Origin of the sequence: Arthrobacter subterraneus (assembly GCF_900099735.1) — a bacterium.
Classification (GTDB): Bacteria; Actinomycetota; Actinomycetes; order Actinomycetales; family Micrococcaceae; genus Arthrobacter_D; species Arthrobacter_D subterraneus.
On the sequence record NZ_FNDT01000002.1, the window covers coordinates 287,868 to 345,538 of the forward strand.

Genomic DNA, 57,671 nt, shown 5'->3' on the forward strand with positions numbered 1-57,671 from the left:
CGATGAATACGGCCAGTGCCTCCAGTGAGCCGGTCAACGCCGCATACCGGACAGCCGGCGGCAGTCCCAGGTCAGTTCTGACCGCCAGTTCGCGCGCAGCCGCACCGTCCGGGTCCCAGCGGACGAGGTGACCGGCAGCGACGTCGTCGTCCGCGGTGACCACCACCACCCCACCGGCAGACGCCGGACGGGCAAGGACCGCTGCGTTGAACCAGCGCTGGAGGGTGGCAGCAAGAGCGCGCAGGGATTCCCGGCCGAGGAGGGCGTTGCCGTCCAGCAACAGCACGGCGGCATACCCGGAGGCAACCACCGGCTCGGCACCCGGGGTTGCCACAACCACCCGCGGTGAATCATCAATCCGGTCGATGATGTGGTCCCCGGACGAGGACACGACGACGGCCCCGGGGAAGGCCCGTCCCAGCTCCTCCGCGGTCCGCGCGGCGCCGCTGACTGTCGAGCGGAGCCGTCCTCCCTCGCAGTTGAGGCAGCGCCACCGGTGCTCGGGCCGGCCGCACCAGCGGCATGCCACCGCGGACCCGCGCCCCGACTGCGCCAGCGGCCCGGCGCAGTGCCGGCAGCGCGCAGGTTCCCGGCACTCCTGGCAGGCCAGCGCCGGCGAGAAGCCGGTACGCGCCACCTGGATCAGCACCGGTCCGCGCTGCAGTCCATCGCGGGCCGCACGCCACGCTACGGGAGGAATCCGCACCTGGTGGGTCAGCGGCTCGTGCTCGGCGTGGAATGTGTCGGCTGAATGCTGGACGCGGGGGGTGAGCCGGCGCGTGGTCTGCCGGTCCGCGGAGACGGACCGCGCCCAGCCCGAGTCGACCAGCCGCTGGGATTCGACGCTTCGCGACGGCGCCGCGAAGAGCAGGCCGCAGGACTGAAGTTCGCTGCGCAGCAGCAGCACGTCGCGCACGTGCTGGTAGGGGGCACGCGGTTCACTGTGGGAATCGTCGCCGTCGTCCCAGAGGCACACCAGCCCCAGATCGCGTACCGGCGCGTACGCGGCGGACCGGGTTCCGACCGCCACGCGCACGTCCCCGTGCAGCAACCGGAGAAAGCTGCGGTATCGCGGGGTGGGCCCGTCCTCGGCTGTGAGCCGCACAAAAGCGTCGGCGCCCAGGCGGTCCCGCAGGGCCTCCTCGACGCGGGCCAGATCGCGCTGGTCCGGAACGACGACGACGGCGCCCCTCCCGCCTGACCAGACGGCGTGGACCGCCTCGGCAATTTCAGCCGGCCACCCGGCCGGCCCGTAACCGCCGAGGGTGGTCAGGACGGCACGGGGACTCTCACCCGCAGCCAGCCTCGCCGGGAAGGACCCCCCGTTGGCGTAACGGGCGTACAGGGACGGTGGGGCACCTCTCCCCGGGGTCGGTGCAGGAGCGGTATCGGGGGCGGCCTGCGGGCTGCCGGCGCTGAATTCCTTTTCCACCCGAGCCACCCGCGGGGGCACCGCCGATCGGAGGACGTCGCTCGTTGAGCCTGCATACCTGGCCGCCACGGCCTCGGCCAGGGCCAGTATCTCCGGGGTAACAACCGGCTGGTTGGACACCACCCGCGCCAGGGGCAGCAAACGTGCCGGGCTGTCCGAGACCGCGCGCCGCTCGACGAGGAACGCCGCGTGCTCCCGCCCGGCGAACCGGACCTTGACCCGGGCACCCGGCACCGCGTCGTCGTCGTACTCCGCCGGGACCAGATAGTCGAAGGGCCGGTCCAGATGCGGCAACGGTGAGTCGATGATCACCCGGGCGACCGGAAGCGTGGCCGCGACAGGCGATTTCCCGCGCGGCGCAGCGGAGGCGGTAAAGCCCTGCAGCAGGGACAGCTGCTGCCCGTGATCGGAACTCATCGGCTCGAAGCTGACCTGCTAGGCGTTGAAGTAGCTCTTGAGCTCGTCAGTTCGGTCGGTCAGTTCCCAGTTGAAGCCCTCCCCCTCGCGGCCGAAGTGGCCGTGGGCGGCGGTCTTCTGGTAGATCGGCCGGAGGAGGTCAAGAGAGTTGATGATGGCCAGGGGGCGCAGGTCGAAGATGTCGTTGATCGCGGAACTGATCGCGGCAGGATCCACCTGCTCGGTTCCGAAGGTCTCAACGTAGATTCCCACCGGCTGCGCCATGCCGATCGCGTAGGCGATCTGGATTTCAGCACGGCGGGCGAGCCCTGCCGCCACCACATTCTTGGCCACCCAGCGCATGGCGTAGGCCGCCGAGCGGTCGACCTTTGACGGATCCTTGCCGCTGAACGCCCCGCCGCCGTGGCGGGCCATTCCGCCATAGGTATCCACGATGATCTTGCGACCGGTCAGCCCCGCATCCCCCACCGGACCGCCGATGACAAATTCACCGCCGGGATTGAGAATGTGCCGCACGTTCGAGACATCCAGGTGCGAGGTGGCCAGGACCGGGGTGATCACATGTTCAACGAGATCGGCGCGGAGGGTTTCCAGCGCTACTCCCTGCGCGTGCTGGGAGGAGATCACAACTGAGTCCACGCTGACCGGCTTGTCCCCGTCATAGCCGACGGTGACCTGGGTCTTTCCATCGGGGCGGAGGTAGCCCAGCGTGCCGTTCTTGCGGACATCGGTAAGCTGCTCGGACAGCCGGTGGGCCAGCCAGATGGGCGTCGGCATCAGCACCGGTGTCTCGTCGCTGGCATAGCCGAACATGATTCCCTGGTCTCCGGCACCCTGCGCATCATACGGATCGGTGCTGGTGCCTTGACGCGTCTCCAGGGAGGTGAAGACGCCGGACGCGATCTCGGGCGACTGCTGCCCGATGGACACCGAAACACCGCAGCGTGCGCCGTCGAAGCCGTTTGCGGATGAGTCATAACCGATCCCGAGGATGGTCCGGCGGACAATCTCCGGAATTTCCACATAGGCTTCCGTGGTGACTTCACCGGCCACGTGGACCAGACCGGTGGTCACGAGGGTTTCCACCGCTACGCGCGACCGCGGATCCGCTTCGAGCAGCGCATCCAGAATACCGTCGCTGATCTGGTCGCAGATCTTGTCTGGATGGCCCTCAGTCACCGATTCCGAGGTGAACAATCGCAAGGCAGGGCTAGGCGTATGGGGTGAATTCACGTGATCACTCTACTTGGTCGGGTGCTGTATCTGGCTGGTTGTGTGACCGGGTGCTACAGCGGGACGGCGGCTCCCGAAGGAGGACCGGGGGCGGCGCCGGGGTGCTACCCGGCGCTCCCGAGCGCCAAGGCAACCCGGCTTACAACCACTTCTGCAATGCGGTTCTTGCTTCCGCTCACGGTCTCCGGTTCGGCGCCGCCCGCGTCAAGGATGGTTACCTCAGTGGAATCCTGTCCGAAGACGAGCGACCGGCCCACCCGGTTCAGGACCAGTTGGTCGCAGCCTTTGCGCTTGAGCTTGGCCAGCCCGTGCGCAAGCGGCGTGGCGTCGCTGTCCCCGGTTTCTGCGGCAAATCCGACGATCACGGCGGGGCCGCCCGACGAACCGCGCTGCTGAACCACTTCGGCGAGGATATCCGGGTTCCGGGTGAGGGTGATGACCGGGTTCTCACCGTCGTCGCGCTTCTTGACCTTGGTCTCGGAGACCGAATCGGGCCGGAAATCGGCGACAGCCGCTGCCATGATCAGCGCGTCCGATTGCGGGGCCAGCCTGAGCGTTGCCTCCCGCAGTTCAGCGGCCGTCTCGACAGTGGTGAGCTCCACGCCGTCCGGCGGCTGCACGTCCATATGCGCGGCGATGAACCGGACGGTCGCGCCGGCGGCGAGTGCCGCCGCTGCCAGTGCCACACCCTGTTTTCCGGAAGAGCGGTTGCCGAGGAACCGGACCGGGTCAAGCGGCTCACGGGTGCCGCCCGCTGTGATGGTGACGGTGCGTCCGGTGAGCGGGCGGTGCGCCGGGTCGCCGCTGCTGGACGCCGTCCTGAGCGCCGCCGCGAAGATGGCTTCCGGCTCCGGGAGCCGGCCGGGACCGCTGTCTGTCCCCGTCAGGCGGCCGACGGCGGGCTCCAGCACCACTGCACCGCGTCCCCTCAGCGTGGCGACGTTGGCCACGGTGGCGGGGTGCTGCCACATTTCCGTATGCATGGCCGGTGCAAAGAGGACAGGTGCCCGGGTCACCAGCAGGGTTCCCGTCAGCAGATCATCGGCTCGTCCCGCGCTGGCGCGGGCCAGGAGGTCAGCGGTAGCTGGAGCCACCACCACCAGGTCCGCTTCCTGGCCAAGGCGCACATGGCGCACCTGGTCGACGGCATCAAAGACACTGTTGCTCACAGGATTCCCCGAGAGGGCTTCCCAGGTGGCGGTTCCCACGAAGCGCTGGGCGGCTTCGGTGGGAATGACTGTCACGTCATGGCCGGCCTCGGTGAACAAACGCAGGAGGGACGCCACCTTGTAGGCGGCGATCCCTCCTCCAACTCCCAGGACGATACGCACGTCGGTATTCTGCTGACCGGCCGGAAATTACTCCGAGGCTTCAGCCGGGGCCGCGACGAGCATGCCCTCGTTGATCTCGCGGAGGGCGATGGACAGCGGCTTCTCGTTCAGCTTGGTCTCGACCAGCGGGCCGACGTACTCAAAGAGGCCCTCATGGAGCTGCGAGTAGTAGGCGTTGATCTGGCGCGCGCGCTTGGCACCGTAGATGACGAGGGCGTACTTCGAATCCGACGCTTCCAGCAGGGAGTCGATCGGCGGGTTGATGATGCCTTCGGGCTGAGTAGACACAAAATCTCCAATAGTAGCTGGGCCGTAAGGGTACCGTGCACGCAGGTCAGTGCGAGTGCGCGGTCAGGCCCATCAATGAAACAAGCTCATCTGCTGCGCGCTGGACGTCGTCATTAATGACCGTGTGGTCGAATTCCGACTCGGCAGCAAGTTCCAGTTTAGCGGTTTCGAGGCGCTGCTGTTGCTCCTCGGGTGTTTCAGTGCCGCGGCCGATAAGCCTCCGCACCATTTCCTCCCAGGTTGGAGGTGCTAGAAATACGAAATTCGCCTCCGGCATGCTCTTCTTGACCTGCCGCGCACCCTGCAGGTCAATCTCGAGAAGGACGGCTTTGCCGGCCGCCATGGCCGCGTTCACGGTGCGTCTGAGCGTGCCGTACCGGTTGCGCCCGTGGACCACGGCCCATTCCAGCAGTTGGCCGTCTTCCACGAGGGCGTCGAACTCCTCGGAGGAGACGAAGTGGTAATGGACTCCGTCCACTTCGCCGGGGCGGGGCGGACGGGTGGTGGCCGAAACCGACAGCTCCACTTCGGGATAGTTGTCGCGGATGTAGGTCGACACCGTCCCCTTGCCTACAGCCGTTGGGCCCGCAAGTACGGTCAGCCGCGGCTGATTCACGAATACTTCCTTCTCTAGTTGCGATTACTCGCTTCGGTGGTGCTTCAAGTGTTCCACGAGGGCCTTGCGCTGGTGGACGCCCAGCCCGCGCACCCTGCGGGTCGCGGCGATGCCGACCGTCTCCATGATTCCGGCCGCCCGCTTCTCCCCCACCCCGGGTAACGCCTTCAGCAGGTCCAGGACTTTCAGCCTTCCGACTGCATCCTCGTGGCCGGCGCCGTTGATGACTTCGTCCACGGTGATCTCACCGGACTTCAGGCGGGACTTCAACTGCGCCCGCACTGCCCGGGCCGCCGTGGCCTTTTCCCGTGCCAGTGTACGTTCGCTATCAGTGAGGGGCTTCAGGCTCACGCGGGCTCCCTGGGCAGTTGTTACCGTCGGCCGTGCACCGGCAGTTCCGGATCTGGAGTTTGGGCTTGCACTGAACCTATCTGCTCGGCTGGCTGAAAATCAATCCATTCCAGGGCCCGCGTCGCCGGCCAGGCCCAGTGAACGCTGGGTGGCGGCAACGGCTGCCCGCAGCGCCGCTACGGCCGGACCGGCGCTGAGAATCTCCCTGCTCGAGTTCGGCAGGACAACACCGGAGGTGCCTGCGAAGGTGCTCTCGAGTTCCCCGCGCCCGGCACCCTGCGCGCCCACCCCGGGCGCCAGAATGGGGCCGTTGAACCCGGCCAGGTCCAGCCCCAGCTCCCGCACGGCTGGCCCCGTGGTGGCTCCGATCACCAGGCCCACTGAGCCGGGCACACCGCCGTCGTTCTCTGCGGCGGCCGCCTGCACGATGCGGCGGGCCACGGAATTCTCCCCACCCGCATGCTGCACCGACGCACCCTCCGGATTGGAGGTCAGGGCCAGGACAAACACGCCCCGCCCGGTTTCACGGGCGGCCGTCAGCGCCGGACGCAGGGATTCGAAACCCAGGTAGGGACTCAACGTCAGGGCGTCTGCCGCCAATGCCGAACCGTCGCGGAGCCAGGCGTCGGCATAGCCGGCCATGGTGGACCCGATGTCGCCGCGCTTGGCATCGGCGATGGTGAGGACCCCGCTCTCAGTGCCGCGCGCCAGCAGCCGCTCCAACGCCGCCATGCCCCGGGAACCGTGCCGCTCAAACAGCGCAACCTGCGGCTTGATGACTGCCACGTGGCCCGTTACTGCCTCGAGAACGGTGGCGGAGAACCGGTCAATCCCATCCGGTGTATCCGGAAGCCCCCACGCTGCGAGCAGCGCGGGGTGCGGGTCGATTCCCACGCAGAGAGTTCCGAACCGCCCGACGGCGTCGGCCAGCCGGATACCGAACGTCACCGCTAGCCTCCGACCGGCGCGGTGGCGTCTTCACCGCGGATGGCGCGGGCGTGGTCCTGGAGGCTGGTGACCGACCACTGGTAGGTGCGCAGGGCCTCGATGGCCTGGACGGCAGCGTTGAACTCGGCGACCGTGGTGATGCACGGGATGCCGATCGAGGTTGCCGCGGCCCGCAGCTGGTAGCCGTCGCTGCGGGCTTCGCCGCCGGAGGGTGTGTTGAAGACCATGTCGATCTCGCCGGCGACCACCAGGTCGGCGATGGTGCCCTCACCCTCGGCGCTGCTGCCTTCGGCGACCTTGCGTACCGGCGTCGCCTGGATGCCGTTACGGCGCAGGACGTCCGCGGTTCCGCCGGTGGACACGATCTCGAAGCCCAGGTCGGAGAGCCGCTTGACGCCCATGATCACCGAACGCTTGTCACGGTTCGCCACGGAGACAAACACCTTGCCCTGCGTGGGCAGGGCGTTGTTCGCTGCCGCCTGGCTCTTCGCGAAGGCGGTGTCGAAGTGCCGGTCGATTCCCATGACCTCGCCGGTGGAGCGCATCTCGGGACCCAGCAGGGAATCCACCACCGTGCCTTCCGGGGTGCGGAAGCGGCTGAATGGCAGCACAGCTTCCTTCACGGACACCGGGGCGGAGAGCGGCAGCCGGGAGCCGTCGCCGGTCTCGGGCAGCATCCTGTACGCGGTGCGGAGCTGGTGGATGGTGACGCCGGTTCCGATCAGCGCCGCAGCCTTCGCCATCTGGACGCCCGTCGCCTTCGAGACAAACGGCACGGTGCGGGACGCCCGCGGGTTCGCTTCAAGGACGTACAGCACATCGGAGGCCAGTGCGAACTGGATGTTGATGAGGCCGCGCACGCCCACGCCCTCCGCGATGGCCCGGGTGGCCACACGGACCCGCTCCAGCACGTCGGTGCCCAGGGTGATCGGCGGCAGCACGCAGGCGGAATCACCGGAGTGGATACCTGCTTCCTCGATGTGCTCCATGATGCCGCCGAGGTACAGGTCCTTGCCGTCGAACAGCGCGTCGACGTCGATCTCGACGGCGTCTTCCAGGAACCGGTCGATCAGCACCGGGTGGTCGGGGGTGATCTCCGTGGCGTTGGAGATGTAGCGCGACAGATGTGCCTCGTCGTACACGATTTCCATCCCCCGCCCGCCGAGCACGTAGGACGGACGGACGAGCACCGGGTACCCGATCTCATCGGCAATGGCTTTGGCGTCCTCGAAGGAGACGGCAGTGCCGTTCTTCGGTGCGATCAGTCCGGCTTCGGCCAGGACGCGGGCGAATTCGCCGCGGTGCTCGGCCAGGTCGATGGCTTCCGGAGAGGTTCCGAGGATCGGGATTCCGGCGTCGGCAAGGGCCTGCGCAAGCTTCAGCGGGGTCTGCCCGCCCAGCTGCACAAAGACTCCCATCACGCCGCCGGTACGCTCCTCCGCCGCGATGACTTCAAGCACGTCCTCGAGGGTGAGGGGCTCGAAGTAGAGGCGCGTGGAGACGTCGTAGTCGGTGGAGACGGTCTCGGGGTTGCAGTTGACCATCACCGTCTCGTAGCCGGCCTTGCGCAGCGCCATGGTGGCGTGGACGCAGGAGTAGTCGAACTCGATGCCCTGTCCGATGCGGTTCGGTCCGGAGCCGAGGATGATGATCGAGGGCTTGGCGTGCAGGCCCACCTCGTCCTCCTCGTCGTAGGACGAGTAGTGGTAGGGCGTGTACGCGGCGAATTCGGCGGCGCAGGTGTCCACCGTCTTGAAGACCGGACGGATGTCCAGGGCATGCCGCACCCCCCGGACCACGGCCTCCGGAGTATGGGTGAGCAGTCCGATCTGTTCGTCGGAGAAACCGTGCCGCTTCGCAAGGCGCAGTGTGTCGGGTTTGATTCCTTCTGCCCGGACCGTCGCCGCCACCTCGTTGAGGAGGACCAGCTGGTCCAGGAACCAGGGATCAATACCGGTGGCCTCGTACAGTTCCTCGACGCTGCCGCCGCCCAGCAGTGCGCGCTGCACCTGCGAGAGGCGTTCCGTCGTCGGGCGCTTCGCCGCCTCGATGAGCTCAGGCACGTCGTACTCGCTGACGGAGTCGAAGGTCAGCTGGGAACCCTTCTGCTCGAGGGAGCGCAGCGCCTTCTGCAGTGCCTCGGTGAAGTTGCGTCCCATGGCCATTGCTTCACCGACGGACTTCATGGTGGTGGTGAGGGTGTCGTCCGCGGCGGGGAACTTCTCGAACGCGAACCGCGGGACCTTGACCACCACATAGTCGAGGGTGGGCTCGAACGAGGCCGGGGTCTGGCGCGTGATGTCGTTCGGGATCTCGTCCAGGGTGTAACCGAGGGACAGTTTGGTGGCGATCTTGGCGATCGCGAAACCGGTTGCCTTCGACGCCAGGGCGGAGGACCTGGACACGCGGGGGTTCATTTCGATGACGACGACGCGTCCGGTGCCGGGCTCCACGGCGAACTGGATGTTGCAGCCGCCGGTGTCCACCCCAACCTCGCGGATCACGGCGATGGAAATGTCACGCAGGCGCTGGTATTCCCGGTCGGTCAGCGTCAGGGCGGGGGCAACGGTGATGGAGTCGCCGGTGTGCACTCCCACCGGGTCGAAGTTCTCGATGGAACAGACGACGACGACGTTGTCATTCTTGTCGCGCATCATCTCCAGCTCGTATTCCTTCCACCCGAGGATGCTCTCCTCAAGCAGCACCTCGCTGGTGGGGCTGTACTGCAGGCCCTGACCGACGATGCGCCGGAGGTCCTGCTCGTTGTAGGCGAGGCCGGAGCCGAGGCCGCCCATGGTGAAGGACGGGCGCACCACCATCGGGTAGCCGAGGTCCTCGGCCGCGCCGAGTGCCTCATCCAGGGAGTGGATGATCGCTGAACGGGCGGATTCGGCGCCGCACCGTTCGACGACGCCCTTGAACTTCTCGCGGTCCTCGCCGAGTTCGATCGCCGCGATGTTGGCGCCGATGAGCTCAACACCGTATTTGTCGAGCACACCGTTCTTGTCGAGCGCGATCGCGGTATTCAGCGCCGTCTGGCCGCCCAGGGTGGGGAGGATCGCGTCGGGGCGCTCCTTGGCGATGATCTTCTCGACCACCTCGGGGGTGATCGGCTCGACGTAGGTGGCGTCGGCGAACTCCGGGTCGGTCATGATGGTCGCCGGGTTGGAGTTGACGAGGATAACCCTCAGTCCCTCTTCCTTCAGCACGCGCAGCGCCTGGGTTCCGGAGTAGTCGAACTCGGCGGCCTGGCCGATGACGATGGGCCCCGATCCGATGACCAGGACGGAGGTGAGGTCGGTTCTGCGGGGCATCTAGTTTTCTTCCTGCGCGTGGGTGGGAGCTTTGGAGACTTCGGAAGCATCAAGGTCGTCGGAGCCGTCGCCCGAACGTGCAGCGTCAGCCATGAAGTCGATAAACCTGTCGAACAGGTAGGCGGAGTCATGCGGACCGGCTGCCGCTTCCGGGTGGTACTGGACCGAGAACGCCGGCAGGTCAAGGCACGCCAGGCCTTCAACGACGTCGTCATTGAGGCACACGTGGCTGACCTCTACCCGCCCGAAGCGCTCCTCGGGAGCCGTAACCGGGCCGTCAAGCGGCGCATCAACGGCAAATCCGTGGTTCTGGCTGGTGATCTCGACCTTGCCGGTGCGGCGGTCGAGCACGGGCTGGTTGATGCCCCGGTGTCCGTAGCGCAGCTTGTAGGTGCCGAACCCTAGTGCGCGGCCGAGGATCTGGTTGCCGAAGCAGATTCCGAAGAACGGCTTCTTCGCGTCGAGGACCTTCCGCAGCAGCGCCACCTGGGCATCGGCGGTGGAGGGGTCTCCCGGCCCGTTCGACATGAAGACGCCGTCCGCTCCCACTGCCACGACGTCGTCGTAGGTTGAATCCGCGGGCAGGACCACCGTGCGGACCCCACGCTGGGCGAAATGTTTCGGGGTCATCGCCTTGATTCCGAGGTCAAGGGCGGCAACGGTGAACCGGGGCTCGCCCTCCCAGCCGTAATCGGAGGGTTCGACGACGTAGCGGGAGTCGATGCTCACTTCCTCCGCGAGCCTGGAGCCTTCCATGCCCCGCTGGCCGTTCACCGCGGCAACGAGCTCGGCGTCAGTGCGCGCGGCGTCGGCGCCGGAGAAGATGCCGGCCTTCATGGCTCCGCGCTCACGCAGGTGCCGCGTGATGGCGCGGGTATCAACGCCCTGGATTCCCACGACGCCCTGTTCGATGAGTTCCTCGTCCAGGCTCTTCTCGGACCGCCAGTTCGACGGACGCCTCGCCGGATCGCGGACCACGTACCCTGCAACCCAGATCCTGCGCGACTCCGCGTCCTCGCTGTTGACCCCGGTGTTTCCAATATGCGGGGCGGTCTGGACCACGAGCTGTCGGGCGTAGGAGGGATCGGTGATGGTCTCCTGGTAGCCGGTCATTCCGGTAGCGAAGACGGCCTCACCGAGCGCCGTGCCCTGCGCACCGTAGCTGCGTCCCCGGAAGGCCCGGCCGTCCTCAAGGACCAAAACCGCAGCGGCACCGGTTCCTGTTACTGGCGCGTTCTCTGTCACTGTACTTCCTTGCCTGTGGGGTGGATGAGGGGGTCTGTGTCTTCGATCAGCGCGCTGATCGAGGACAGGAGCGGCGTCTTGTCGGCGGCATAGCGGGTGCGGAAACCCGTGTCGAAGGAGTGTGCATCCTGTACCCAGGACACCACGATCAACCCGTCCTTTTCGACGAACTTCCCGGCGATGCCGCGCTCGAGCCGGACACCGGTGAGGTTCTTCCTCGGGATGTAGACCTCACCGGCGCCGGAGCGGTCAAAGAGCAGTCCGTGTGGGTACACGGCAGCAGTGGCTGTTGCCTTGTTTCCCAGACCGTGCGCGGTGACGCGGTCCAGCCAGTCGCCGCCGGAAGTGGTCACCACATACTGGCCTTCCGCGGCGTAGAGCGGCGCTCCCGGATCCCCGGGGGGACCGGCCGGAGCCGGCACTTCCTGCTGCCGCCTGACGCGGTTCCGCCAGCCCAGCGCCATGAGCCCGACCAGCAGCACGATGACACCCACTGACAGCACGACGGCGGTTGTTGCTACGTCCACGCTTCAGTCCTTCTGCGCATCTGGATGCGGTGCATTAAGCCGCCCTTCCAGCACGGTGGGGTGCCCGGCGAAGAAGGTTGCGACGACGGCGCCCGGCAGTTCGAGGCCGGCGAAGGGACTGTTGCGGCCCTTGGTTGCCATTTTATGGGGATCGACTGTCCATCGCGCCGCCGGATCCACCAGTGTGAGATTTGCCATCTCGCCCGCCTCAAGCGGCCTGCCCTGGGTCTGGACCCGTCCAATACGGGCGGGGAGGACCGACGTCGCCTCGGCGAAGCGGGACCAGTTCATCAGCCCGGTGTCGATCATGGTGTGCTGCACCACCGACAGCGCTGTCTCCAGGCCGGTCATCCCCATCGCGGCCTGCGCCCATTCGCATTCCTTGTGCTCTGAGGGGTGCGGCGCGTGATCGGTCCCGACCACATCGATGGTTCCATCAGCCAGCGCCTGGCGGAGGGCCGTGACGTCGTCGTCCGTGCGCAGCGGCGGATTGACCTTGTACACCGGGTTCCAGGAACGCACCAGCTCGTCCGTCAGCAGCAGGTGGTGCGGTGTGACTTCCGCCGTCACGTTGACGCCGCGCTGCTTGGCCCACCGGATGATTTCGACGGAACCGGCGGTGGACACATGGCACACGTGGAGGCGGGAACCCACGTGCTGGGCCAGGAGCACGTCCCTGGCGATGATGCTTTCCTCGGCCACTGCGGGCCAGCCGGCCAGACCGAGCACGGCTGACACTGCGCCCTCGTTCATCTGCGCCCCTTCGGTGAGGCGGGGCTCCTGCGCGTGCTGGGCCACAACGCCGTCGAACGCTTTGACGTACTCGAGCGCGCGGCGCATCAGCACCGGATCCGAGACGCAGATTCCGTCATCGGAGAAAACACGGACCCCCGCACGCGACTGCGCCATGGCACCGATCTCCGCGAGCCGCCCCCCTGCCAGGCCAACGGTGACGGCGCCCACGGGACGCACATCGACCCAACCGGAGCGCCGCCCGAGTGCGTGGACCTGCTCCACCACTCCGGCGGTGTCGGCAACGGGCATGCTGTTGGCCATGGCATGGACGGCGGTGTAGCCGCCCAGCGCAGCCGCCCGCGTACCGGTTTCGACGGTCTCGGCGTCTTCCCGGCCGGGCTCCCTCAGGTGGGTGTGGATGTCGACCATTCCCGGCAGCAGGACCAGCCCGGCGGCGTCGACGACGGCCGCGTCCGCAGCGGACAGGGAACGCCCCCGCTCAGCAATGCGTCCGTCTCTGATCAGCACATCGACGCCGCCCTCACCGGCCGCGGTGGTGGCGCCCTTGATCAGGTAACTGGTGCTCATACTCTTGCCTCCTGGGCTGGGGTAGGCTGCGCGGAGTCATCGCCGGACAGCAGCAGGTAAAGGACGGCCATCCGTACCGACACGCCGTTGCGTACCTGGTCCAGGACTGTTGACCGGGACGAGTCAGCGGCCGCCGAGGAAATTTCGAGGCCGCGGTTCATCGGACCCGGATGCATGATGATGGTGTCCTTCGCCGGTGACGCTTCAAGAGCGGCCAGCCGTTCGTCGTCGAATCCCCACGTGCGCGCATATTCACGCGTCGAGGGGAAGAATGCGGCGTTCATCCGTTCTCCCTGAACGCGGAGCATCATGATGGCGGAAGGGTGCGTCGCCAGCACTTCGTCCAGGTCGAAGCTGACTTTGCACGGCCAGCTTTCGATGCCGACCGGAAGCAGGGTGGGGGGTGCCACCAGGGTCACCTCGGCGCCGAGCGTTGTGAGCAGCCACAGATTGGAGCGGGCCACCCGGGAATGCAGCACGTCTCCGACGATCGCAATGCGAAGTCCGCTGAGGTCTTCGCCGAGCGAGGTCCGGCCTGCAATCCTGGACCAGTGCCGGCGCAACGTGAAGGCGTCCAGCAGCGCCTGCGTGGGATGCTCGTGCGTTCCGTCGCCTGCGTTGATCACGGCGGCGTCGATCCAGTCGGAAGCGGCGAGCCGCGCGGGAGCCCCCGACGCCCAGTGCCGGATGACCACGGCGTCGGCGCTCATCGCCTCAAGTGTCTGCGCCGTGTCCTTGAGCGATTCACCCTTCGAGACGGAGGAGCCCTTGGCGGCGAAGTTGATGACGTCGGCGGACAGCCGCTTTGCGGCCGCCTCGAAGGAGATGCGGGTGCGGGTCGAGTCCTCAAAGAACAGGTTCACCACCGTGCGCCCACGGAGCGCCGGAAGTTTCTTCACTTCCCGCTCGCCGACGACGGCCATTTCCTCGGCTGTGTCGAGGATCCTGATGGCATCGGCGGCTGTCAGGCCGTCAGTGGACAGGAGGTGCTTCATGCCGGACCTTCAATCACAACTTCGTCAACGGCGTCGACCTCGCTGATCCGCACCCGGACCTTCTCGGCGGACGAGGTGGGGAGGTTCTTTCCCACATGGTCGGCGCGGATGGGCAGTTCGCGGTGGCCGCGGTCGACGAGCACTGCGAGCCGGACGATCCGCGGCCGCCCGATGTCGACGATTGCGTCGAGCGCTGCCCGGATGGTGCGGCCGGAGTAGAGGACGTCGTCCACCAGCACCACAACCTTGTTGTCGATGCCTGCCGGAGGAAGCCTGGTGGGTCCGGGCGGGCGCGTGGGGTGCCTGCGCAGGTCATCCCGGAACATGGTCACGTCAAGACGGCCGACCATGCGCTCGGGATCCGCTGCGGGGTCGGTGCGCGCAATTTTGGCCGCCAGTCGCTGGGCCAGGGGATATCCGCGGCGGGGAATGCCGAGAAGCACGAGGTCTTCAGAGCCCTTGTTGGCTTCGATGATCTCGTGGGCAATCCGGGTCAGGGCCCGGTCAATGTCTGCGTCACCGAGGACCGTGCGGAACACGGAGCCGCCGGATCCGGGACTGGGTACACTCATGGAACACTCCTCCTTCTCCGCCTCACAGGACGGCCTTTAAAGGGGTTGGCTGCGCGTTCAAAGCTATCACAGGCATCAGCCGCACCTATCCTGTGGAGATGAGTATGAACTCCGGGCGGGGCCATGCCGGACGCGGGAACCACGTTCCGCCGCACCTCCAGCCGCCGCTGGGCATGTGGCAGCAGGTTCAGGACGGGCCCCCGGTGCCTCCGCCCGCCCGCCCTTCGGCCGGTCTTCGTCCCACCGGAAGGAAGTGCTCGCACCCGGTCGGTTCCACCGTCGTCAACGCGTTGCTGATTATCGTGGCGGGTCTGGTCCTGGCCGGGGTTGCGGTGCTCGTCACTGCCCAGCTCGGCACCGCGGCCCTTGTTCTCTGCGCCGCACTCGCGCTCGTACCGTTGGGCATCTGTCTCGCAGGTATCCGCTGGGTCGACCGGTGGGACCCTGAACCCCGCGGAGCTCTCGTCTTCGCTTTTCTGTGGGGTGCGGGAATGTCCGTGGCGGTGACGCTCCTCTTCGGCCCTGCTGTCACGGCGCTTCTCAGCGCGGGGCTGGACGGGGCGAGCCCAGACGTCGTGGGTCCGGTGTTCCAGGCACCGCTCGTGGAGGAGATTGCGAAGGGCCTCGGTGTCCTCGTCCTCGCATTCTCGCGGCGCACGCACTTCGACGGTCCGGTCGACGGGATTGTGTACGCGGGTACGGTCGCGGCCGGGTTCGCCTTCACCGAAAACATCCTCTACTTCGGATCGGCGCTCACGGACCCCGCAGGGCTCGGTGGACTGATCACGGTATTTGTCATGCGCGGGATCTTCTCACCCTTTGCCCACGTCATGTTCACCGGAGCACTGGGCTTTGTCCTCGGGGTGGTCCTTGCCAAGCGCCGCACGGGCGGGCGGCTGGTTGGGGCATTCCTGGTCGGTCTTGTTCCCGCCATCGCCGGCCATATGCTGTGGAACGGCGGACTGGTGGTCGTGTTCACCGACTTCTTCTCGTTCTATTTCCTGGTGCAGTTGCCATTGTTTCTCATTGTGATCGCGGTGGTGCTCGGGCTGCGCCGCGCGGAACGGGCCGTGACGTACCAGCGCCTCGCGGAATACTCCGCTTCCGGCTGGCTCACCGACCGGGAGGTGGAGATGGTGGCCTCGCCCGGCGGACGGTCGTCTGCTCTCGCGTGGGCCGCGCGGGTGGGTGCCGCGCCGGCCATGAAGCGCTTCATCAGCATCGGCGTGCGGCTCGCCTTTGTACGCCAGCGGCTACGGGCCGGCCACGCAGCCGCGACTGATCCGCAGCTGGAGCTCCAGCTGCTCCACGACCTCGATGCAGCCCGCGGGGAAATCATCTCCGCCGCGTCGGCGCGCCGGTTCTGAGTGTCCGGCGCGCGGAGCGCTCAGCAGGCGCGACTACGCCAGTAGTGTGGGCTTGAGCTGCTGCAGACGGCCGAGCAGCCCGTTGATGAACGCGGGCGATTCATCCGTGGACAGCATGGTGGCCAACTGTACTGCTTCGCTGACCGCCACGGTATCCGGAACATCCTCGTTGTACAGGAGTTCCCAGGCGCCGACGCGCAGAATCATGCGGTCGACCGCCGGCATCCGGTCCAGCGTCCAGCCCTGCGAATAGGTGCTGAGGAACTCATCGATCTGAGCGCCGTGCGCCATCACGCCGTCAATAATCTCGACGGAGTACTCATTGATCACGGTGTCGGTCTTCTCGCGCCGGCCGCGTAGGGCCTCCAGCGGAGATACCGACCGTTGCTCGGCCTCGAACAGGATGTCGAGCGCCCGACGCCGTGCCTTGCTGCGCGCACTCACTCGTTGACGCGTCCCAGGTACTCACCGGTGCGGGTGTCTACCTTGACCTTGGTGCCGGTCTCGAGGAACAGCGGAACCTGGATTTCGTAGCCGGTTTCCACCGTGGCCGGCTTGGTGCCGCCGGTTGAGCGGTCACCCTGCAGGCCCGGCTCGGTGTACGTGATTTCGAGAACGACAGACGGCGGGAGCTCCAGGTACAGCGCTGACCCCTCATGCATGGCGATGGTTGCCATCTGGCTCTCGAGCATGAAGTTCTCGGCGTTGCCCACGGTTGCCCCGGGCACGGTGATCTGGTCATAGTCGGTCGTGTCCATGAACACGAAGTCGTCGCCGTCCTTGTACAGGTACTGGTAGTCGCGGCGGTCCACCGTGGCGGTCTCGATCTTGAGCCCGGCATTGAAGGTCTTGTCGACAACTTTGCCGGAGAGGATGTTGCGCAGCTTCGTGCGGACAAACGCGCCGCCCTTGCCCGGCTTCACGTGCTGGAATTCGAGCACGTTCCAGAGGTTCCCCTCGAGCTTGAGGACAGTGCCGTTCTTGATGTCGTTCGTGGTGGCCACGGATTCACTTTCGTCGATTGACTGATGGTTGGCTTACGTTGCAGCAGGCGCAGTACCGAAACCATTGCGCGTGTGCCCGCCAAAAGACCAGAGACCAGTCTACCCTGCCCGCCGCGGCCTGCTCAGGACGCGATCTCCTGGTAGGCAGCGAAGAGCAGCGAGGTGTCCGGCACCTCGAGGATTCCGGGACGCGCGAGGCCATCGAGCACCACGAAGCGAAGCAGGTCGCCTCGAGCCTTCTTGTCGCGCCGCATACCGTCCAGGAGAGCTGCCCACCGGTCCCGGCGGTAGGTCACCGGGAGGCCGAGGGATTCAAGAATGGCCCGGTGCCGGTCTGCCGTTGCATCGTCGAGACGGCCGACCATGCGGGAAAGTTCCGCCGCGAAGACAAGCCCCACGGAGACCGCCGCGCCGTGCCGCCAGGAGTACCGTTCCGCCAGTTCGATCGCGTGGGCGAGCGTATGGCCGTAGTTCAGGAACTCCCGCCGGCCGGACTCCTTGAGGTCTTCGGAAACCACGGCGGCTTTCACCGCGATTGCGCGTTCCACCAATTCGCGGACCACCTCGCTGGAGGCATCCCTGACGGCTTCCGGATTCGACTCCACCAGCTCGAGGATGCGCGGGTCGGCGATGAATCCGCATTTGACGACCTCGGCCATGCCCGTCACCAGTTCATTGACCGGCAGGGTCTGGAGAGTGTCCAGATCCGCGAGAACACCGGCCGGAGGGTGGAAGGCACCGACCAGGTTCTTCCCTTCCGCCGTGTTGATCCCGGTCTTGCCGCCGACGGCGGCGTCCACCATGCCGAGCAGCGTGGTGGGCAGATGCACCACCTTCACTCCCCTCAGCCACGTGGCGGCAACAAAACCGGCGACGTCGGTGACAGCGCCGCCGCCCACCGCCACGATCGCGTCAGAGCGGGTGAAATCGTTCTGGCCAAGAACCTGCCAGCAGAACGCGGCCACCTGGATGTGCTTGCCCTCCTCGGCATCGGGTATCTCCGCGGTGACCGCGGTGAGGCCTTCTGCTGCAAGCTGCTCCCGCACGGTGTCCCCTGTCGCGCGCAGGGCGCGCGGGTGAATGACCAGCACGCGCCGGACACGCTCACCAAGCAGCGGCGCAAGCCGGTCCAGAAGCCCCCGCCCGACAACGACGTCGTAATTCTCTGACGGAGCACTGCCCGTAACACGGATGGCGGTAGGTTCAGCGGTCATTGCCGAGGGTCCCTTCTTCTGTTCGGAAATGGTGGCGTAGCTGGTCTTCAAGCCGGCGGACAACAACGTCCGGAGCGGCGTTCCGCGTGTCGACGGTAGCGCTCGCCAGGGCTTCGTAGAGCGGGCGCCGCTCCCGGTCGAGCCGCGCCCAGGTCTCGGCAGCGCCGTCCGCCAGCAACGGCCGCCCGGTATCGCCGGAAAGCCGCGGAAGGACTGTGGCGAGGTCAGCATCCAGGAAGACCACACATGCTTTCTTCAGGAGCCGCCGGGTTCCTTCGTCCAGAACCGCCCCGCCGCCGAGGGACACGACAGCGCCTCCACCTGCTTCTGCCAGGACTTCCGCAACCACCTGGGCTTCGATCCGGCGGAACCCGGATTCGCCGAGCTCGGCGAAGATGGCTGGAATGGGTCCGTTCCGCTCGGCTATGACCGCGTCAGTGTCGAAGAAACGCCAGCCATGCCGCGAAGCCAGCCGCCGCCCCACCGTCGATTTGCCGGTGGCCATCAGGCCGATGAGTACCAGCGGTCTGTCAGCCGCCGGCAGCATCAGGGCGTGACCGAGTTCAGCGACGCCGGAATGTTCGCCAGGTAGGACTCGAGGTTCCGCCTGGTTTCCGTGATCGAGTCACCGCCGAATTTCTCCGTCACCGCCTCTGCAAGGACCAGGGCAACCATCGCTTCGGCGACCACACCGGCTGCAGGGACAGCGCACACGTCGGAGCGCTGGTGATGTGCCTTGGCGGCGTCGCCGGTGCTGACGTCGATTGTCTGCAGGGCACGTGGAACGGTGGCAATCGGCTTCATCGCCGCCCGCACCCGGAGGACGTCGCCGATACTCATCCCGCCCTCGATTCCGCCTGCCCGGTTGGTGGCCCTGCCGATCCGGCCGCTTTCCGCCCGCACGATCTCATCATGGGCAGCGGACCCCCGACGGCGCGCGGTCTCGAAACCATCGCCGACCTCGACACCCTTGATCGCCTGGATACCCATCAGCGCAGCGGCCAGACGCGCATCAAGGCGGCGGTCCCAGTGCACGTAGCTCCCAAGCCCCGGCGGGAGTCCGTAGGCAAGGACCTCGACCACGCCCCCCAGGGTCTCGCCCTCCTTGTGCGCGGCGTCGACCTCGGCGACCATCGCGGTGGAGGTTTCACGGTCGAAGCAGCGCAGCGGATCCTCATCCAGTGCCAGAACATCGCGGGGCCCGGGAAGCTCTGCGCCTTCCGGCACCGCTACCGACGCAACAGCAACGGTGTGGCTGAGGAGCTCGATGCCCAGCGCGGAGAGAAACCGGGCTGCTACGGTCCCCAGTGCCACCCTGGCGGCGGTCTCCCGCGCACTGGCGCGTTCCAGGACAGGGCGGGCCTCATCGAATCCGTACTTCTGCATACCGGTGAAATCTGCGTGACCGGGACGCGGCCGCGTCAGCGGCGCGTTGCGCCCGGACTCCTGCAATGTTCCGGGTTCCACAGGATCGGCGGACATGACCTGCTCCCACTTCGGCCACTCGGTGTTGCCTACCTCAATGGCCACGGGGCCGCCCTGGGTAAGGCCGTGCCTCACTCCCCCGATGATGCGGACCTGGTCCTGTTCGAACTTCATCCTTGCGCCCCGGCCGTACCCGAGCCGCCGGCGCGCCAGGGCAGCCTGAATGGACTCGCTGGCGACCTCGACGCCTGCGGGCATTCCCTCGATGATTCCAACCAGAGCAGGGCCGTGGGATTCCCCGGCCGTCAACCAACGCAACATACGTCCATCCTGCCACGGGCTGCGGACGTCATCAGCGCCGGGGAGCCCCCACAGCGTCACACATCACATTTATGACAGCGGTCTCGTCCCTGAAGACGTCCCCGGCAAAGAGCTTCACCTGCGCAACGGCCTGGTACAGCAGCATTTCGAGGCCGGGAACGATCACACCGCCGCGCTCTGACCAGGCGGCGGCCAGGGCACTGGGCCAGGGGTCGTACGCAACGTCCAGCAACACCCGCGGCCCGGACGATGCTTCGCTTGCCATGAAGGGTTCGGACAGCAGGGATCCAGCCAGCCCGTCAGCGCCGCGGGGCGGCAGTGTCGAGATGACCAGCTGGGAGGCCCCGCAGAGTCCGGCTGCGGCAGCGAATTGCCGAAGCTCAACGGTAATGCCCAGCCTGCGGCCGGTTTCCACGAGCGGCGCGGCTTTCTCCGGAGTCCTCACGCAGACGTCGACCCGCTCGACCCCCATGCTGGCCAGTGCCGCCAGCGCCGCTGCAGCGGTGCCCCCGCCGCCAAGGATCAGCGCCCGCTGCGGGTGCGCGGCACCCGCCTGGCGGACCGCCCGCACAATACCCTCGACGTCGGTGTTGTAACCCACCAGGCGTCGTGAATCCGTCTCCCCCACCGCGAGCACGGTGTTGATCACGCCGAGCTCCCTGACACCGGGGCCGACACTGTCCATGTGGGGCAGCGCCGCGGCCTTGTGCGGCATGGTGACCGAAAGCCCCCGCCATGAGGGTTCCCGCCTGAGCTCCGACAGGAGGCTCCCGAGCGATTCCGGGGGCGTGTCAATCGCCGTATAGCTGCAGTCGAATCCCAGATAGGCGTAGGCTGCGCGGTGCAGGCGCGGGGATTTCGAGTGCGCGATGGGATGACCTGTGACGCCGGCCCGGTAACGGGCCGGCGTCAGGTCGGGAACCACCTATTCGCACCTTCCGGCGTTGTCGGCGCACCATTCCTGGTATTCCTGGACGTAGACGGCGTGCTCGGCCAGCGTCTCGGAGAACTTGGTTTCGCCGGTGTCGAGGTCGACCGTCACCCAGTAGTAGTAGGGAACGTCAGCCGGGTTGACCGCCGCCTCGATTGCTTCCGCGCTCGGAGAACCGATCGGTCCGACAGGCAGGCCCTCAATGGCGTAGGTGTTGTACGGATTGGACTTGTCGGCCTTTTCCTCGTCCGTCAGGTTGTAGCTCTTGCGGTCGAGTCCATAGGTGACGGTGGCATCCGACTGGATCAGTCCGTTTGTCTCCGTGTTGTCCGGACCCAGCCGGTTCATGATGGCACCGGCCACCTGTGCATAATCCGCCTGTCCTGCTTCAGCCTGGACAATACTGGCGATCGTCAGAATGCGGTACTGCTCATCCGGGTCGGTGACGCCGGCCTCCTCGAGAGCGGCCTTGGTGTTGTCCACCATCTGCTGGATCACTTCGGTTGCCGTGATGTCGAGGTCGAACCGGTATTCGCCCGGGTAGAGGTAGCCTTCGAGGCTCGGCGACTTCTCCGGGATACCGAACTGCGTCGGGTCCTCAGCGAGAGCCTCGAATTCTTCACGGGGGATCCCCGTCGATTCAGCCAGGATGTCCAATACCTCGTTCTGCCGGAGGTCGCGGGCGACAGCCGCGTAGTAAACTCCGGCGCCTCCCTCGGCGAGCAGCGCCTTGGCTGCCTCCGCGGAACTCATCTGGTATTTCATCTCGTAGTCACCGGGCTGAATCACGCGGCCGTCAGCCTCGGCCGCAAGCGCGTTGAGGAACTCATCAGCACTCGCCACGATGTCCTGTTGTTCGAGTTCGTTGCCCACGATGAGCGGGCCCGCACCTGCCTCAACCGTGAAGGTCACGGAGCCGGTGCCAGGACCGGCGTAGTCGGTGACCTCACCGACTCCGAGGAGGTTCCTGAGGAACATCGCTGCGCCGAACACGACTCCCACGAAAAGGAGCACCACGACGAGCATGACGATGGTGCCCCGCCTGCGGCGACGCTGGCGGGCCTTGGACGGCCGCCTGGTCCGGCGGGAGGGCACATCCGCCTCGAAAAATTGCTCGACAGGCTCAGGATGCACGGGGTGGTGCTCCTCGTAGTAGTCGTCCGGATGCTTCTCAGCTCCATGATCGGCTGCCGGGAAAGGAGGATGACGATGGCTCACTGCTCCTCTTTCCTCCCACTGTAGGTTTGCGTAATTTCTGACTCCTCGGATGAGGCCGACGACGGGTGGTCAAGATTCCGCCGCCGATGCTGAACGACCGGCTCCCCCACATCCCGCTCAAGACTGCGTTGCGTGTCTATGGCATGTTGGAGTATCTCCACAGCTGCCACCTGATCTACCACCTTACGGTGTTCGCGACTGTTCAAGCCAGCCTGCCGGAGCGACCGGTGCGCTGACACGGACGACAACCGCTCGTCAATGAGCCGGACCGGAACGTCCAGTCCCGCCCCGGAGAGTGCTTCGACGAGTGCGGCTGCATAGTCTCGCGCCATGGCCGTGGAAGCGGATTCGGTTCCGCTCAGATTGCGGGGCAACCCGACGAAGACTTCAACGGCCGACAGGTCCTCGATGTTCCTGAGCAGCAGCCGCAGGTCCCTGTTCTTCCGGGAGTCCCGGTTGAGGGTGCACACCGGCGTCGCGATCAGGCCGTCCCTGTCGCACGCTGCAACTCCAACGCGGACCATGCCGACGTCGACGCCGATCTTCACGCCGCGCGGGTATCCTCCGGATGCCACCGACGGATGATCCGCGCTACCGGCCGGCAACCGCGGCCCGGACGGACTCAAGCGCCGCCGTGATTCTGGCAGGATCGGAACCGCCGCCCTGGGCCATGTCATCCTTGCCGCCGCCGCCGCCGCCAAGAACGCCCGCGGCGGTGCGGACCAGGGCGCCCGCCTTGACCCCGGCGCTGCGAGCCTCCTCGTTGGTGACAACGAGAATGACCGGCCGGTCCTTGCTCACGCCCGCCACGGCAACAACCGCGGCTCCCGACCCAAGCCGGCCACGCAGGTCCAGTGCGAGGTTGCGGAGGTCGTCGGCACTGCCGACCGTGCCGGCGTCGTGCGTGATAAGGCGTACGCCGGCAATATCCTGTGCCGAACCGACCAGCGAGGCGGCAGCGTTGGACAGCTGTTCCTTCCTGAGCCGCTCAAGCTCCTTCTCCGCTGCCTTCAACCGGTTCAGGGTTGCGCCAAGCCGTTCCGGCAGCTGCTGGGAGGGCACCTTGAGCATTTCCGAGAGCTCGGTGACCAGCGCGCGTTCGGCTGCTGCATGGCGGAAGGCATCCAGGCCGACAAGTGCTTCGACACGGCGGTTGCCTGAACCGACCGACTGCTCGCCGAGCAGTGTCAGCGTGCCGATGAGCGACGTCGCCTCGACGTGGGTGCCGCCGCAGAGCTCCCGTGACCATGCACCGTCGATTTCGACGACGCGGACCCGGTCTCCGTACGCCTCGCCGAACAGCGCCGTGGCGCCCAGGGCCTTGGCTTCATCCAGGCCCATCACCCTGGTTTCAACGGTGTGGTTGCTGCGGATCGCGAGGTTCGAGACCTCCTCGATCTCGGAGCGGGCGGCGGGGCTGATGCCTTCCCCCCAGGAAAAGTCGAACCGAAGGTAGCCTGCCTTGTTGAACGAACCGCGCTGAAGAGCTTCAGGGCCGAGAACCTGGTGGAGTGCAGCGTGCACAATGTGCGTGCCGGAGTGGGCCTGCTCACCTGCGTGGCGACGCTGACGGTCGACGGCGGCAGTCACCGGCGCATCCTGGGTGATCTCTCCCTCGCGCACGAGTGCACGGTGGACGCTCAACCCCCTGATCGGCTGCTGGACGTCAGTCACTTCAACGGTGAAACCGTTGCCGGTGACAAGCCCGACGTCGGCCGCCTGGCCGCCGGCTTCAGCGTAGAAGGGGGTTCGGTCGAGGATCAGTTCGATTTCCTCGCCCTGACGGGCGACGGGGACAGCGGCGCCGTTGCTGAGGATACCGCGCACAATAGCCTCGCTGGTGAGTTCGTCGTAGCCGGTGAACGATGTCTCGCCGGAGGCAAGGAGCTCGTTGAATACCGTCATGTCGGCGTGCCCGGCCTTCTTCCCGCGGGCGTCAGCCTGCGCACGCTGACGCTGCTCGAGCATCAGCGAACGGAACCTCTCAGCGTCGACCGAGACGCCGGCTTCCTCAGCCATTTCGAGCGTCAGGTCGATGGGGAATCCATAGGTGTCGTGGAGGCTGAAGGCATCTTCGCCGGACAATGCGCGTCCGGCACTCCGGGACTCGCGAACGGCTTCCTCGAGGCGGGCCGTCCCCGAGGCGATGGTGCGCAGGAACGCCTTTTCTTCCGCGTAGGCGATCCGGCTGATGCGCTCAAAGTCCCGCTCCACCTCGGGGTAGACACCCTTCATGGCATCACGGGACACCGGCAGGAGGTCGGGGAGGCAGGCTTTCTCGACGCCGAGCAGCCGCATGGCACGGACTGCGCGGCGGATCAGCCGGCGCAGAACATAGCCCCTGCCCTCGTTGGACGGCGACACGCCGTCGGTGATCAGCATCAGTGCCGAGCGGATGTGGTCTGCCACGACGCGCATCCGGACGTCGTCCTGGTGGTGGGGGTCGTCGTCGGACTCCGCGCTGGTGTACTCACGACCGCTGAGCTCTGCTGCCTTGTCGAGCACCGGGCGGACCTGGTCGGTCTCGTACATGTTCTCTACGCCCTGCAGAACCATGGCAAGGCGCTCCAGGCCCAGGCCCGTGTCGATATTCTTCTTCGGCAGTTCACCGGCAATGTCGAAGTCATCCTTGCTCCGGACAGCCGAGAGCCGGTACTGCATGAACACGAGGTTCCAGATTTCGATGTACCGGTCTTCGTCGGCCTGCGGTCCCCCATCCCTGCCGTACTCGGGTCCGCGGTCGTAGAAGATTTCCGAGCACGGCCCGCCCGGCCCGGGTTGACCCGTGTTCCAGTAATTGTCCTTCTTGCCGAACTTCTGGATGCGCTCGGCGGGGAAACCCACCTCATCGCGCCAGATTGCCAGCGCTTCCTCATCATCCTGGTAGACCGTGACCCACAGTCGCTCGGGAGCGAGGCCAAAGCCGCCGTCCGCGACGCTGCGGGTCAGCAGGTCCCATGCCATGGCGATAGCGTCCTGCTTGAAGTAGTCGCCGAAGGAGAAGTTCCCGCACATCTGGAAGAAGGTGCCGTGGCGCGCGGTCTTGCCCACCTCTTCGATGTCAGCCGTGCGGATGCACTTCTGGATGCTGGTGGCGCGGCTGTAGGGAGGCACCTCGCGTGCGGTCAGGTAGGGAATGAACGGGACCATGCCGGCGACGGTGAACAGGAGCGACGGGTCACTGGACACCAGGGAAGCGGACGGCACCCGGGTATGACCCTGGCCTTCAAAGTAGTCGAGCCAGCGACGGGCGATCTCTTGCGACTTCATGGGGATCCTTCGGTGGTACGCGCGGGTCGATGTGCGCAGCGGTGTTCGGTGTTCGGGTGCCGGCCCGGCCTCAGGGGCGCGGCTCTGCGTCGATGCCGAGGGCTGTGCGCAGGTCTGTCTCGCGTTCCTGCATTCCCTGACGGAACGCGTCGGCAAAATCGGCGACGCTGTCAGCGAGCTGCGCAACCGCACGGTTCAACCCCTCGGGGCCGACCGCCGACTTCATCGCCGATACCTTGCGTACCGTGACGACTCCGATGGCAGCGCCTGCCGCGAGCCAGAAAACCCTCTTGATCATCAAGAATTCCTCATCTGTTGTGCGTGCGTAGTATGCGTGGCTGCCGGTCAGCGGCTACGACGGCGGGAGGCCGGCTTCCGCCGGGACCCCAGCGCGCTGCGCACGCCGTAGGAGAAGGCCGCGACCTTGATGAGCGGGGACCCCACTGTCGCTGCGACCAGCGACGAGAGGGCGGAGATATTCGCGGAGGCGTCCGAGACGTTGGAGGTGATCCCATCGACGTTCTTCAGCTGCTGGTGCGTGGTTGACACGGTGCTTGTGACCTCGTCAATGAGCGGAGTGGTGCCCTCGGTTACCGAACGGATAGCTCCACGGAGTTCATCGAAGACCTTCCCGAGCTTCCATACCGGAATGGCGAGCAATGCGACCAGAACCGCAAAGACCCCGGCGGCAATGAGCCCGGCGATATCTCCACCTGACATTCGAAAACAACTCCTCAGCCTCTGCGGATGGCGGACGGGCGCCCGCAATTTCCCTATGTACCTTACCTACTCAGGAGCCCGCGGCGTGCGCCGCGGGCTCCTGAGTCACTGATGTTCAGTTGTGCTGCCGATGCGCCGAAGCCGGCGCATGATCAGCGTGCGTAGTATTCCACCACGAGCTGCTCTTCACAGGTCACGGGGACCTCGGAGCGCTTGGGGCGGCGGACCAGGCGCGCCTGGAGCTTCTCAAGCTGGACATCGAGGTAGCCGGGCACAGCGGGGAGCACATCGCGGTGCGCTCCTGCCGCAGCAACCTGCAGCGGAACCATGGTTTCGCTGCGGCTGTGCACGTGGATGAGCTGACCTTCCTTGACGCGGAAGGACGGGCGGTCCACGCGGGCACCGTCAACCATGATGTGGCGGTGAACCACGAGCTGGCGTGCCTGGGCGATGGTGCGGGCGAATCCGGACCGAAGCACGAGTGCGTCGAGACGCATTTCAAGCAGTTCGATCAGGTTCTCACCGGTCAGGCCGGCGGTCCGGCGGGCTTCCTCGAAGACGCGGGTCATCTGCGCTTCGCGGATACCGTACTGGGCGCGCAGACGCTGCTTTTCGCGCAGGCGTACGGCGTAGTCGCTGTCCTGCTTGCGGCGCGACCGGCCGTGCTGGCCCGGTGCGTACGGACGACGCTCGAGGTACTTCTCGGCCTTCGGGGTCAAAGCAATGCCGAGGGCCCGCGAAATGCGGACCTTGCGGCGGGCACGTGTGTTGTTAGCCACGTTTACCTTTCACTGTTTTACGGCGAAGCAGTTCACACCGGCTCAGGCCGGGTGAACTCTTCCTGTGTCGCTGGCCTCCACGTTTCGGAGAGCCGGAAGGGGCCGCTTTCCGGTACTACAGTTCACGGATCCTCAGGTGCCCGCCGGTCCCCGCCAGAACCATGAAGGTGGCGGAGGTACGCGGGCATGCATGAGCCGTGACTTGCCAGTCAACGGACAATCCTAGCAGTGCTCAGCCCTTTCCGGATAATGGCACGCAGTTTTTCCAGCCGGGTCGCCACTGCCCGTTCGGCTCCCCGATCGGTTGGAACGTAGTAGTCCGTACCCACGAGATCGTCCGGAACGTACTGCTGGCTCGCGATTCCGTGCGGTTCGTCATGGGAATAGACGTACCCCTTCCCATGGCCCAGCTGGCGGGCGCCCGGATAGTGGGCATCACGAAGGTGCGCCGGAATGCCCTGCCCCTTGCCTGCACGGACGTCCGCGACGGCGCGGTTGATTCCGTTGTAGGAGGCGTTTGACTTGGGCGCCGTAGCGATATGCACCACCGCCTCCGCAAGGATGATCCGCCCCTCCGGCATTCCCACCAGCTGGACCGCCTGGGCTGCTGCCACGGCAGTCTGCAGCGCCGTGGGATCGGCCATGCCGACATCCTCCGCTGCGGAAATCATCAGTCTGCGCGCCACGAAGCGGGGATCCTCCCCGGATTCCAGCATCCGGGCAAGGTAGTGCAGGGCTGCGTCGACGTCAGACCCGCGCAGGGACTTGATGAAGGCGCTCGCCACGTCATAGTGCTGGTCCCCCGCCCGGTCGTAGCGCAGTGCAGCGACGTCAACCGCCTTCTCGGCGTGTTCGAGGGTGATCCGCACGGGTGCCGGCCCGTCCCCGGCATCCGTGTGCTCCGGTTTGTCTTCCGACGACTGGGCCACTCCCGCCGCGGCCTCGAGGGCTGTCAGTCCGCGCCGCGCGTCGCCTGCGGCGAGTCTGACGAGGTGGGCCAGCGCATCGTCATCGACCGCAACCTCACCGGCCAGTCCGCGAGGATCAGCGACGGCCTTCTCGAGAAGCGAGCGGATGTCCTCTTCGGTGAGCGGTTTCAGCGTCTGCAGCAGTGACCGGGACAGCAGCGGAGAAACCACCGAGAAGGATGGGTTTTCAGTGGTGGCGGCGATGAGCACCACCCAGCCGTTCTCCACGCCCGGCAGCAACGCATCCTGCTGCGCCTTGTTGAACCGATGGATTTCGTCGAGGAAGAGAACGGTCGTGATGCGGTGGAGGTCCCGGTTGGAGAGCGCTTCATCCATCACCCGGCGAACGTCCTTGACCCCCGCGGTGATGGCTGAAAGTTCCACGAACTTGCGGCCCGGCCCACGCGCAATGACATGGGCGAGGGTGGTCTTCCCCGTTCCCGGTGGACCCCACAGGATCACCGAGGTAGGAGCGCCGGCGCGAGCAGCGGGCTCGCCTCCCGCCAATGTGCGCAACGGTGACCCTGCGCCGAGAAGGTGCCGCTGCCCCACTACCTCGTCAACTGTTCTGGGACGCATGCGCACGGGCAGCGGGGTACGGGGGCGGTTCCGTTCGTTTCCCGTGGCAGTCACCGGCTCGTCGAAGCCGTCCGAGTCGAAGCTGAATAGGTCATTCACAGTGCCAAGGCTACTGTGATCCTCTGACACGTTCGCCCAGGATTCGCAGGAGGCGCAGTGCAGGACAACCGGCTGGTACTCGTGCCGCCCGAGCGTCTCGAAGGCTGGGTCCGGCGCTTCGCCGAACGCAATGGGCCCTTCTCCACCGAGTACACCGCTGCGGCGCCCGGTCGCGCCATGCTGCGTGCACCCAACGGATGCAGTGCCGAGATCACCGTTCCACTGGCATTTCCCGGCATGGAGACGGTCTCCGGGAACACCGGGCCGTACGGGCAGGAGCAGGCGGTTCAGGAATTGATCCGGTTGGCGTCCCGTCCCGTGACGGTGGGCCTGCTGCTGATACGCCGGGGCGGCTATGGCGTAGGGCTGGCCCGGAACGGCGTCCTGGTTGCGTCAAAGAACGGGACCCGCTACGTGCAGTCCCGGACGGCGGCCGGCGGCTGGTCCCAGCAACGGTTCGCACGACGCCGCGCGAACCAGGCCGACGCGCTGGTGGCGACCGCAGCCGAACGAGCGGCGGTCCTCTTCGCAGAAGAGGCGCCGGACTGCCTGCAGCCGGGCGGGGATGCGGCGTTGTTTTCCGAGTGCCTTGCCCATGCGAGGCTGGCCCGCTACCGGCAACTGCCGCTCCTCCCGCTCCTTCCCGTCCCGGACCCCCGCAGGGACGTCCTCCGGCAGGCCGCTGCGGACGCACGGAGCCTCCGCGTCCACGTAACGGGAATACCCGGCGACTAGCCTACGGCCCGGCTGGGTTCTGCGCCGGAGAGTCGGTCAGCCGGCGGCGCGGCGCAGGCCGGCGATGGCTGCTTCCGGATCCTCGACACCGTAGACGGAGGAACCCGCGACGAACACGGTCGCTCCTGCCTCGGCCGCTCGGACAATGGTTTCTTCGGTGATGCCCCCATCCACCTGGATGGCGACCGGCAGGCCGGCGCCGCGGACGGCCTCCGCTGCCCTCCGGATCTTCGGGAGGGTGACGTCGAGGAAGGATTGACCTCCGAAGCCCGGCTCCACTGTCATGATGAGCAGCATGTCCAGCTCGCAGAGCATGTCCAGATAGGGCTCCACGGCCGTCGCCGGACGGAGCGCCATTCCGGCTCCGGCGCCTCCGGAACGCAGCTCCCGTGCGAGGCGGATGGGGGCCCGCGCAGCTTCCGCGTGAAAAGTGACGGATGCTGCGCCGGCCGCCGCGTACTCCGGAGCCCAACGGTCGGCGTCGTCAATCATCAGGTGGACGTCCAGCGGCACCGGACTCACCATTTGGATCCTCCTGACCACCGGGAGACCCAGCGTGAGGTTGGGAACAAAGCTGTTGTCCATGACATCCACGTGCACGGCGTCCGCCGTTTTGATGCGCTGCAGTTCCGACTGCAGGTTGACGAAATCCGCCGACAGGATGCTCGGATGGATACAGCAGGTTCTCATTGTGGACCTTTCATTGGGGCGGGTATCTGGCCGGCGCGGGAGCTATCCGGCGGTCCGGCGAATCAGGGCAAGGAACATGGCGTCGGTGCCGTGAATATGCGGCCACAGCTGCGCGGTGGCCCCGTGGCCGGCCTGAAGTGAACGGCCGGTGCTCACGGAGTCCAGCACCGGTCCCGCCTCCATCAGCGTGTACCCCTCCCTGCCGCGCAGACTGTCCTGAACGACGGCGGAGGTCTCGGCGGGGTGCGGAGAGCAGGTGACATAGGCCACCACTCCCCCGGGGCGGACGGCCTCCAGCGCCGCAGCGAGCAGGCCGCGCTGCAGCGGCCCCAGCTCAGTTAGGTCGGACGCCGTGCGGCGCCACCGTGACTCCGGCCTGCGGCGGAGCGCGCCCAGTCCGGTGCATGGCGCGTCTACGAGGATGCGGTCGAACCCCTCGGGATAGGCTGCTCCGATCTCCCGGCCGTCACCGACGCGAACGCTCCACACGGCAGGATCCACGGCGCCCAGAGCCTGCCGGACCAGTGCTGCGCGGTGCTCCGCCGGCTCGTTGGCAACCAGGGTGTCTCCCCGTTGGGCCGCAATGGCGGCAAGCAGGGCCGACTTCCCGCCGGGGCCGGCGCAGAGGTCGAGCCATTGCTCACCGCCGGCACCCCGACGATCAAGGTCCACCGCGGCGAGCGCACGCGCCACGAGCTGCGATCCGGCGTCCTGCACCCGGACCTTGCCGGAGCGGACAGATTCAAGCCGTCCGACATCGCCGGCGGCAAACAGTGCCGAGTCCTTGACCAGCTCACCGGACCGCGCCCCGGCCGCCATGGCCTCGTCGAGCGATCCGATGCCGGGCAGGGCAACCAGGTTGACCACGGGAGCTGCGTTGTCCGCCTCGAGAAGGGCGTCGATTTCTTCGACCGGCCGGCCGTGATTCACCAGGCTCTGCCTCAGTGCCCGGACGATCCATTCCGGGTGGCTGTACCGCAGCGAACTGATGCGGACCGGATCCTCGACACCGGTGACCAGTGCGTCAAGCCACTCGTCAAAGGACTTCCGGGAAACCTTCCGGAGCACGGCGTTGATAAGGGAGGAAGGGCCTGCGCCGATGACTGCGCGCGCCAGTCCGACCGTCTGGTCGAGTGCGGCATGGGGCGGAACACGCATGGCCATCAGCTGGTGGGTCCCCAGCCGCAGTGCGTCGAGGATGGCCGGATCCAGCTGGGTCAGCGGCCGGTCAACGCAGAGGGCGAGGATCGCGTCATAGGTGCCCTGCGCCCGCAAGGCGCCATAGGCGAGCTCGGTCGCGAAACCCGCATCCTGACGGCCGAGGCGGTGCTTGCGGATGCTGCCCGGAAGCACCAGGTTGGCGTAGGCGTCATCGGCTGCCACCGCCCTGAGGACCTCGTAGGCAACCAGACGCGCGGGATCCGCACGCCGGGTCCGTTCCGCCGGTGCAGTAGAGGAGAACTGGCGGGACCCTGAGCGGTTGCGTTCCCGTCCCCGCTCGTTACGCCGGGTTGGCCCTCCGGGGCGATTTTCGGGTGTCATTCGAATACCAGATCCTCTCGGCGTGCACCGCGGAACCACTCGGAAGCGGCAAGCTTTGTCCGGCCCGCAGGCTGAACCTCAGTCAGCTGTACTGCATGCGACCCCGTCCCGACAAGCACCGCTCCGTCCCGTTCGGAGGCGGCGCCCGGGGGCAGGTCGCGAACGTCCGGCCGCAGCAGCACCGGCCATACCTTGAATCGCTGACCTCCCCAGAGGGTCCAGGCTCCGGGCTCGGGTGTTACTCCATTGATCCGGCGCTTGATGGCGAGTGCCGGACGGTCCCACCGGATGCGGCCGTCGGCGCTCGAGAGCTTCGGCGCAAGCGACACCTCGCCGTGTTGCGGTACAGGAACACCACGGCCCTGGTCCACGGCTGAGAGCGTCTGGGCAAGGAGCACTGCGCCGCTTTCAGACAGCCGTTGAAGCAGTACACCGCTGGTGTCTTCGGCACGGACCTGCTCCGTCAGCGTGCCGAAGACCGGGCCGGTGTCCAGGCCTTCTTCGAGGAGGAAAGTCGATGCCCCCGTGATGTCGTCCCCGTTGATCAGGGCGTGCTGCACCGGTGCCGCACCACGCCAGGCGGGGAGCAGTGAAAAGTGCAGGTTGATCCAACCATGCCGCGGCAGTTGGAGTGCGGACGGCGGAACCAGGCCCCCGTACGCGACGATTGCGGCAGCATCAAGGTCCAGATCCGAGAGTCGCTTGATGACGGCCTGGTCAATCCGGTTGGCCTTGATGATTTCCAGGCCCGCCTCCGCGGCCGCCTCCGCGACCGGGCTCGGCGTCAGGATTTTCTTCCGTCCGACCGGGGCGTCTTCACGGGTCAGGACCGCAACCACCTCGTGCCCGGCCCTGCGGACCTCACGCATCGATGGGAGGGCAACCGCGGGTGTTCCGGCGAACAGTATTCTCATGCGCCGGTCTCCTTCCGTCCGGCCTGGAAAGTGCCCTTGCCGAACGCTGACGCCACGGTGGCCGAGCGTTTGGTCAGGGTACCGGTGGTCACCTCGTTGTACTGCGAATGCCGGATAGTGCGCATAGCCGCCCGACGGTCCTCGCCCTGGAGCCGGTCAATGTAGAGACGCCCATCCAGATGGTCCGTCTCGTGCAGAAAGCAGCGCGCAAGCATGCCGTCAGCCTCCAGTTCCACGGGGCGTCCGGTGACATCCAGCCCCCTCAACTGCACCCGTGCTGCCCGTGGAAGGGCGAACCCGATTCCGGGGACAGAGAGGCAACCCTCCTGATCATCAGCCTGGAGGCCTGACGAAGAAAGGATCTCCGGATTGACTACGTGGCCTTCCTCTCCATCAATGGCGTACGTGAAGACCCGCAGGCCGACTCCCACCTGCGGAGCGGCAAGGCCTGCTCCATGAACGCTGTGCATGGTCTCGCTCATGCTTTGAACCAGCCTGGCCAGCTCAGGGCCGAAGTCGGTCACCTGCGCTGCGGGCGTCCGCAGCACCGGGTCCCCGATCATCCTGATACTCAGAACCGCCATTCGGTTATGCATCCTCACGTTGATTGGAAAAATACTTCGGAACCGAAGCCGGTCGCTGCAGCCTGCCGGCCGGGATTCCCTTCCGAAAATGCCTGATCAATTCTAGGGCAGGCACAGTCGCTCAGCTCCCCGTTGACGATACCGGGAGGCCTATCTCCCCGACCTGGTCGGCAGCCCCGCTCCCGGATGCGGAGGCTTGGTCACTGGATGGGGAGGTTACGCTGCCGGGGGAACCTGCCGGCGCCGCTGGGACACCCACCGCCGCCGTGCGGGGCGGTGGTGGTACGGGCAGCAGCGGGCGGCCCGCGACCGCAGCGTTGCTGCCCGCCTCCCAGGCACGTCTCAGCGCGCAAAACTTGAACCAGTGCTCTCTGAGAACCTCCGGATTTGCCCGGTGCGCGCGCACTTCGGTCTGCCCGACCGCAACTGCGAGCAGGATGGGATCACTGCCGTACTTCCAGGGTTCCCAGCTTCCGGTGTGCGGGTCCACGAGCGACTCCTGCGCCTTCATCCCGGCAACCAACTGCATGACGACCTTTTCATCCAGCGGCTTGACCATTCCATCCCGGTCTGTTGCCCGGGTCTTGAAATCGATGATGCACAGGCGCCCCCCGATGGTGGCCACGAGGTCAAGAGTTCCGGCATAGCCCAGCTCCGAATTCCAGACGGTGATCTCGGGAGCGATCGGCTTCACCTGGTAGAGGTCCCACCACTCATCGAAGCGGGCAGCGAAGGCACCCTCCCCGTGCTGGGTCAGCTCGGTGCGGGCGTCCTCCAACCGATCAGGGCGGCCGAGCGCGCGCAGCGCCACCTGCTCGCAGTAGGAGTGGACCCTGGTGCCCCGCTGGGCGGCGTCATCACGGTAGCGTTCAGCAGCCTTCGACGCGTCCTGGATGACAGCACGCATTTCTCCCGCATTGCCCAGCGATGCGGCAAGGCGCGGATCTTGGGCAAGCGCACTGGCCGCCATATACCCGAACCAGCCGCCGAGCGAGGAACTCTGGGCCTGCGCGATGACCGTGGTGATGGATGGCACCTGGGGCGGCTCCGCAACGGATCTTGAGTACATGCGCCCACGCTCGGTGGCGTGTGCGAGGAGCGGTTCGGTCATGTCTCCAGTGTGTCATCCCGGCCTGACACTTCTGCGTTGAGGCACAGGCCACGGGCCTTTTACCCGATTAAGAGGGCAAACCGGACAAGGCGCCCCGCGTTGTCTCCAATTGGACGAACGGGGGTTCCTCGGATATTGTTTTTACTCGTTGGAAAGACGCCGATGGTTCCGGGAAAACCCGGACACACTCGGCGATTTTCTCTGCGGACGTAGCTCAGCTGGCTAGAGCACCACCTTGCCAAGGTGGATGTCGCGGGTTCGAATCCCGTCGTCCGCTCGCAAGTCACTGTATTCGCCGGTGTTACAGCCGGTGACCCCGCTTCGGTGGGTCATGGTGGGGTGGCCGAGAGGCGAGGCAGCGGCCTGCAAAGCCGTATACGCGGGTTCGAATCCCGTCCCCACCTCCATACGGTGAATGTGCAAGACTTGGGCGATTGGCGCAGCGGTAGCGCGCTTCCCTGACACGGAAGAGGTCACTGGTTCGATCCCAGTATCGCCCACGCAGGGCGCCTCCATGAGAGGCGCCTTTTTGCGGACGTAGCTCAGCTGGCTAGAGCACCACCTTGCCAAGGTGGATGTCGCGGGTTCGAATCCCGTCGTCCGCTCTCAAGACCTGGACAAAGAGGCTTCATCTCCGGATGGGGCCTCTTTCCTGATCCGGAGCTATCGGGGCGGAAGCGGCTAGTGCAGAACCTTCAACCCGATGACACAGCCGACGATCCCCAGAACGAGCAGGACCTTCAGCAGCGACGCGGCCTCCCCATCGAAGACCATTGCGTAGGAAACGGTCAGCGCTGCCCCGATTCCAACCCAGACGGCATACGAAGTGCCGGTCGGCAGGGAGCGCATTGCCCACGCGAGGCCGGCCATGCTGAGCACCAGCCCGACAGCGAAGACAACCGTTGGTCCCAGCCTGGTGAAACCATCCGATTTACCGAGCGCGGTGGCCCACACGGCCTCGAGGACGCCCGAGACGACCAGCACTACCCATGCCATGATCAGTCCGTTCCTCCGGCATCCCCGCCTTGACGTGCCAGCGCAGTCAGACGCGACACCGCACGGTAGTACTTCTTCATGTATCCGCCGGACATCATTTCCTGGGTGAAGAGTTCACTCAGCGGAGCTCCGCTCGCGAGGATCGGAACGTCCCGGTCATAGAGCCGGTCGGCGAGTACAACGAAACGCAGGGCAACCGCCTGCTCCGTGATCGTCTGGACCTCGTGCCAGGCAACAGCATCGACGCCGTCGATCAGCTGCCGGTAGCGGCTGGGATGGACACCCGCGAGGTGCTTGATGAGATCCCCGAAATCGTCCTCGGCAACAGTCACCTCGTCCGGGAAGTGCCGTGCGCGGCGGCGCACCTGCTGTTCGGTCAGCGGCGGAGGAGCTTCCGGCAATCCCCGGTGCCGGTAATCCTCCCCGTCAATGCGAAGGACGTCGAACTGGTCAGACAGGACCTGAATTTCCCGCTGGAAATCGACGGCGGCAAATCTGCCCTCTCCGAGGGACCCTGGAAGGGTGTTGGAGGTGGCGGCAAGTTTGACCCCGGCGTCTGCCAGTTCCCGCATCAAACGGGACATCAGCACAGTGTCGCCCGGATCGTCCAGTTCAAATTCGTCAATACAGACCAATTGGTAGGTGCTGAGAGCGTCCACCGTTTTCCTGAAGGAGAGCGCACCCACGAGGTTGGTGTACTCCACGAAAGTCCCGAAGGCTTTCCTGCCTTCGGTCGCATGCCAGAGCGACGCGAGCAGGTGGGTCTTTCCTACACCGAACCCGCCGTCGAGGTAGATACCTGCACGGCTCTCCTCACGCTTTGCCCCGAAAAACTTCCTCAGCCCGCTGGGTTTGGGCATATTGACCGCCGAGGCGAAGGAACGAAGTGCCTTGACCGCCGCGGATTGCGAGGGCTGCTGGGGGTCCGGCCGGTAGGAATCAAAGGAGACAGCCCCGAAGCGCTGGGAGGGGAAGAATCCGTCCAGCAGGTCGTCCACGGAAACCTGCGGCGATCGCTGGGTCAGATGCTCAATGGTGGCCACGGATAGGTGCGTCTTTCGTCGGCGAGTGGATGAAGCAGGCCGTCAGGAGCCGTGCTAGCCAAGGATACGCCAGCGGCACTGCCCGCAGACGAATCATCAATGTGGCGTCCCGTGACCTTGCGGAAGCAATCGGCATAACCCGTGGTTACGCTAGGTGGGAAAGCAATTGTCGATGCAGGAAGGCTCCAACGCATGAGTGTTGCAACTGATTCCAACGAGAAGTTCGCCCGGTACGCACATCCGGAACGGCTCGTCTCCACCCAGTGGCTCGCGGACAACGCCGGTACTGAGGGGCTGGTGGTTGTCGAGTCGGATGAGGACGTCCTCCTCTACGAAACCGGTCATATCGAGGGCGCCGTCAAGATTGACTGGCATACGGACCTTAATGATGAGGTCACCCGCGACTACGTCGACGGCGAGGGCTTCGCCCGGCTCATGTCGGCCAAGGGAATCTCCCGCGACAGCACCGTGGTGATCTACGGCGACAAGTCCAACTGGTGGGCCGCTTACGCCCTGTGGGTGTTCACCCTCTTTGGGCACGAGGACGTACGCCTGCTCGACGGCGGACGCGACAAGTGGATCGCCGAGGGCCGCCCTCTCACCACGGACGTCCCCCAGCCCCAGCCGACGGACTACCCGGTGGTCAAGCGCAACGATGCCCCTATCCGCGCATATCTCAGCGACGTCCTGGACCATTTCGGCAACCCGCTGATCGACGTCCGCTCCCCCGAGGAGTACACCGGTGCCCGCACCCACATGCCCGCATACCCGGAGGAAGGCGCGCTCCGCGGCGGCCATATCCCGTCGGCGGTTTCCGTGCCGTGGGCGCGCGCTGCGGCCGAGGACGGCACTTTCCGGACCCGCGAGGAACTCGACGCGATCTACCGGGGAGAAGCAGGCCTGGCTGAGGGTGACGACGTCGTCGCATACTGCCGTATCGGCGAACGTTCCAGCCACACCTGGTTTGTGCTCCAGCACCTGCTGGGCTTCCAGAATGTGCGCAACTACGACGGCTCATGGACGGAATGGGGCAACGTGGTCCGCGTGCCTATCGTGAAGGGCGCCGAGCCGGGTGCCGCACCGGTCCCCGCGGGGCAGCGATAACTGACCCGACGTAAAATGAAAGTCGCCCCGGGCATCCGCCCGGGGCAATGGTGAGGATGGCAGTGGAGACAACCGAATTACCCCAACAGCTCGCCGAGATCGTGGACGATTTCCAGGCGCTGTCCGAGCCGGACCGCCTGCAGCTCCTGCTTGAGTTCTCGCGCGGGCTCCCGCCGCTGCCCGACCGGCTCCTGGACCATCCGGAGCTTCTCGAGCAGGTTGTGGAATGCCAGAGTCCGCTGTTCCTCACCCTGGACATCGCCGATGACACCGAGAGGTCAGTCTCCCTGTTCTTCTCGGCGCCCCCGGAGGCGCCCACCACCCGCGGGTTCGCCGGGGTACTGCAGGAGGGTCTGGATGGCCTGCCCGCAGCGCAGATTCTCGCAGTGCCCGACGACGTCCCCGAGCGGCTCGGTCTCACCCGCGCCATCACCCCGCTGCGCATGCGCGGAATGGCCGCCATGCTGGGACGGATCAAGCGCAAGATCCGGGAATCAGGGGCCGCTTAGCGTCCGCTTCGGCTCAGTACGGTCGAAAACCTGGTTCCGCAGCCAGTCCGCGGTCACCGAGTGCCAGCGGTCAGGGTCCACGTTCCATTCCTTCGTGTGCCGTGCGCGGTGGAACCGTTCGAAAGTGACAAACGCCGGATTGCGTTCAGCGAGCTCAGCGGAGGGTCCCACCGGGACAAATTCGTCGTCCTCGCTGTGAAGGATGAGGGTGGGAACCGTCACCTGGTCGGCCCGGGATACCCAGTCCATGCTCTTCAGGTCCACCGGCGTCGACAGTCCTGTCACCACACGCCCGAACCGGTTTGAGATGAGCCACTGACCCAGCCTTCCGGCCGGTGCGGGGATGCGGTTCAACTCGGCCTGGTGGGTGAGGACGTCCATCCAGTCGATCACCGGACCATCAAGCACCAGAGCGCGGATACGGCTGCGGTACCGGGAGATGTCGGCCGCCTGCAGGCAGATGGCGCCCCCCATGGACCAGCCGAACAGCACCACGTCCTGCGCTCCGTGGCTGAACGCATACTCCATGGCCGCTTCGATGTCGCGCCACTCGGTCATGCCCAACCCATACCTGCCGTCAGGGGCGAAGGGGGCCTCGCCGTCATTCCGGTAGGAGACCAGGAGACTCGTCATGCCGAGCTCGCGGGCTGTATGAACGGCGCGCAGACCTTCGGAACGCTGCACGCCCCTGCCGTGGACCATGATCGCCCACGTTGAAGCGGGGGTTTCCGCCCGCACCAGCCAGGCCGGGGCAATGCCGCCGGCAATCGGAACGTCTACCGGCTCATCAGCAAAGCCGAGCGCAGAGGGAGCAGGATAGACGGCGCCGCTCCACCAGCCGCGGACCGCAGATCTGATATCCCCGGCGTACACCGCTTCCACCTCTCGCTGGACGGTTCCCTCCCGCGGCACGAAGGATTTTATTGCCCCGATGCGTGCGTGCCCGCGGCCCTCGTCGAAGTAGAGGCTGTAGGTGCCCTCCACCGTGGTGTCCTCATTGGCAGGAAGGATCACCTCCAGGCCTCCCAGCGCCTGCACCACAGCGAGAATCTGGAGATTCTCGTCGCGTTTGCGCGGCGTCACCACCTGCTTCGCAAAATGGGCAGCCAGGGCGGAGGTGGCGCCCGCAACGACGGAACTGACGGCGGCGCCGGCCCCGAGTCCGAGAACGGCCCAATGGAGCCAGGCTTGACGGTCGGCGGCGGCCGGAGGAGAGCTGAGAGGCATAGCCCTATTCTGGCCCACCCGCGCAACCGGCAGGCGCACGATCGGAGGTGTGGAGTGTCGCTCGGGCCCCTAGGTGCGGAGCGCGGCTGGGTCTAGTGTTGGCACATGGAGGAAACGATTGTTGTACTCGCCGAGGTGCCCCTGACCGAAGCCGACGCCACCCACCTGTCCGCGCTCGTCGACGGCGGCGATGCCACCTACACCGTGGTGATCCCGGAGGACCGCCACACCAACGTGCTTGGGGAGTTCCTCCACCACCTGAGCCTGCTCGAATTCGCCGAAGCATTCCAGGGGCTTTCCCACCGGCCGAGCGAGGAAGAAGTGCGGGTCTCGGCCGACTCTGCCCTGCGGAGTTCACTGGAGGCACTGTCCGCTGCCGGTCTCACCGCCGACGGTCTGACTGCCGCCGGCAACGCCGTCGACATGCTGGTCACTACGGTGCGGGAGCGCGGAGCGCGGCAGGCAGTGGTCATCACCAGGCCGCATGCGCTGGCCGATACCCTCCACCGCGACTGGGCCAACCGTGCGCAGGACAAGCTCGGGGTTCCCGTTCTGCACCTTTACTCAGGTTCGGGATTTATCGGCGACTCCTAGGCGTTGAAGCAACCATGAGCACATCCGAATCGGCACCACGCACTGACAACTCCCCCATCAGCAAGACGGACGAAGAATGGCGGCGGGAACTGACCCCCGAGGAGTACTACGTGCTTCGGCAGGCGGGAACCGAGCGGCCGTTCACCGGCGAGTATCACGATTCCCATGCACAAGGGGTCTACCAGTGCCGGGCATGCGGCCATGAGCTGTTCACGAGCAACGAAAAGTTCGATTCCCACTGCGGGTGGCCGTCCTTCTGGGCACCTCTCGCTGAGGAAAGGGTCCGGTATATCAAAGACAACACCCTCGGCATGCAACGGGTCGAGGTGCGCTGCGCCCGCTGTGACTCCCACCTCGGTCACGTTTTCGAGGGGGAAGGTTACGGCACCCCCACAGACCAGCGGTACTGCATCAACTCCGTCTCCATGAAGCTTGTCCCAGCCCCCGAGCCAGCTCCCACCGATTAACCTCAAGGACTACTGTGCCTTCCTCCTGCCACGGCGCACCCACCCTAAGAGTCTCTAATCCAGGTCTTCCCTGAGGATCAGGTGATCTGTTCTGTTGCTACTCTCGTGACAACAGCACAGCCCACCAACCCTCCAGGAGGAACCGTGACCCAGACCCTCGACTCCGGCACCCGCCACGCGCCCGGTACGGATCCGGCCCAGCTTCCCGCCTGGGCAGCGCTCAAGGGCGCAGCCTGCTCGCTCCAGGCGCTGCAGGCCAAGGACGGATCAATCGCGGACACCGCCGACGTAGAGACAGCCGGCCGGCATGTCCGGACGCTGGTTGGGTCCATCCGGGAACTGGCTCCGCACTTCCCCCACGACGCCGACTACCACGAGGCTCTTATCGGCGACCTTGAGCGGTGGGTGGCATCGGGAATGGGCACACCCGATTTCCTCGACTCCCTCGTGAGGTTCCAGCCGCAGCTGGACCGGGTCGATGGACGCCGGCACCTCGTCGTGTTCCCGATGTATACCCAGAACGGCAGCTCAAGCCGGTATGTCGAAGCCGTCCTGATCGAGGTCCTTTGGCCGGACTTCATCGCGGAGCTCGAGGCGGGCGAGTACTCCAACAAACTGTTCGTTCCCATCCGCTTCCTCGACTTCACGCCCGGCTACGACACCAATTCAGCAGTGCTCTTCCCGGAGACGGTGGCGGTGCGCCAGACACCGCAGTTCACGTGGGGCGCCATCTTCGCAGACCGCGAAGCAGCACGGTTCCGCCGGGTGGTTACCGCAGCGGCAGGGATCACCCGCCTGGACCTGCCCGAAGAAGCACGCCAGCTCGTCGAGGACCAGGAACTGGCAGAGAAAACCTTTGTCATGTGGGACCTGATCCACGATCGCACCCATATGCGTGGCGATCTTCCGTTCGACCCCTTCATGATCAAGCAGCGCATGCCCTACTTCCTGTATTCACTCGAGGAACTGCGCTGTGACCTGACCGCCTTCCGCGAATCAGTGAAAATAGCCGGCGACGACGGCGCTACGGAGGAGACGCGCCGGCACGCCCGTCTCGTGCAGTACGCGGTGATCTTCGACCGCATCTTCCGCTTTGCAATCACCGGCAGCCGGGTCCGGAACTACGATGGCCTCGGTGGGCAGCTGCTCTTCGCCTGGCTGCACCAGCACCATGTATTGCACTGGACGGACACAACGCTGACCATCGACTGGGAGGAGGTTCCCGCCGTCGTGATTGCACTGGGTGAGAAGATCCAGGAGCTGTACTGGCGGTCGATCGACCGTCCGAAGATCGCGCACTGGCTGGCAGCCTATGGGCTGGTCTCGGAGACGCTCACGCCGCACCCTGCCTCAGTGTGGGCCAGGGGTCCCGAAGCGTTGCCCCTCGACGGGCCGCCGCGCGGCCTCACGGACGCCGTCCTCGATGATGAGTTTCCGCTGTCGATGTTCTTTGAGGCACTGGACCGGAAAATGAAGGACGTCATCGAATCAACCGCGGGTATCACGGGAACCTCCGCGTGACGCCGTCCCCGGACCTTTCCCGCCTGACCGTGCTGATCGCGGGAGCCAGCAGCCAGGCCGGCATAGCGACGGCCGAGGCCCTCACCTCGGCTGGCGCCCGGGTGATTGCCGTCGGATCCGACGCGACCCGCCTCCAGCGCGCGCTGGGACACCTCGAGTCGGTTGACCAGAGAACCTGCGACCTCACGGATTTCCAGGCTGTCCAGACGCTGGCGGAAGAGCTGCGCACCGGCGGCACTGCCCCGGACGGCCTGATTCACCTGGTGGGCGGCTGGCGGGGAGGCGCAGGGATAGCGGGGCAGTCGGACGACGACTATGAGTTCCTCCACCGTTCCGTCCTGACCACCCTGCGCAACACCTCCCGGGCGTTCATCGGCGATCTCACCCGATCTCCGCGGGGCAGGCTCGCGATCGTTTCCGCCACCGCCGTGGATTCTCCGACGGCGGGCAACGCCTCGTATGCCGCGATCAAGGCCGCCGCAGAAACCTGGGTGCGGGCAGTCGCCCAGGAATTCGCGGCGGCCGAGCCGCAGCGGGGGGCCGCCGCCATTGTGGTGGTCAAGGCGCTCCTCGATGATGCGATGCGCGCCGAGCACCCCGAACGCCGGTTCCCGGGCTACACCCACGTCCGTGACCTCGCCGCAACGATGACCGGGCTGTTCGAGCGGGATCCGGCCGACCTCAATGGCCGACGGCTGCACCCCGCGGGCTGACCGACCCTACCCCTGCGAATACGAGATACTGGACCCGTGACTGACACCATCTCCGCCCCCACCCGCCTTCACGACCCCAATGTGCGCGGTTTCGCGTCGGACAACTACTCCGGTGTGCACCCCGAGATACTCGCCGCGCTGGCCGCCGCCAATGAGGGCCACCAGACCGCCTACGGAGAGGACGTTTACACCCAACGGCTCCAGGAGCTCATGCAGGAGCATTTCGGGGACGGAACCGTTGCCTATCCGGTCTTCAACGGGACCGGCGCCAACGTACTGGGCCTCCAGTCGCTTCTTCCCCGCTGGGGCGCCGTCATCTGCGCACGGACGGCCCACATCAATGTCGATGAGAACGGGGCACCCGAGCGCATCGGTGGAATGAAGCTGCTCGCCGTGCCCACACCCGACGGGAAGCTCACTCCCGAACTCATCGATCAGGAGGCCTGGGGCTGGGGGGATGAACACCGGGCGCAGCCGCTGGCGGTGTCAATCACCCAGACCACTGAATTGGGAACGCTCTATACCCCCGAGGAGATCCGCGCCATCGCGGACCACGTCCATGCCCGCGGCATGCACCTCCATATGGACGGAGCGCGCATCGCCAATGCCGCTGCGGCCCTCCAGGCGCCGCTGCGCTCTTTCACACGCGACGCCGGCGTGGACATCCTGTCCTTCGGCGGCACCAAGAACGGCCTTATGTTCGGTGAGTGCGTCGTGGTGCTCAACCCGGGCGCGGCATCCGGGCTGGAGTACCTCCGGAAGATGAACATGCAGCTTGCCTCCAAGATGCGGTTCGTGTCCGCGCAGCTGGTGGCCCTCCTCGAGGATGGCCTGTGGCTGCGCTCAGCAACCCACGCCAACGCCATGGCAGCCCGACTCACGGCGGCGGTCTCCGGCATCGACGGCGTCCAGCTCACCCAGCCGACGGCGGCGAACGCGGTCTTCGCGATCCTGCCCCCGGGCGCAGCGGACAGGGTACGGGAGCAGTTCCGCTTCTATGACTGGGACCAGGCGACCGGCGAGGTGCGCTGGATGTGCACGTTCGACACCACACCGGAGGATGTCGATGCCTTCGCTGACGCTATCCGCCGGGAGGTCCGCGGTGGGTAGCATCTCCCGACCGAGTATCCGTTTTCCGCCCCGTGCGGCGTGGCTGACCGGATGTGCAGGCTGCGGGGCTTAGCCTGCGAGGGTGAGTGCAATAGGTGACCTCTCGCAGGTTCCCCCTGAATTCCTTGACGCCCTGGCCGGCCTGCGGCAGGCGCGATGCCGCAGCGAGCTTCGCCTCGATGAGATTCCCGCTCCCTCCCGGCTGGCCCCCTACGCCGTAGCGCTCGGTGCCGAGGTGCTCCAGAATGCCCAGCCCGGGCCGCTTCCAGTGCATGGGCCTGCCCGGGCTGCGTTCCAGCATGATCACCCTGAAGAACTGGCCACAGGGCGATTCATCCTTCTGTATGACCCGGAAGGCTCGGAAGTCTGGGACGGCACGTTCCGCATCGTGACCTACATCCGCGCCCAGCTGGAGCCTGACATGGGCAATGACACCCTCCTGGGATCGGTGGCGTGGACCTGGCTGGTTGAGGCACTGCAGAACCACGACGCCGGCTACCGTTCCGCCGGCGGCACAGCTACCCGGATCCTCTCTGAGAGCTACGGATCGCTCGCCGACCGGGTAGACACCATCGACATAGAGCTGCGGGCATCGTGGACCCCGGATTCAGACAGTGTCCGGAAGCACCTGGAAGCCTGGGCGGATATGGTCTGCACCTTCGCCGGCCTGCCGCCCCTGCCCGACGGGGTAGCTGCGCTGCCGAACCGGCGGCGCAACTGATCCTGGCCTGCCCGCCGGCCGCCCGACTCCACAGGACCGGTGCCGATTGCCGCCATTTCCCGGACCTTCGCCGGTCACCGGGCTAGACTGGCATCATCATGACCGTGCATTCCGAGGCTGACAGCCGTACCAGAAGCGACGGCGCCGCCACCCCGGACTCCATCGCAGCCCTGCCGCTCCTTGATGAACCGCGAGAAGGCGTCCCTTTTGTCATTGACACCCCCGCCGGGCTCAACCGGGCCGCGCGCGCGCTGGCCGGCGGGACCGGCCCGGCCGGCGTCGATGCGGAACGTGCGTCGGGTTTCCGTTACGGGCAGCGCGCCTTCCTGGTGCAGATCCGCAGGGAAGGCGCCGGAACGTGGCTGATTGACCCGGAGCCCTTCGGCGATCTGACCATCATCAACGAAGCACTGTCCGGGGTTGAATGGATCCTGCACGCGGCAACCCAGGACCTTCCGTGCCTCTCGGAGCTGGGGATGTGGCCGGACAGGCTGTTCGACACGGAGCTCGCCGCAAGGCTCGCCGGATTACCCCGGGTGGGTCTCGCCGCTGTCATCGAAAATCTTCTCGGTTTCACCCTGGCCAAGGAACATTCCGCCGCCGACTGGTCCCAGCGCCCGCTGCCCGAGCCCTGGCTCCGGTATGCCGCGCTGGACGTCGAAGTGCTCGTCGAACTCCGTGATCGCCTCGCTGCCGTCCTTGACGAGGACGGAAAACTGGGCATAGCGCAGGAGGAATTCGAGTACATCCGGTCCATGCCGCCTGCGGCGCCCCGGACGGACCCCTGGCGCCGGACCTCCGGAGTCCACCAGGTCCGGGACCGGAGGCAGCTGGCCGCAGTCCGCCAGCTTTGGCTGGAAAGAGAGTCGCTCGCGCAGAAGCGTGACGTTGCACCCGGTCGCCTGATTCCTGACGCGGCCATTGTTGCCGGGGCGAAGGCAATGCCGCAGACCGTCCCGCAACTCCTGGCAGTCAACGGGTTCCATGGGCGGGCCGCACAGCGCGAGGCACCGCGTTGGCTCCGGTGCATCGCCGAGGCCCGGACCACACGGGACCTTCCTGAACTGCAGCTTCCCACCAACGCTCCTCCCCCGCCCCGGGTATGGCCCGAGAAGGACCCGGCCGCTGCGGCGCGCCTGCAGACCGCCAAGCCGCGAATCACCGCAGTGGCTGAAAAACTCAACATGCCGCTCGAAAACCTTCTGACCCCTGACCACCTGCGCCGTCTTGCCTGGCGCCCTCCGCAGCCGGTCGACCTCGATTCAATCTCCGCTGCGCTCGCTGAACTCGGTGCCCGGCCCTGGCAGATCGAACAGGTGGCAGCCGTGATCACGGTGGCGTTCCTCGACCCGGACCCCCTGCAGCCCAAGCAACAGAAACAGGCAGCACGGTAACTGGTTGCGGCGTGATGTTACCGGTGAGTAACATAGGGAGCTGATCCCAAACTCAATGAGGAGCGATTGTGCCCACACAAGCCACAGCACGTCAGCAGATCAGGGACGTCGTCTTTGTTGACGGTGTCCGGACCCCCTTCGGAAAAGCGGGGGAAAAGGGTATCCATGCAGGAACCAGGGCCGATGATCTGGTGGTCAAGTGCATCCGCGAGCTCCTGAGGCGCAACCCCTCCCTGCCGCCCGAACGGATCGACGACGTTGCGATCGCTGCCACCACCCAGACAGGTGACCAGGGCCTCACCATCGGACGGACTGCTGCGCTCCTTGCGGGGCTGCCCCGGACAGTGCCCGGCTTCGCAATCGACCGCATGTGCGCCGGTGCCATGACGGCAGTGACAACCACTGCCTCCGGGATCGCCTTCGGCGCCTATGACGTCGTCGTTGCCGGCGGCGTCGAGCACATGGGCAACCACCCAATGGGTTCGGGCACGGATCCGAACCCGCGTTTCCTCGCCGAGCGCCTGGTGGACCCCGCCGCGCTCAATATGGGCAACACGGCAGAGAACCTGCACGACCGTTTCCCTGCCATCACCAGGGAGCGGACTGACGCGTATGCGGTGGCCAGCCAGGCGAAACTCGCCGCCGCCTACGGGAAAAACCGGATCCAGCCGGACCTGGTCCCTGTTGCGGGCAGGAAGCCGGGAGCAGGCTGGACCCTCCATCAGCAGGACGAACCGCCCCGCCCTGACACAACGCTTGAGGACCTTTCATCCCTGCGAACTCCGTTCCGCCCCCACGGCCGCGTCACCGCAGGCAACGCGGCAGGGCTGAACGACGGCGCCACTGCTGCGGTCCTCGCCTCGGCTGACGCCGCAGCCGAACTGGGCCTCCCCGTGCGGATGCGGCTCGTGGCGTATGCGTTTGCCGGCGTCGAACCCGAGGTGATGGGAATCGGTCCCGTCCCGGCCACCGAGAAAGCCCTCCGGCAGGCCGGCCTTTCCATCGAAGACATCGGACTCTTCGAAATCAACGAGGCCTTCGCTGTGCAGGTTCTCTCCTTCCTCGATCATTTCGGGATTGCAGACGATGATCCGCGGGTAAACCGTTATGGCGGAGCAATCGCAGTGGGGCACCCCCTCGCGTCCTCGGGCGTACGGCTCATGAACCAGCTGGCACGGCAATTCGAGGATGATCCGCAGGTTCGGTACGGCATCACCACGATGTGCATCGGACTCGGCATGGGCGGAACCGTCATCTGGGAGAACCCACACCACGCAGACTATTCGGGAACCACCACGGAGGACGCAGCATGAGTTTCGACCGCTTTGAGGACCTGGCCGCACTGGTGCCGAACGAGGTCATCACACATTCACTCGTCGAGGACATCGTTCTTCCGGGGAACGCCGGAATCCTGGCGCTCATCACGCTGGACAACGGACTCGACCACAGCCGCCCCACCACCCTGGGACCAGGCACGCTGATCGAGTTCGGGCGCACCCTCGAGAGCCTCCGCGCCAGGGCTGCCTCCGGTGAAATTGCTGCTGTCGCCCTCACCGGCAAACCCTACTTCCTCACCGCCGGTGCGGACCTCTCCACGGTGAAGACGCTGAAATCAGCCGAACACGGACGGTTGATGGCCGAACTCGGGCACTCCGCCTACAACCTCCTCGGGTCTCTGGGCGTCCCCAGCTTTGCCTTCATCAACGGTGTGGCGCTGGGTGGTGGACTCGAGATCGCACTGGCTGCGGATTTCCGGACGGTCTCAACCGGCGCACACGGCATCGGCCTGCCGGAAGCCTTCATCGGTCTGGTTCCGGGCTGGGGAGGCGTCTACCGGCTCCCCCGCCTGACCGGCCCGCGCGCCGCAGTGAAGATCATGATAGAGAATCCGCTCAGCAATAACCGCACGCTTGACGGTCGAACTGCGCACGAATACGGCGTCGCCGACGCGCTCTTCGAACCGGCAGATTTCCTGGAACAGTCAATCCGGTGGGCAGCAGACGCGCTGAATGACTCTGCGGAGATTTTGGACCGCCGCGCCGCCCTGTCCCGGTACGACGACGGCGAGTGGCAGGCCGCCGCGCAGGCCGGCCGTGCCTTCATCGAGGCGAAGACGTCCAACGCCGCTCCCGCCCCCGCGATGGTCATGGATCTGTTCGAGGCCGCGGAACACCGGACGCAGGCGGAATCCGCAGCAGCTGAGTGTGAAGCCCTGACGGAACTGATGCGGACCCCGCAGTTCCACAACACGGTGTATGCCTTCCTGGACCTGGTGCAGAAGCGCGCCAAACGTCCCGCCGGCGCGCCGGACCGCTCCCTTGCCCGTCCGGTCACCAGGATTGGCGTGGTGGGTGCCGGTCTGATGGCAAGCCAGCTGGCGCTGTTGTTTGCCCGCCAGTTGGGTGTTCCGGTGGTTCTCACCGACATCGACCAGTCCCGTGTGGACCGGGGCGTCAGCTGGGTGCACGCGGAAACCGACAAGCTGCTCGCCCGGAAGAAGCTCTCCCAGGACCGGGCAAACCGTGTCAAGGCGCTCGTCTCCGGCTCGGTCTCGAAGGAGGTGTTCGCCGACGCGGATTTTGTCATCGAGGCAGTCTTCGAGGAACTGGAAGTCAAAAAGGCGGTTTTTGCCGAGCTTGAACGGGTCGTTTCACCTGAGTGCGTGCTGGCGACCAACACTTCCTCGCTTTCGGTTGCCGCGATGGCCGAGGACCTCGAACACCCGGAGCGGGTAGTCGGGTTCCACTTCTTCAACCCTGTCGCGGCGATGCCGCTTCTTGAGATCGTCAAGGCGCCCGCGACGGCCGACGAGGTCCTTGCCACGGCCTTCGCCGTCGGGAAGGAGCTCAGGAAGAACGCAGTACTCGTAAAGGATGCGCCGGCCTTCGTGGTGAACCGGATCCTCGGACGGATGTTCGGCGAAATCACCGCAGTGTTTGATGAAGGTACCGACGCCGCCACTGCTGATGGGGCACTGCGTCCCATGGGATTGCCGATGACCCCGTTCCGGCTCCTCGCGCTGGTGGGCCTGCCCGTGGGCCAGCATGTGCAGGAGTCGCTGCACGCCGCCTTCGGCGACCGGTTCTACGTGTCGAAAAACCAGCAGATCCTGATCGACGCGGGGAAAAAGGGCCTATGGGAACAGGACGACGCCGGCAATGACGTGGTGCCCGAATCCACCCTGGCAATGCTCACCCGCGGCGACTCCTCCTCATCGGGCGAGGAAGTCCTGCGGCGGACGCAGGACGCGCTCGCAGACGAGATCGGGCGAATGCTGGCCGAGGGTGTTGTCGCAGCACCCGAAGATATCGACCTCTGCATGATCCTCGGCGCGGGGTGGCCGATGCACCTCGGCGGAATTACCCCCTACCTCGATCAGGTGGGCGCCTCCGGGCGGGTCAACGGCCGAACCTTTCACTGAGCCCGTAAAACGCATCGCGCGGGCGCCCAGGACGGTCTATCTCCCGAAGGAGACTGTCATGGGTGTCCGCGCGATCCGTATGCCGGCTGCTGCCGATCAGCGAGCGGGGAAGATGTGGTCGAGCTCCTCGAGATCGGCCTCTGACGGAACCCAGCGGGCAGCGCCGGCATTCAGATGGACCTGCTCCGGCTTCGTTGCGCCCGCAATCACGCTGGCCACCGTGGGGCGGCTGGCAAGCCAGGAGAAGGCCACCTCAAGCTCTGTCAGTGAGCGGGCACGGGCGTAGGAACTGAAGTCCGCGAGTTGTTCCCAGTTGGCCTGATCCAGGAGGTTGGTGCGGGAGTGCGTCAGCCGGCTTCCCGCGGGCGCGTGGCCCGCGGCGTACTTCCCGGTGAGGAGACCGTTTGCGAGCGGAAGGTACGGTAGCAGCCCCAGGCCGTAGGCCCGGGCAGCCGGAACCACCTCCCGCTCAACCGAGCGTTCCAGCAGGTTGTACTGGTTTTGGGCAGAGATGAATCTCGTGGTGCCGAGCTGGCGGGCCACATACTCCGCCTCCGCCACCTGCCAGCCCGCAAAGTTCGAGTGTCCGATATAGCGCACCTTGCCGCTCTGCACGAGTGAGTCGAGCGCCGCGAGCGTCTCGTCCATGGGCGTTGCCGGGTCAGGGGCGTGATACTGGTAGAGGTCGATCCACTCGGTGTTCAGCCGCTTCAGTGACGATTCCACAGCCTTCACGATGTACCGGCGGGAGCCGCGCGCACCCCAGTCCGGACCGTTGAGGCCCTTCAGATCGAGCCCGAACTTGGTCGCGACGATCACATCGTCGCGGCTCTTGCCCAGCGCCCGGCCGAGGAGTTCCTCGCTGACCCCGGGGGCGCGCCCGTAGGAGTCAGCAACATCGAAAAGGGTGATTCCTGCTTCAAGGGCCGCGCCCACGACGGCGGCCGCGCCACGCTGCGATTCTGAAGCCGTTCCGGGCCGGCCCAGGTTGTTGCACCCGAGTCCGACCACCGAAACGCTCAGTCCTGATGTGCCGAGTCTGCGATATTCAGTCATGTCCCAAAGTTACCAACCGGTCAGGGCCTCGACGGCCAGGAACCGTCCGGCGCAGGTCAGCTGAACCAGATCGAGATTTCCTTCTCGGCCGACTCGGGCGAATCGGATCCGTGCACGAGATTCTGCTGCACCTTCAGCCCCCAGTCACGGCCCAGGTCCCCGCGGATGGTGCCGGGCGCCGCCGTCGTGGGTTCCGTTGATCCGGCCAGCGAGCGGAAGCCCTCGATGACGCGTTCGCCCTCAAAGACAGCCGCGAGAACCGGGCCGCTCAGCATGAATTCGACCAGCGGTTCGTAGAAGGGCTTGCCGACGTGTCCAGCGTAGTGCGCTTCCAGTATCTCGCGGGTTGCATGCACCAGCTTCAGGTCCACCAGGCTGTACCCCTTGGCCTCCACCCGGGCCAGGATTGTTCCGCTCAAGCCCCGGGCAACGCCGTCGGGCTTGACCAGTATCAGGGTCCGCTCAGCACTCACGTTTTCTCCTCCGATTGCAATTTCCTGCGCCGGTACCCCGGCGCGGTCCACCATCGACTCTACTAAAGGGTTTGCTGCCCGCCGTCGCCATTTGTCCGGTTCGCCTGCTCCCACGCGGCCTGCTCCCGGTCCCGGGCAGCGTTCTCGCGGTCCAGGCGCGCGCCGGTGCGGAGCCCGTACAGCCAGGTGAGTGCAAAGAGTGCGCCGACGAGGAACATCATCGGCTCCACGATGCCGGTGGCAATGAGCACGACCTGCAGTACCCAGCCGAGGTGGATCCCGTAGCGCTTTGTGAGTAGCGCACACGAAGAGATGAGAACCGCGCTCAGGGTCAGCCCGGCGCCGAGGATGAGCCCTACCGGGATACTGTCGGCGCGCAGCCCGAAGACCACCAGGGTGGCGAACAGCACCACGAAGGCCTCCAGCAGCAGCACTGTGGAGGCGAACATCACCTTGATGGAACGCCGCTTCTTCGGCATACCGGGACGCCATTCGCGCTGAGCTTTTGTCAGACGTGCCATGGAAGCCCCTCCTACTTGCCCAACAGTGTGCGGGCCTCGGCCACCACCGTGATGGATCCTGTCACGAGGATCCCGCCACCGGGCTCGCCTTCCTCGACGGTCATGACAGCCCACTCGAGGGCATCATCGAGCCGCTCCGCGACGTGGATACGTTCATCGGCGAACCCGGCGCTGAGCGCAAGCCGCCGCAGGTCCCCGGCCGGTATGGCGCGCGGGGAGTTGGACTGGGTGAGACAGACGTCCTCCAACACTCCGCCGAGCTCCTCATGAAGTTCGCTGAGGATCGCTCCGGCGTCCTTGTCCTGGAGTACGCCGATCACAAGTACCAGCCTGCTGAACTCGAAAGCCTCGGTGATCGCCTTCGCCGTGGCGCGGGCGCCGGCGGCGTTGTGGGCGGCGTCCACCAGAATGCTGGGGGCGGTCCGCACCAGTTCCAGCCTGCCCGGAGAGGTCACCGCGTTCAGGCCGTTCCGGACGACGTCGATATCCAGCTCCCGTGATCCGCCGCCCAGGAATGCCTCAACCGCTGCGACGGCGACTGCAGCGTTCTGCGCCTGGTGCTCACCGTGCAGCGGGAGCAGCACGTCCTCATAACGGCCGGCAATCCCGGCCAGCGTGAGCTGCTGTCCGCCCACGGCGATACGCCGGTCTTCCACGCCGAACTCCACCCCCTGGAACCGGAACTCGACGCCGGTTTCCCGCGCCTTCTCGAGCAGCACCTGTGCTGCATCCGCCGGCTGGGCGGCACTGACGAGGAACCCGCCGGGCTTGATGATGCCGGCTTTTTCGAGCGCGATTTCGCCGGGCGTTTCTCCGAGGAGGTCGGTGTGGTCCAGTGAGATGGGAGTGACCACCGAGACGACGCCGTCGCCCACGTTGGTGGCGTCGGTGATCCCGCCGAGCCCCACCTCGATGACGGCGACGTCCACCGGTTCATCCGCGAACACCGCGAAGGCGAGAATGGTGACGCACTCGAAGTAGGTCAGCCGCGGTTCGCCGGCGTCGTCGAGTTCAGAGTCGATGATCTCGAGATAGGGCCGGATCTCGTCCCAGATACGGACAAACGTCTCATCGGCGACGGGCTCGCCGTCAATGCTGATCCGCTCGGTGACACGGGAAAGGTGCGGGCTCGTGTACCGGCCGGTGCGGAGGTCGTGCGCCCGCAGGAGTCCCTCGATCATCCGCGCCGTGGAGGTCTTGCCGTTGGTCCCCGTGATGTGGATGATCGGCACGGCCCGGTTCGGCTCGCCCAGAATCTCCATCGCGCGGAACAGCGGAGCCATGCGCGGCTCCATCTTGTTTTCCGGCGCCCGGCTCAACAGTTCGGCGTAGACGCTTTCCACCGAGAACCGGTCAATCTCCTGGTTCGGACCGGGTCCATCCGCGCCGTGGTTCATTGCATCGTTCATGCCTGCCGCTCCACCTTCACCGAAATTCCGTCGACTGACGCCGCGACCAGCACCAGGTTGTCCGTCAACGTTTCCTGCCGGACAAGGGCTGCGTGCGCCTCGAGGGCAGCGAGGGTTCCGGCATCCGCCTCCACCGTGGTGACTACGCGGTCACTGATGTGGAAGTCGGCGTCCCGGCGGGCCTGCTGGATGGAACGGATGACGTCGCGTGCAGTGCCCTCCGCTTCCAGGTCACCGGTGACCTCGGTGTTGAGCACGAGGAACCCGCCACCGGGCAGAACCGTGACAGCGGTGCTGCCGCCGGAGGTCCCGTTGCTGTCCACCACGGTTTCCAGTGTGTATTCGCCGGGCTCCATCGGCAGGCCGCCCGCCGTGACAGTGCCGGCGTCGTCCACGGACCAGTCCCCCGCCTTCGCAGCCTTGATGGCGGTCTGGACATTTTTACCCAGTCTCGGACCGGCTGCGCGGGCATTGACCACGAGCTTCTGGGAAATGCCGAACTCTTCGGGCGAGATATCCGCGGAGTCGATCAGGCGGACGGACTTGATATTCAGTTCATCCGCGATGATGGCCCGGTACTGGCCTTCCAGCTCACCGGCGGCCGGCGCCACGACGGTCAGATCGGCGAGCGGCAGGCGCACCCGAAGGTTCGCTGCCTTGCGCAGGCTGGATCCCGTCGAGCAGATCTGCCGCGTCCGTTCCATCCGCTCCACCAGGTCCGGTGCAGCCGCAAACGACGACGGCGACGCCCAGTCCGTCAGGTGCACGGAACGGCCGCCGGTAAGGCCCCGCCAGATTTCCTCGGTGACCAGGGGCAGCAGCGGAGCCGCAACGCGGGTCACCGCTTCCAGGCACGTGTAGAGGACGTCGAACGCGGCGGTGTCCTCGTCGAAGAAACGCTGCCGGCCGCGGCGCACATACCAGTTGGTGAGTGTGTCGAGGTAGCGGCGCAGGGCCTCACACGCGTCGCTGATGTTGAACGCGTCGAGAGAGGCCGTCATATCCTCCACGAGGTTGCCGGTGTACGCCAGGATGTACCGGTCCAGCGGGTCGGCCAGGGCTTCCGCTGCGGCCGCGTCAACAGTTTTCGCCTCGTAGCCGGCGCCCCCGGAGGCGGCATTCGTGTAGAGACGGAAGAAGTGCCACACGTTCCACAGCGGCAGAATGACCTGACGGACGCCGTCGCGGATTCCCTGCTCGGTGACCACGAGGTTGCCGCCGCGCAGGATCGGCGAGGCCATCAGGAACCAGCGCATGGCGTCCGAGCCGTCCCGGTCGAGGACCTCGGAAACGTCAGGGTAGTTCTGCAGGCTCTTGGACATCTTCTGGCCGTCCGAGCCCAGCACGATGCCGTGGCTGATGACGTTCTTGAACGTCGGCCGGTCAAACAGCGCCGTGGCGAGGATGTGCAGCGTGTAGAACCAGCCGCGGGTCTGGCCGATGTACTCCACGATGAAGTCGGCAGGGTTGTGGGACTCGAACCAGTCCTCGTTCTGCATCGGGTAGTGAACCTGCGCATACGGCATGGACCCGGAGTCAAACCAGACATCGAGGACATCCGCGACGCGGCGCATGGTGGACTGGCCGTCCTCGGGGGTCCGCGGATCGTCCGGGTTGGGGCGGGTCAGCTCGTCGATGAACGGACGGTGCAGGTCCACCTCTCCAGCCGCATTGCGCGGCAGGCGGCCGAAGTCCCGCTCGATGTCCGCGAGGGACCCGTACACGTCGGTGCGCGGGTAGTTCGGGTCATCCGACACCCACACGGGGATGGGGCTTCCCCAATAGCGGTTGCGGCTGATGGACCAGTCGCGGGCATTCTCCAGCCACTTGCCGAACTGGCCGTCCTTGACGTTCTCCGGGATCCAGTTGATCTGCTGGTTGAGCTCGACCATGCGGTCCTTGATCTTGGTGACCTCGACGAACCAGGAGGACACGGCCCGGTAGATCAGCGGGTTGCGGCAGCGCCAGCAGTGCGGGTAGCTGTGCACGTAGCTGGCCTGGCGTACCAGGCGGCCGGCGTCGCGCAGCACCCGTGTGATGGCCTTGTTCGCTTCGAAGACCTGCACACCGACGATCTCCGCCAGCGGTCCGTCCTCGAAGGTGCGCAGGAAGCGTGCTCCCTCATCGACCGAGAGGATCACCTGGATTCCTGCGTCCTCACAGATTTTCTGGTCCTCTTCACCGTAGGCCGGCGACTGGTGGACAATACCGGTGCCGTCCGTCGTCGTGACGTAGTCAGCGACGAGGAACCGGAAGGCGTTGCGGTAGCCGCCGCGTTCAGGATCCGCGAAGTAGTCCCACAGCGGAACATACTCCAGTCCACCGAGTTCGGTGCCGCGGTGGGTGCCGATGACGGCGGCGCGCGCCTCCTCCGCGGAGGCGTAGCCGAAGTCCTTTGCGTACCCGGACAGCAGTTCCTCGGCGATCAGGAACCGGCGGCCCGTGAACTCGCCGGCGCCCGGAACCAGCGCGTAGTGGATGTCAGGCCCGACGGCGAGGGCAGCGTTGGTGGGAAGCGTCCACGGCGTGGTGGTCCAGGCCAGCGCCTCGACACCGGCGAGGTCCTGAGACAGGGCCGAATCTCCGGCGATGATCGGGAACGTCACGGTGACGGTCTGGTCCTGGCGGTCCTGGTAGACGTCGTCGTCCATCCGCAGTTCATGGTTGGAGAGCGGCGTCTCATCCTTCCAGCAGTAGGGCAGTACCCGGTAGCCGTTATAGGTGAGGCCCTTTGAGTGCAGTGTCTTGAAGGCCCAGAGCACGGACTCCATGTACTCGACGTTGAGCGTCTTGTAGTCGTTCTCGAAGTCCACCCAGCGCGCCTGGCGGGTGACGTAGTCACGCCACTCCCCCGCGTACTTCATCACGGACGCGCGGCACGCATCGTTGAACTTGTCGATGCCCATGGCCTCGATCTGCTTCTTGTCGCTCATGCCGAGCTGCTTCATGGCTTCAAGCTCGGCGGGAAGCCCGTGCGTGTCCCAACCGAAACGGCGCTCGACGCGGCGGCCGCGCTGGGTCTGGTAACGCCCTACAAGGTCCTTGGCGTAGCCGGTGAGCAGGTGCCCGTAGTGGGGCAGGCCGTTGGCGAAGGGCGGGCCGTCATAGAAGACGAATTCGTTTGAGCCGTGCTCGCCCGCGCTGCGCTGGTCAATCGAGGCCTGGAAGGTCCCGTCCCCGTCCCAGTACGCGAGCACGCGCTCTTCCAGCTCGGGGAAGCGTGGAGAGGCAGAGCCTGAGACAGCCGGATCTGCGGCGGAGGCCTTGGGGTAGATCTGTGACATGTGGTGTGTCCTGAAGCTGGCGGAGGTCGGCGGGCAGTAATGGTTTTCCTGCAAGGACGAACCAGCTGACCGATGCCGAAGCCCCGGCGAGCGAATCCGCGGTACCACCTCGCTTGCGTGCCCTCTCCTCCCTGCCTGGGAGGAACAGCGCACACCGCTTCATGTCTGCTGTCACGGGCTTACCCGTCCGGTTCTACTGATCCGCCGGGGCGGGTGTTCTTCCGGAAGCTCACCGGTGATGGCCGGGTCGCAGCTGATGCCCCCAATTCTAGCCGTCACGGCCGGATAGGGCGAACTCTCTCGGGAGGGCCGGCGGGCGCGGCTCAGCTGCGCCGGATCACCTTGTGGTTCGCCGCCTGCGCAACCGGACGGACAACAATCTCGTCAAGGTTCACGTGATGCGGCACGGACACCGCGTAGGCGACGACGTCGGCGACGTCCGCGGCGGTCAGCGGCTCGGCCACCCCGGCATACACCTTCTCGGCTGCCGCCGCGTCACCGAGCCGGTTCAGCGCGAATTCCTCGGTCTGGACCATGCCGGGAAGAACCTCGACCACCCGCACGTTATGTTCGACCTCCTCAAGGCGAAGCGCCCTGGTCATGGCGCGCTGCGCGGCCTTGGCAGCGTTGTAGCCCGCACCGCCCTCGTAGGCGACCAGTGCCGCCGTGGACGTCAGGTTCAGGACCGTGCCGTGCCCGTGCTTCCGCAGCATCGGCAGAAACGCACGGGTCAGCTTCATGGTGCCGACAACGTTGGCGCCGTACATCCATTCCCAGTCCTCGGTGCGCGCATCGGCCACCCAGTCGGTCCCGCGGGCACCGCCGGCAATGTTGATCAGGGTGTCGATGCCGCCTGCTCCGGTGACCTCATCGAGCAGGCGGGCCACGCCGTCGTCGTCGGTGATGTCGAGCGCAACCGGCACCGCCCCGGTCTCGTCGCCGAGGCGGGCCAGCCGGTCGGCCCGGCGGGCGACCGCCCACACCTGCCAGCCGTCGGCCGTCAGCCTGCGCACCGTTGCTTCACCGATCCCGGAACTTGCACCCGTCACTACTGCTGCCCTGCCCTGTCCAGAAGTCATGAAGCCAAACTAGCCCACCCACGGGCACCGCGCAGTCCCGGACAGCCGGCATGAAACAATTGGTCCATGGCATCCATCAACGAGGGTACAGACACGCCCACACCCGCCCCCATCAATGTTCCCGACAAACCGGCACTCGAAGGCCTCGAGACGGCGCTGAACGAGCGCTGGCGCTCGGAGGGAACGTACACCTTCAACACGGAGACCACCCGCAACGAGGTCTACTCGATCGACACGCCGCCTCCCACTGCTTCCGGGTCCCTGCACGTGGGCCACGTGTTCTCCTACACGCAGACCGACGTCATCGCCCGCTACCAGCGCATGACCGGAAAGAACGTGTTCTACCCGATGGGCTGGGATGACAACGGCCTGCCCACCGAACGCCGCGTCCAGAACTACTACGGCGTGCGCTGCGACCCGTCCGTGCCCTACAACGCCGACTACCGCCCGCCCGCGCAGCCTGCGAAGAACCAGCGTGATTTCGACGTCGTTTCCCGCCGCAACTTCATCGAGCTCTGCGAGGAGCTCGCCGTCGAGGATGAAAAGGTCTTCGAAAACCTCTTCCTGTCCCTCGGACTGTCCGTCGACTGGAACCTGACGTACCGCACCATCGACTCGACGTCCCGCGCGGTGTCCCAGCGCGCGTTCCTCGCCAACCTCAAGCAGGGCGACGCCTACCTCGCTGAAGCGCCGACCCTCTGGGACGTGACGTTCCGGACCGCCGTTGCGCAGGCCGAACTCGAGGACCGGGAGGTTCCCGGCGCCTACTACCGCTATCCCTTTGAGGCTGCGGACGGCGCGCAGATCCATATTGAAACCACCCGGCCCGAGCTCCTCGCTGCCTGCGTGGCGCTGGTGGCCCACCCGGATGACGAGCGTTACCAGCCGTACTTCGGCAAGACAGTCACCTCCCCGCTGTTCGGCGTTGAAGTGGTGGTGTTGGCCCACCCGCTGGCCAAGCCCGAC

General features: G+C 66.1%; 54 protein-coding genes and 4 tRNA genes (2 of these 58 cut by a window edge). 18 read left to right on the forward strand and 40 right to left on the reverse strand.

From position 1 onward, the window contains the following. From BLS52_RS04565 to pyrR, 13 genes are all read right to left on the reverse strand, one after another. Positions 1-1,849 carry the 5' portion of a primosomal protein N' gene (locus BLS52_RS04565; RefSeq protein WP_090584732.1) on the reverse strand. The gene continues 248 nt to the left of window position 1, outside the view, so the window shows 1,849 of its 2,097 coding nt (coding positions 1-1,849); it begins with the start codon at positions 1,847-1,849; the stop codon falls past the left edge of the window. Positions 1,850-1,867: 18 nt separating this feature from the next. After that, positions 1,868-3,082, reverse strand: coding sequence for a methionine adenosyltransferase (metK, locus tag BLS52_RS04570; protein ID WP_090584734.1), 1,215 nt, complete (start codon positions 3,080-3,082; stop codon positions 1,868-1,870). Positions 3,083-3,186: 104 nt separating this feature from the next. Beyond that, positions 3,187-4,413 (reverse strand): bifunctional phosphopantothenoylcysteine decarboxylase/phosphopantothenate--cysteine ligase CoaBC, encoded by a 1,227-nt coding sequence (coaBC, locus tag BLS52_RS04575; RefSeq protein ID WP_090584736.1) that lies wholly within the window; start codon positions 4,411-4,413, stop codon positions 3,187-3,189. 27 nt (positions 4,414-4,440) lie between these two features. After that, entirely contained in the window at positions 4,441-4,701 is a 261-nt protein-coding gene (rpoZ, locus tag BLS52_RS04580; RefSeq protein WP_026544007.1) for a DNA-directed RNA polymerase subunit omega, read from the reverse strand. 46 nt (positions 4,702-4,747) lie between these two features. Further along, entirely contained in the window at positions 4,748-5,317 is a 570-nt protein-coding gene (gene gmk, locus BLS52_RS04585; protein WP_090584738.1) for a guanylate kinase, read from the reverse strand. A 24-nt stretch (positions 5,318-5,341) separates the two neighbouring features. After that, on the reverse strand, positions 5,342-5,668 hold the full coding sequence (mihF, locus tag BLS52_RS04590) for an integration host factor, actinobacterial type (protein WP_090584740.1): 327 nt from the start codon (positions 5,666-5,668) through the stop codon (positions 5,342-5,344). Positions 5,669-5,767: 99 nt separating this feature from the next. Then, positions 5,768-6,616 (reverse strand): orotidine-5'-phosphate decarboxylase, encoded by an 849-nt coding sequence (gene pyrF / locus BLS52_RS04595; RefSeq protein ID WP_090584742.1) that lies wholly within the window; start codon positions 6,614-6,616, stop codon positions 5,768-5,770. Positions 6,617-6,618: 2 nt separating this feature from the next. Beyond that, positions 6,619-9,930, reverse strand: a complete 3,312-nt coding sequence (carB, locus tag BLS52_RS04600; protein WP_026544004.1) for a carbamoyl-phosphate synthase large subunit — start codon at positions 9,928-9,930, stop codon at positions 6,619-6,621. Further along, on the reverse strand, positions 9,931-11,175 hold the full coding sequence (gene carA / locus BLS52_RS04605; protein WP_090584744.1) for a glutamine-hydrolyzing carbamoyl-phosphate synthase small subunit: 1,245 nt from the start codon (positions 11,173-11,175) through the stop codon (positions 9,931-9,933). Further along, positions 11,172-11,702 (reverse strand): PH-like domain-containing protein, encoded by a 531-nt coding sequence (locus tag BLS52_RS04610; RefSeq protein WP_051470403.1) that lies wholly within the window; start codon positions 11,700-11,702, stop codon positions 11,172-11,174. Before BLS52_RS04610 ends, carA begins: the two co-directional genes overlap by 4 nt. A 3-nt stretch (positions 11,703-11,705) precedes the next feature. Then, the gene (locus tag BLS52_RS04615; RefSeq protein ID WP_090584746.1) at positions 11,706-13,025 is read right to left on the reverse strand and encodes a dihydroorotase; all 1,320 of its coding nucleotides are present in this window, start codon (positions 13,023-13,025) and stop codon (positions 11,706-11,708) included. Further along, entirely contained in the window at positions 13,022-14,020 is a 999-nt protein-coding gene (locus BLS52_RS04620; protein ID WP_090584748.1) for an aspartate carbamoyltransferase catalytic subunit, read from the reverse strand. Before BLS52_RS04620 ends, BLS52_RS04615 begins: the two co-directional genes overlap by 4 nt. Beyond that, a complete protein-coding gene (pyrR, locus tag BLS52_RS04625; RefSeq protein ID WP_090584750.1) occupies positions 14,017-14,592 on the reverse strand; it encodes a bifunctional pyr operon transcriptional regulator/uracil phosphoribosyltransferase PyrR in 576 nt (191 codons plus the stop codon). The genes BLS52_RS04620 and pyrR overlap by 4 nt, the downstream gene beginning before the upstream one ends. Positions 14,593-14,690: 98 nt before the next feature. On the opposite strand from pyrR, the gene BLS52_RS04630 reads away from it, so the two are divergent. Beyond that, entirely contained in the window at positions 14,691-15,959 is a 1,269-nt protein-coding gene (locus BLS52_RS04630; protein ID WP_090584752.1) for a PrsW family intramembrane metalloprotease, read from the forward strand. A 33-nt stretch (positions 15,960-15,992) separates the two neighbouring features. On the opposite strand, the gene nusB is transcribed toward BLS52_RS04630, so the two are convergent. The 13 genes from nusB to BLS52_RS04695 form a co-directional block, all read right to left on the reverse strand. Next, positions 15,993-16,403, reverse strand: coding sequence for a transcription antitermination factor NusB (gene nusB / locus BLS52_RS04635; RefSeq protein ID WP_026543999.1), 411 nt, complete (start codon positions 16,401-16,403; stop codon positions 15,993-15,995). After that, positions 16,400-16,963 (reverse strand): elongation factor P, encoded by a 564-nt coding sequence (efp, locus tag BLS52_RS04640; protein WP_026543998.1) that lies wholly within the window; start codon positions 16,961-16,963, stop codon positions 16,400-16,402. The genes nusB and efp overlap by 4 nt, the downstream gene beginning before the upstream one ends. A gap of 122 nt (positions 16,964-17,085) precedes the next feature. Next, on the reverse strand, positions 17,086-18,177 hold the full coding sequence (gene aroB / locus BLS52_RS04645) for a 3-dehydroquinate synthase (protein ID WP_090584754.1): 1,092 nt from the start codon (positions 18,175-18,177) through the stop codon (positions 17,086-17,088). Beyond that, a complete protein-coding gene (locus tag BLS52_RS04650) occupies positions 18,167-18,724 on the reverse strand; it encodes a shikimate kinase (RefSeq protein WP_090584756.1) in 558 nt (185 codons plus the stop codon). The genes aroB and BLS52_RS04650 overlap by 11 nt, the downstream gene beginning before the upstream one ends. Further along, the gene (gene aroC / locus BLS52_RS04655; protein WP_026543996.1) at positions 18,724-19,923 is read right to left on the reverse strand and encodes a chorismate synthase; all 1,200 of its coding nucleotides are present in this window, start codon (positions 19,921-19,923) and stop codon (positions 18,724-18,726) included. The genes BLS52_RS04650 and aroC overlap by 1 nt, the downstream gene beginning before the upstream one ends. Positions 19,924-19,954: 31 nt before the next feature. Continuing rightward, the gene (locus BLS52_RS04660) at positions 19,955-20,848 is read right to left on the reverse strand and encodes a shikimate dehydrogenase family protein (protein WP_245702689.1); all 894 of its coding nucleotides are present in this window, start codon (positions 20,846-20,848) and stop codon (positions 19,955-19,957) included. After that, on the reverse strand, positions 20,849-22,072 hold the full coding sequence (gene mltG / locus BLS52_RS04665; protein ID WP_090584758.1) for an endolytic transglycosylase MltG: 1,224 nt from the start codon (positions 22,070-22,072) through the stop codon (positions 20,849-20,851). Beyond that, positions 22,069-22,647, reverse strand: coding sequence for a Holliday junction resolvase RuvX (ruvX, locus tag BLS52_RS04670; protein ID WP_281241677.1), 579 nt, complete (start codon positions 22,645-22,647; stop codon positions 22,069-22,071). Before ruvX ends, mltG begins: the two co-directional genes overlap by 4 nt. A gap of 16 nt (positions 22,648-22,663) precedes the next feature. Further along, positions 22,664-25,342 carry an alanine--tRNA ligase gene (gene alaS / locus BLS52_RS04675; protein WP_026543992.1) on the reverse strand — a complete coding sequence of 893 codons (2,679 nt, stop codon included), beginning with the start codon at positions 25,340-25,342 and terminating at the stop codon, positions 22,664-22,666. A 70-nt stretch (positions 25,343-25,412) separates the two neighbouring features. After that, positions 25,413-25,637 (reverse strand): DUF6167 family protein, encoded by a 225-nt coding sequence (locus BLS52_RS04680; RefSeq protein WP_026543991.1) that lies wholly within the window; start codon positions 25,635-25,637, stop codon positions 25,413-25,415. Positions 25,638-25,687: 50 nt separating this feature from the next. Further along, positions 25,688-26,062, reverse strand: a complete 375-nt coding sequence (locus tag BLS52_RS04685) for a DUF948 domain-containing protein (RefSeq protein WP_026543990.1) — start codon at positions 26,060-26,062, stop codon at positions 25,688-25,690. Between the two features lie 152 nt (positions 26,063-26,214). Further along, a complete protein-coding gene (gene rpsD / locus BLS52_RS04690; protein WP_026543989.1) occupies positions 26,215-26,841 on the reverse strand; it encodes a 30S ribosomal protein S4 in 627 nt (208 codons plus the stop codon). Between the two features lie 209 nt (positions 26,842-27,050). Next, entirely contained in the window at positions 27,051-28,487 is a 1,437-nt protein-coding gene (locus BLS52_RS04695) for a replication-associated recombination protein A (RefSeq protein ID WP_425425025.1), read from the reverse strand. Between the two features lie 57 nt (positions 28,488-28,544). Here BLS52_RS04695 and BLS52_RS04700 point away from each other — a divergent pair, with 57 nt between their 5' ends. Further along, positions 28,545-29,222: an acVLRF1 family peptidyl-tRNA hydrolase gene (locus BLS52_RS04700; protein WP_090584762.1), complete on the forward strand. Its 678-nt coding sequence runs from the start codon at positions 28,545-28,547 to the stop codon at positions 29,220-29,222. A 36-nt stretch (positions 29,223-29,258) separates the two neighbouring features. Here BLS52_RS04700 and rpe read toward each other — a convergent pair whose 3' ends face one another. The 5 genes from rpe to BLS52_RS04725 form a co-directional block, all read right to left on the reverse strand. Beyond that, entirely contained in the window at positions 29,259-29,912 is a 654-nt protein-coding gene (gene rpe / locus BLS52_RS04705; RefSeq protein ID WP_090584764.1) for a ribulose-phosphate 3-epimerase, read from the reverse strand. A 42-nt stretch (positions 29,913-29,954) separates the two neighbouring features. Then, the gene (locus tag BLS52_RS04710; protein ID WP_090584766.1) at positions 29,955-31,454 is read right to left on the reverse strand and encodes an RsmB/NOP family class I SAM-dependent RNA methyltransferase; all 1,500 of its coding nucleotides are present in this window, start codon (positions 31,452-31,454) and stop codon (positions 29,955-29,957) included. Next, complete coding sequence (gene fmt / locus BLS52_RS04715) at positions 31,451-32,368, reverse strand: methionyl-tRNA formyltransferase (RefSeq protein ID WP_090584768.1); 918 nt, start codon at positions 32,366-32,368, stop codon at positions 31,451-31,453. The genes BLS52_RS04710 and fmt overlap by 4 nt, the downstream gene beginning before the upstream one ends. Continuing rightward, positions 32,365-32,952 carry a peptide deformylase gene (def, locus tag BLS52_RS04720; protein WP_090584770.1) on the reverse strand — a complete coding sequence of 196 codons (588 nt, stop codon included), beginning with the start codon at positions 32,950-32,952 and terminating at the stop codon, positions 32,365-32,367. The genes fmt and def overlap by 4 nt, the downstream gene beginning before the upstream one ends. A 121-nt stretch (positions 32,953-33,073) precedes the next feature. Next, the gene (locus BLS52_RS04725) at positions 33,074-34,063 is read right to left on the reverse strand and encodes a cytochrome (protein ID WP_245702690.1); all 990 of its coding nucleotides are present in this window, start codon (positions 34,061-34,063) and stop codon (positions 33,074-33,076) included. 203 nt (positions 34,064-34,266) lie between these two features. Here BLS52_RS04725 and BLS52_RS04730 point away from each other — a divergent pair. The 4 genes from BLS52_RS04730 to BLS52_RS04745 all read left to right on the forward strand — a co-directional run bounded on the left by BLS52_RS04730 (position 34,267) and on the right by BLS52_RS04745 (position 34,668). Then, positions 34,267-34,340: transfer RNA gene (locus BLS52_RS04730), tRNA-Gly, on the forward strand. A 56-nt stretch (positions 34,341-34,396) separates the two neighbouring features. Then, positions 34,397-34,470 (forward strand) — tRNA-Cys (locus BLS52_RS04735). A 21-nt stretch (positions 34,471-34,491) separates the two neighbouring features. Continuing rightward, positions 34,492-34,563: transfer RNA gene (locus BLS52_RS04740), tRNA-Val, on the forward strand. A 31-nt stretch (positions 34,564-34,594) separates the two neighbouring features. Further along, a tRNA-Gly gene (locus BLS52_RS04745) sits at positions 34,595-34,668 on the forward strand. Between the two features lie 76 nt (positions 34,669-34,744). Here BLS52_RS04745 and BLS52_RS04750 read toward each other — a convergent pair. Further along, a complete protein-coding gene (locus BLS52_RS04750; protein WP_090584772.1) occupies positions 34,745-35,059 on the reverse strand; it encodes a DMT family transporter in 315 nt (104 codons plus the stop codon). A gap of 2 nt (positions 35,060-35,061) precedes the next feature. Next, positions 35,062-36,102 (reverse strand): cell division protein ZapE, encoded by a 1,041-nt coding sequence (gene zapE, locus BLS52_RS04755; protein ID WP_090584774.1) that lies wholly within the window; start codon positions 36,100-36,102, stop codon positions 35,062-35,064. A gap of 192 nt (positions 36,103-36,294) precedes the next feature. Between zapE and BLS52_RS04760 the strand changes: the two genes are divergently transcribed. Together BLS52_RS04760 and BLS52_RS04765 are read left to right on the forward strand one after the other, a co-directional pair. After that, complete coding sequence (locus BLS52_RS04760) at positions 36,295-37,206, forward strand: sulfurtransferase (RefSeq protein ID WP_090584776.1); 912 nt, start codon at positions 36,295-36,297, stop codon at positions 37,204-37,206. Positions 37,207-37,268: 62 nt separating this feature from the next. Then, complete coding sequence (locus BLS52_RS04765) at positions 37,269-37,715, forward strand: SufE family protein (RefSeq protein ID WP_026545358.1); 447 nt, start codon at positions 37,269-37,271, stop codon at positions 37,713-37,715. On the opposite strand, the gene BLS52_RS04770 is transcribed toward BLS52_RS04765, so the two are convergent. After that, entirely contained in the window at positions 37,701-38,942 is a 1,242-nt protein-coding gene (locus BLS52_RS04770; RefSeq protein ID WP_090584778.1) for an alpha/beta hydrolase family protein, read from the reverse strand. The two genes, BLS52_RS04765 and BLS52_RS04770, sit on opposite strands and share 15 nt — an antisense overlap. Before the next feature lie 105 nt (positions 38,943-39,047). Between BLS52_RS04770 and BLS52_RS04775 the strand changes: the two genes are divergently transcribed. The 9 genes from BLS52_RS04775 to BLS52_RS04815 all read left to right on the forward strand — a co-directional run bounded on the left by BLS52_RS04775 (position 39,048) and on the right by BLS52_RS04815 (position 48,883). Beyond that, positions 39,048-39,536: a hypothetical protein gene (locus BLS52_RS04775; protein ID WP_026545357.1), complete on the forward strand. Its 489-nt coding sequence runs from the start codon at positions 39,048-39,050 to the stop codon at positions 39,534-39,536. A gap of 14 nt (positions 39,537-39,550) precedes the next feature. Then, positions 39,551-40,003, forward strand: a complete 453-nt coding sequence (gene msrB, locus BLS52_RS04780) for a peptide-methionine (R)-S-oxide reductase MsrB (RefSeq protein ID WP_090584780.1) — start codon at positions 39,551-39,553, stop codon at positions 40,001-40,003. 144 nt (positions 40,004-40,147) lie between these two features. Beyond that, a complete protein-coding gene (locus BLS52_RS04785; protein WP_090584782.1) occupies positions 40,148-41,524 on the forward strand; it encodes a DUF6421 family protein in 1,377 nt (458 codons plus the stop codon). Beyond that, a complete protein-coding gene (locus BLS52_RS04790) occupies positions 41,521-42,237 on the forward strand; it encodes an SDR family NAD(P)-dependent oxidoreductase (protein ID WP_090584784.1) in 717 nt (238 codons plus the stop codon). The genes BLS52_RS04785 and BLS52_RS04790 overlap by 4 nt, the downstream gene beginning before the upstream one ends. 36 nt (positions 42,238-42,273) lie before the next feature. Continuing rightward, the gene (locus BLS52_RS04795; RefSeq protein ID WP_090584786.1) at positions 42,274-43,347 is read left to right on the forward strand and encodes a threonine aldolase family protein; all 1,074 of its coding nucleotides are present in this window, start codon (positions 42,274-42,276) and stop codon (positions 43,345-43,347) included. A 91-nt stretch (positions 43,348-43,438) separates the two neighbouring features. Next, on the forward strand, positions 43,439-44,068 hold the full coding sequence (locus BLS52_RS04800) for a DUF3000 domain-containing protein (RefSeq protein ID WP_035778863.1): 630 nt from the start codon (positions 43,439-43,441) through the stop codon (positions 44,066-44,068). A gap of 98 nt (positions 44,069-44,166) precedes the next feature. Further along, positions 44,167-45,462, forward strand: coding sequence for an HRDC domain-containing protein (locus BLS52_RS04805; RefSeq protein WP_090584788.1), 1,296 nt, complete (start codon positions 44,167-44,169; stop codon positions 45,460-45,462). A gap of 68 nt (positions 45,463-45,530) precedes the next feature. Continuing rightward, positions 45,531-46,775: a thiolase family protein gene (locus tag BLS52_RS04810; RefSeq protein WP_090584791.1), complete on the forward strand. Its 1,245-nt coding sequence runs from the start codon at positions 45,531-45,533 to the stop codon at positions 46,773-46,775. Beyond that, on the forward strand, positions 46,772-48,883 hold the full coding sequence (locus tag BLS52_RS04815) for a 3-hydroxyacyl-CoA dehydrogenase NAD-binding domain-containing protein (RefSeq protein WP_090584793.1): 2,112 nt from the start codon (positions 46,772-46,774) through the stop codon (positions 48,881-48,883). The genes BLS52_RS04810 and BLS52_RS04815 overlap by 4 nt, the downstream gene beginning before the upstream one ends. A gap of 96 nt (positions 48,884-48,979) precedes the next feature. On the opposite strand, the gene BLS52_RS04820 is transcribed toward BLS52_RS04815, so the two are convergent. From BLS52_RS04820 to BLS52_RS04845, 6 genes are all read right to left on the reverse strand, one after another. Next, positions 48,980-49,939: an aldo/keto reductase gene (locus BLS52_RS04820; protein ID WP_090584794.1), complete on the reverse strand. Its 960-nt coding sequence runs from the start codon at positions 49,937-49,939 to the stop codon at positions 48,980-48,982. Positions 49,940-49,995: 56 nt separating this feature from the next. After that, a complete protein-coding gene (ndk, locus tag BLS52_RS04825; RefSeq protein ID WP_090584861.1) occupies positions 49,996-50,412 on the reverse strand; it encodes a nucleoside-diphosphate kinase in 417 nt (138 codons plus the stop codon). Between the two features lie 62 nt (positions 50,413-50,474). Then, positions 50,475-50,933, reverse strand: coding sequence for a DUF4233 domain-containing protein (locus BLS52_RS04830; RefSeq protein WP_090584796.1), 459 nt, complete (start codon positions 50,931-50,933; stop codon positions 50,475-50,477). Between the two features lie 11 nt (positions 50,934-50,944). After that, positions 50,945-52,342, reverse strand: coding sequence for a bifunctional folylpolyglutamate synthase/dihydrofolate synthase (locus tag BLS52_RS04835; RefSeq protein ID WP_245702691.1), 1,398 nt, complete (start codon positions 52,340-52,342; stop codon positions 50,945-50,947). Further along, complete coding sequence (gene ileS / locus BLS52_RS04840; RefSeq protein WP_090584797.1) at positions 52,339-55,626, reverse strand: isoleucine--tRNA ligase; 3,288 nt, start codon at positions 55,624-55,626, stop codon at positions 52,339-52,341. Before ileS ends, BLS52_RS04835 begins: the two co-directional genes overlap by 4 nt. Positions 55,627-55,949: 323 nt before the next feature. Continuing rightward, on the reverse strand, positions 55,950-56,705 hold the full coding sequence (locus tag BLS52_RS04845; protein ID WP_090584799.1) for an SDR family oxidoreductase: 756 nt from the start codon (positions 56,703-56,705) through the stop codon (positions 55,950-55,952). A 66-nt stretch (positions 56,706-56,771) separates the two neighbouring features. Between BLS52_RS04845 and valS the strand changes: the two genes are divergently transcribed. Further along, positions 56,772-57,671, forward strand: the beginning of a protein-coding gene (gene valS / locus BLS52_RS04850) for a valine--tRNA ligase (protein WP_026543565.1). The gene runs 1,737 nt beyond the window's last position; the window shows 900 of its 2,637 coding nt (coding positions 1-900); it begins with the start codon at positions 56,772-56,774; the stop codon falls past the right edge of the window.

Coding starts and splice junctions, on each gene's coding strand:
- carB (WP_026544004.1), bottom strand. CDS start 9,930: ATGCCCCGCAGAACCGACCTCACCTCCGTCCTGGTCATCGGATCGGGG.
- BLS52_RS04615 (WP_090584746.1), bottom strand. CDS start 13,025: ATGAGCACCAGTTACCTGATCAAGGGCGCCACCACCGCGGCCGGTGAG.
- BLS52_RS04620 (WP_090584748.1), bottom strand. CDS start 14,020: ATGAAGCACCTCCTGTCCACTGACGGCCTGACAGCCGCCGATGCCATC.
- pyrR (WP_090584750.1), bottom strand. CDS start 14,592: ATGAGTGTACCCAGTCCCGGATCCGGCGGCTCCGTGTTCCGCACGGTC.
- BLS52_RS04630 (WP_090584752.1), top strand. CDS start 14,691: ATGAGTATGAACTCCGGGCGGGGCCATGCCGGACGCGGGAACCACGTT.
- aroB (WP_090584754.1), bottom strand. CDS start 18,177: ATGACCGCTGAACCTACCGCCATCCGTGTTACGGGCAGTGCTCCGTCA.
- BLS52_RS04650 (WP_090584756.1), bottom strand. CDS start 18,724: ATGCTGCCGGCGGCTGACAGACCGCTGGTACTCATCGGCCTGATGGCC.
- aroC (WP_026543996.1), bottom strand. CDS start 19,923: ATGTTGCGTTGGTTGACGGCCGGGGAATCCCACGGCCCTGCTCTGGTT.
- alaS (WP_026543992.1), bottom strand. CDS start 25,342: ATGAAGTCGCAAGAGATCGCCCGTCGCTGGCTCGACTACTTTGAAGGC.
- BLS52_RS04685 (WP_026543990.1), bottom strand. CDS start 26,062: ATGTCAGGTGGAGATATCGCCGGGCTCATTGCCGCCGGGGTCTTTGCG.
- rpe (WP_090584764.1), bottom strand. CDS start 29,912: ATGAGAACCTGCTGTATCCATCCGAGCATCCTGTCGGCGGATTTCGTC.
- BLS52_RS04710 (WP_090584766.1), bottom strand. CDS start 31,454: ATGACACCCGAAAATCGCCCCGGAGGGCCAACCCGGCGTAACGAGCGG.
- fmt (WP_090584768.1), bottom strand. CDS start 32,368: ATGAGAATACTGTTCGCCGGAACACCCGCGGTTGCCCTCCCATCGATG.
- def (WP_090584770.1), bottom strand. CDS start 32,952: ATGGCGGTTCTGAGTATCAGGATGATCGGGGACCCGGTGCTGCGGACG.
- BLS52_RS04725 (WP_245702690.1), bottom strand. CDS start 34,063: ATGACCGAACCGCTCCTCGCACACGCCACCGAGCGTGGGCGCATGTAC.
- BLS52_RS04750 (WP_090584772.1), bottom strand. CDS start 35,059: ATGGCATGGGTAGTGCTGGTCGTCTCGGGCGTCCTCGAGGCCGTGTGG.
- BLS52_RS04760 (WP_090584776.1), top strand. CDS start 36,295: ATGAGTGTTGCAACTGATTCCAACGAGAAGTTCGCCCGGTACGCACAT.
- BLS52_RS04770 (WP_090584778.1), bottom strand. CDS start 38,942: ATGCCTCTCAGCTCTCCTCCGGCCGCCGCCGACCGTCAAGCCTGGCTC.
- BLS52_RS04775 (WP_026545357.1), top strand. CDS start 39,048: ATGGAGGAAACGATTGTTGTACTCGCCGAGGTGCCCCTGACCGAAGCC.
- msrB (WP_090584780.1), top strand. CDS start 39,551: ATGAGCACATCCGAATCGGCACCACGCACTGACAACTCCCCCATCAGC.
- BLS52_RS04805 (WP_090584788.1), top strand. CDS start 44,167: ATGACCGTGCATTCCGAGGCTGACAGCCGTACCAGAAGCGACGGCGCC.
- BLS52_RS04815 (WP_090584793.1), top strand. CDS start 46,772: ATGAGTTTCGACCGCTTTGAGGACCTGGCCGCACTGGTGCCGAACGAG.
- BLS52_RS04820 (WP_090584794.1), bottom strand. CDS start 49,939: ATGACTGAATATCGCAGACTCGGCACATCAGGACTGAGCGTTTCGGTG.
- BLS52_RS04830 (WP_090584796.1), bottom strand. CDS start 50,933: ATGGCACGTCTGACAAAAGCTCAGCGCGAATGGCGTCCCGGTATGCCG.
- BLS52_RS04835 (WP_245702691.1), bottom strand. CDS start 52,342: ATGAACGATGCAATGAACCACGGCGCGGATGGACCCGGTCCGAACCAG.
- ileS (WP_090584797.1), bottom strand. CDS start 55,626: ATGTCACAGATCTACCCCAAGGCCTCCGCCGCAGATCCGGCTGTCTCA.
- BLS52_RS04845 (WP_090584799.1), bottom strand. CDS start 56,705: ATGACTTCTGGACAGGGCAGGGCAGCAGTAGTGACGGGTGCAAGTTCC.